The organism is Aquabacterium sp. (assembly GCF_035476535.1).
Taxonomy (GTDB): domain Bacteria; phylum Pseudomonadota; class Gammaproteobacteria; order Burkholderiales; family Burkholderiaceae_C; genus Pseudaquabacterium.
Window position 1 is genome coordinate 1 of the sequence record NZ_DATILJ010000257.1, and the last position, 47,000, is coordinate 47,000.

The 47,000-nt window shown below is 67.6% G+C and carries 51 protein-coding genes and 8 pseudogenes; 28 read left to right on the forward strand and 31 right to left on the reverse strand.

All coding sequences use genetic code 11. From position 1 onward, the window contains the following. On the reverse strand, positions 1-521 hold a 521-nt coding region (locus VLK61_RS25665), incomplete at its 3' end, for a molybdopterin cofactor-binding domain-containing protein (protein ID WP_325425358.1). Beyond that, positions 518-982 carry a (2Fe-2S)-binding protein gene (locus VLK61_RS25670; protein ID WP_325425360.1) on the reverse strand — a complete coding sequence of 155 codons (465 nt, stop codon included), beginning with the start codon at positions 980-982 and terminating at the stop codon, positions 518-520. The genes VLK61_RS25665 and VLK61_RS25670, both read right to left, overlap by 4 nt. A gap of 437 nt (positions 983-1,419) precedes the next feature. Between VLK61_RS25670 and VLK61_RS25675 the strand changes: the two genes are divergently transcribed. Continuing rightward, positions 1,420-2,244, forward strand: a complete 825-nt coding sequence (locus VLK61_RS25675) for a helix-turn-helix domain-containing protein (protein WP_325425362.1) — start codon at positions 1,420-1,422, stop codon at positions 2,242-2,244. 188 nt (positions 2,245-2,432) lie between these two features. Here VLK61_RS25675 and VLK61_RS25680 read toward each other — a convergent pair whose 3' ends face one another. From VLK61_RS25680 to VLK61_RS25710, 7 genes and pseudogenes are all read right to left on the reverse strand, one after another. Further along, the gene (locus VLK61_RS25680; RefSeq protein WP_325425364.1) at positions 2,433-3,512 is read right to left on the reverse strand and encodes an alkene reductase; all 1,080 of its coding nucleotides are present in this window, start codon (positions 3,510-3,512) and stop codon (positions 2,433-2,435) included. A gap of 78 nt (positions 3,513-3,590) precedes the next feature. Beyond that, complete coding sequence (locus tag VLK61_RS25685; RefSeq protein ID WP_325425366.1) at positions 3,591-4,295, reverse strand: SDR family oxidoreductase; 705 nt, start codon at positions 4,293-4,295, stop codon at positions 3,591-3,593. An 85-nt stretch (positions 4,296-4,380) separates the two neighbouring features. Then, positions 4,381-4,875, reverse strand: a pseudogene (locus tag VLK61_RS25690) (NADP-dependent oxidoreductase); the annotation flags it as partial. A gap of 99 nt (positions 4,876-4,974) precedes the next feature. Continuing rightward, positions 4,975-5,336: pseudogene (locus tag VLK61_RS25695) on the reverse strand (TetR/AcrR family transcriptional regulator). Between the two features lie 31 nt (positions 5,337-5,367). Beyond that, entirely contained in the window at positions 5,368-6,735 is a 1,368-nt protein-coding gene (locus VLK61_RS25700) for an MATE family efflux transporter (protein ID WP_325425368.1), read from the reverse strand. A gap of 79 nt (positions 6,736-6,814) precedes the next feature. Continuing rightward, positions 6,815-7,597 (reverse strand): SDR family oxidoreductase, encoded by a 783-nt coding sequence (locus tag VLK61_RS25705; protein ID WP_325425370.1) that lies wholly within the window; start codon positions 7,595-7,597, stop codon positions 6,815-6,817. 59 nt (positions 7,598-7,656) lie between these two features. After that, positions 7,657-8,235 carry a TetR/AcrR family transcriptional regulator gene (locus VLK61_RS25710; protein ID WP_325425372.1) on the reverse strand — a complete coding sequence of 193 codons (579 nt, stop codon included), beginning with the start codon at positions 8,233-8,235 and terminating at the stop codon, positions 7,657-7,659. Between the two features lie 146 nt (positions 8,236-8,381). Between VLK61_RS25710 and VLK61_RS25715 the strand changes: the two genes are divergently transcribed. The 6 genes and pseudogenes from VLK61_RS25715 to VLK61_RS25740 form a co-directional block, all read left to right on the forward strand. Then, positions 8,382-9,944 (forward strand): class I adenylate-forming enzyme family protein, encoded by a 1,563-nt coding sequence (locus VLK61_RS25715; RefSeq protein ID WP_325425374.1) that lies wholly within the window; start codon positions 8,382-8,384, stop codon positions 9,942-9,944. An 11-nt stretch (positions 9,945-9,955) separates the two neighbouring features. After that, positions 9,956-10,684 carry an SDR family oxidoreductase gene (locus VLK61_RS25720; RefSeq protein WP_325425376.1) on the forward strand — a complete coding sequence of 243 codons (729 nt, stop codon included), beginning with the start codon at positions 9,956-9,958 and terminating at the stop codon, positions 10,682-10,684. Positions 10,685-10,746: 62 nt separating this feature from the next. Continuing rightward, positions 10,747-11,364, forward strand: coding sequence for a 2-hydroxychromene-2-carboxylate isomerase (locus VLK61_RS25725; RefSeq protein ID WP_325425378.1), 618 nt, complete (start codon positions 10,747-10,749; stop codon positions 11,362-11,364). Positions 11,365-11,420: 56 nt separating this feature from the next. Continuing rightward, positions 11,421-13,769, forward strand: a complete 2,349-nt coding sequence (locus VLK61_RS25730) for a molybdopterin-dependent oxidoreductase (protein WP_325425380.1) — start codon at positions 11,421-11,423, stop codon at positions 13,767-13,769. A 24-nt stretch (positions 13,770-13,793) separates the two neighbouring features. Continuing rightward, a complete protein-coding gene (locus VLK61_RS25735) occupies positions 13,794-14,579 on the forward strand; it encodes a crotonase/enoyl-CoA hydratase family protein (protein WP_325425382.1) in 786 nt (261 codons plus the stop codon). Positions 14,580-14,685: 106 nt separating this feature from the next. Further along, a pseudogene (locus VLK61_RS25740) lies at positions 14,686-14,844 on the forward strand (branched-chain amino acid ABC transporter permease); the annotation flags it as partial. 155 nt (positions 14,845-14,999) lie between these two features. Here the strand turns inward: VLK61_RS25740 and VLK61_RS25745 are convergent. From VLK61_RS25745 to VLK61_RS25760, 4 genes are all read right to left on the reverse strand, one after another. Beyond that, the gene (locus VLK61_RS25745; protein WP_325425384.1) at positions 15,000-15,524 is read right to left on the reverse strand and encodes a hypothetical protein; all 525 of its coding nucleotides are present in this window, start codon (positions 15,522-15,524) and stop codon (positions 15,000-15,002) included. Positions 15,525-16,116: 592 nt separating this feature from the next. After that, positions 16,117-16,305 carry a hypothetical protein gene (locus VLK61_RS25750; RefSeq protein ID WP_325425386.1) on the reverse strand — a complete coding sequence of 63 codons (189 nt, stop codon included), beginning with the start codon at positions 16,303-16,305 and terminating at the stop codon, positions 16,117-16,119. A 168-nt stretch (positions 16,306-16,473) separates the two neighbouring features. Next, on the reverse strand, positions 16,474-16,788 hold the full coding sequence (gene sugE, locus VLK61_RS25755; protein ID WP_325425387.1) for a quaternary ammonium compound efflux SMR transporter SugE: 315 nt from the start codon (positions 16,786-16,788) through the stop codon (positions 16,474-16,476). A gap of 146 nt (positions 16,789-16,934) precedes the next feature. Next, positions 16,935-17,543, reverse strand: coding sequence for a Crp/Fnr family transcriptional regulator (locus VLK61_RS25760; protein WP_325425388.1), 609 nt, complete (start codon positions 17,541-17,543; stop codon positions 16,935-16,937). 78 nt (positions 17,544-17,621) lie between these two features. Between VLK61_RS25760 and VLK61_RS25765 the strand changes: the two genes are divergently transcribed. The 9 genes and pseudogenes from VLK61_RS25765 to VLK61_RS25805 form a co-directional block, all read left to right on the forward strand. Then, positions 17,622-18,269, forward strand: a complete 648-nt coding sequence (locus VLK61_RS25765; protein WP_325425390.1) for a TauD/TfdA family dioxygenase — start codon at positions 17,622-17,624, stop codon at positions 18,267-18,269. Beyond that, complete coding sequence (locus VLK61_RS25770; RefSeq protein WP_325425392.1) at positions 18,262-19,302, forward strand: NAD(P)-binding domain-containing protein; 1,041 nt, start codon at positions 18,262-18,264, stop codon at positions 19,300-19,302. The genes VLK61_RS25765 and VLK61_RS25770 overlap by 8 nt, the downstream gene beginning before the upstream one ends. Before the next feature lie 36 nt (positions 19,303-19,338). Next, a complete protein-coding gene (locus VLK61_RS25775) occupies positions 19,339-19,662 on the forward strand; it encodes an ArsR/SmtB family transcription factor (RefSeq protein ID WP_325425394.1) in 324 nt (107 codons plus the stop codon). Positions 19,663-19,673: 11 nt separating this feature from the next. Then, a complete protein-coding gene (locus tag VLK61_RS25780; RefSeq protein ID WP_325425396.1) occupies positions 19,674-20,162 on the forward strand; it encodes an ArsI/CadI family heavy metal resistance metalloenzyme in 489 nt (162 codons plus the stop codon). A gap of 9 nt (positions 20,163-20,171) precedes the next feature. After that, positions 20,172-20,666: an arsenate reductase ArsC gene (locus VLK61_RS25785; RefSeq protein ID WP_325425398.1), complete on the forward strand. Its 495-nt coding sequence runs from the start codon at positions 20,172-20,174 to the stop codon at positions 20,664-20,666. 58 nt (positions 20,667-20,724) lie between these two features. Further along, a pseudogene (locus VLK61_RS25790) lies at positions 20,725-20,997 on the forward strand (ArsC/Spx/MgsR family protein); the annotation flags it as partial. Between the two features lie 134 nt (positions 20,998-21,131). Further along, a complete protein-coding gene (locus VLK61_RS25795) occupies positions 21,132-21,620 on the forward strand; it encodes a MarR family winged helix-turn-helix transcriptional regulator (protein ID WP_325425400.1) in 489 nt (162 codons plus the stop codon). Next, positions 21,608-23,548 (forward strand): arsenic resistance N-acetyltransferase ArsN2, encoded by a 1,941-nt coding sequence (gene arsN2, locus VLK61_RS25800; protein WP_325425402.1) that lies wholly within the window; start codon positions 21,608-21,610, stop codon positions 23,546-23,548. Before VLK61_RS25795 ends, arsN2 begins: the two co-directional genes overlap by 13 nt. Positions 23,549-23,559: 11 nt before the next feature. Next, positions 23,560-24,049, forward strand: a pseudogene (locus VLK61_RS25805) (MFS transporter); the annotation flags it as partial. A gap of 86 nt (positions 24,050-24,135) precedes the next feature. Here VLK61_RS25805 and VLK61_RS25810 read toward each other — a convergent pair. Continuing rightward, a pseudogene (locus tag VLK61_RS25810) lies at positions 24,136-24,498 on the reverse strand (molybdopterin dinucleotide binding domain-containing protein); the annotation flags it as partial. Positions 24,499-24,555: 57 nt separating this feature from the next. On the opposite strand from VLK61_RS25810, the pseudogene VLK61_RS25815 reads away from it, so the two are divergent. Continuing rightward, positions 24,556-24,648, forward strand: a pseudogene (locus VLK61_RS25815) (hypothetical protein); the annotation flags it as partial. 48 nt (positions 24,649-24,696) lie between these two features. Here the strand turns inward: VLK61_RS25815 and VLK61_RS25820 are convergent. The 5 genes from VLK61_RS25820 to VLK61_RS25840 all read right to left on the reverse strand — a co-directional run bounded on the left by VLK61_RS25820 (position 24,697) and on the right by VLK61_RS25840 (position 28,220). After that, entirely contained in the window at positions 24,697-25,242 is a 546-nt protein-coding gene (locus tag VLK61_RS25820) for a Spy/CpxP family protein refolding chaperone (protein ID WP_325425405.1), read from the reverse strand. Between the two features lie 7 nt (positions 25,243-25,249). Beyond that, positions 25,250-25,591 (reverse strand): copper-binding protein, encoded by a 342-nt coding sequence (locus VLK61_RS25825; RefSeq protein WP_325425407.1) that lies wholly within the window; start codon positions 25,589-25,591, stop codon positions 25,250-25,252. Between the two features lie 74 nt (positions 25,592-25,665). Next, positions 25,666-26,160 carry a cupredoxin domain-containing protein gene (locus VLK61_RS25830; protein WP_325425409.1) on the reverse strand — a complete coding sequence of 165 codons (495 nt, stop codon included), beginning with the start codon at positions 26,158-26,160 and terminating at the stop codon, positions 25,666-25,668. Between the two features lie 13 nt (positions 26,161-26,173). Continuing rightward, positions 26,174-27,628 (reverse strand): multicopper oxidase family protein, encoded by a 1,455-nt coding sequence (locus VLK61_RS25835; RefSeq protein ID WP_325425411.1) that lies wholly within the window; start codon positions 27,626-27,628, stop codon positions 26,174-26,176. Between the two features lie 112 nt (positions 27,629-27,740). After that, on the reverse strand, positions 27,741-28,220 hold the full coding sequence (locus VLK61_RS25840; protein ID WP_325425413.1) for a hypothetical protein: 480 nt from the start codon (positions 28,218-28,220) through the stop codon (positions 27,741-27,743). A gap of 50 nt (positions 28,221-28,270) precedes the next feature. Here VLK61_RS25840 and VLK61_RS25845 point away from each other — a divergent pair, with 50 nt between their 5' ends. Further along, positions 28,271-28,648, forward strand: coding sequence for a hypothetical protein (locus VLK61_RS25845; RefSeq protein ID WP_325425415.1), 378 nt, complete (start codon positions 28,271-28,273; stop codon positions 28,646-28,648). Here the strand turns inward: VLK61_RS25845 and cueR are convergent. From cueR to VLK61_RS32285, 3 genes and pseudogenes are all read right to left on the reverse strand, one after another. Beyond that, a complete protein-coding gene (gene cueR, locus VLK61_RS25850; RefSeq protein ID WP_325425417.1) occupies positions 28,645-29,121 on the reverse strand; it encodes a Cu(I)-responsive transcriptional regulator in 477 nt (158 codons plus the stop codon). The genes VLK61_RS25845 and cueR overlap by 4 nt on opposite strands. A gap of 169 nt (positions 29,122-29,290) precedes the next feature. After that, a pseudogene (locus VLK61_RS25855) lies at positions 29,291-29,579 on the reverse strand (copper-transporting ATPase); the annotation flags it as partial. Then, entirely contained in the window at positions 29,477-29,731 is a 255-nt protein-coding gene (locus VLK61_RS32285; protein WP_414636863.1) for a heavy-metal-associated domain-containing protein, read from the reverse strand. The pseudogene VLK61_RS25855 and the gene VLK61_RS32285, both read right to left, overlap by 103 nt. Before the next feature lie 175 nt (positions 29,732-29,906). Here VLK61_RS32285 and VLK61_RS25865 point away from each other — a divergent pair, with 175 nt between their 5' ends. The 3 genes from VLK61_RS25865 (at position 29,907) to VLK61_RS25875 (ending at position 33,619) form a co-directional block, all read left to right on the forward strand. After that, on the forward strand, positions 29,907-30,164 hold the full coding sequence (locus tag VLK61_RS25865; RefSeq protein ID WP_325425419.1) for a heavy-metal-associated domain-containing protein: 258 nt from the start codon (positions 29,907-29,909) through the stop codon (positions 30,162-30,164). Between the two features lie 505 nt (positions 30,165-30,669). Further along, complete coding sequence (locus VLK61_RS25870; protein ID WP_325425421.1) at positions 30,670-30,930, forward strand: hypothetical protein; 261 nt, start codon at positions 30,670-30,672, stop codon at positions 30,928-30,930. A 595-nt stretch (positions 30,931-31,525) separates the two neighbouring features. Continuing rightward, complete coding sequence (locus VLK61_RS25875; protein WP_325425423.1) at positions 31,526-33,619, forward strand: copper-transporting P-type ATPase; 2,094 nt, start codon at positions 31,526-31,528, stop codon at positions 33,617-33,619. A 127-nt stretch (positions 33,620-33,746) separates the two neighbouring features. Here the strand turns inward: VLK61_RS25875 and VLK61_RS25880 are convergent, their stop codons facing one another. Both VLK61_RS25880 and VLK61_RS25885 read right to left on the reverse strand, forming a co-directional pair. After that, positions 33,747-33,887, reverse strand: coding sequence for an AraC family transcriptional regulator (locus VLK61_RS25880; RefSeq protein WP_325425425.1), 141 nt, complete (start codon positions 33,885-33,887; stop codon positions 33,747-33,749). A gap of 104 nt (positions 33,888-33,991) precedes the next feature. After that, entirely contained in the window at positions 33,992-34,126 is a 135-nt protein-coding gene (locus tag VLK61_RS25885; RefSeq protein ID WP_325425427.1) for a hypothetical protein, read from the reverse strand. Between the two features lie 201 nt (positions 34,127-34,327). Here VLK61_RS25885 and VLK61_RS25890 point away from each other — a divergent pair, with 201 nt between their 5' ends. The 7 genes from VLK61_RS25890 to VLK61_RS25920 are packed head-to-tail and all read left to right on the forward strand — an operon-like array spanning position 34,328 to position 39,336. Then, complete coding sequence (locus tag VLK61_RS25890) at positions 34,328-35,269, forward strand: chromate resistance protein ChrB domain-containing protein (protein ID WP_325425429.1); 942 nt, start codon at positions 34,328-34,330, stop codon at positions 35,267-35,269. After that, the gene (gene chrA / locus VLK61_RS25895; protein WP_325425431.1) at positions 35,270-36,649 is read left to right on the forward strand and encodes a chromate efflux transporter; all 1,380 of its coding nucleotides are present in this window, start codon (positions 35,270-35,272) and stop codon (positions 36,647-36,649) included. 18 nt (positions 36,650-36,667) lie between these two features. Then, the gene (locus tag VLK61_RS25900; RefSeq protein WP_325425433.1) at positions 36,668-37,579 is read left to right on the forward strand and encodes a Fe-Mn family superoxide dismutase; all 912 of its coding nucleotides are present in this window, start codon (positions 36,668-36,670) and stop codon (positions 37,577-37,579) included. 5 nt (positions 37,580-37,584) lie between these two features. Then, positions 37,585-38,637, forward strand: a complete 1,053-nt coding sequence (locus VLK61_RS25905) for a Cj0069 family protein (protein WP_325425435.1) — start codon at positions 37,585-37,587, stop codon at positions 38,635-38,637. A gap of 4 nt (positions 38,638-38,641) precedes the next feature. Next, positions 38,642-38,779 (forward strand): hypothetical protein, encoded by a 138-nt coding sequence (locus tag VLK61_RS25910; RefSeq protein WP_325425437.1) that lies wholly within the window; start codon positions 38,642-38,644, stop codon positions 38,777-38,779. Positions 38,780-38,805: 26 nt separating this feature from the next. Then, on the forward strand, positions 38,806-38,964 hold the full coding sequence (locus VLK61_RS25915) for a hypothetical protein (RefSeq protein WP_325425439.1): 159 nt from the start codon (positions 38,806-38,808) through the stop codon (positions 38,962-38,964). Between the two features lie 33 nt (positions 38,965-38,997). After that, positions 38,998-39,336 carry a hypothetical protein gene (locus tag VLK61_RS25920; RefSeq protein ID WP_325425441.1) on the forward strand — a complete coding sequence of 113 codons (339 nt, stop codon included), beginning with the start codon at positions 38,998-39,000 and terminating at the stop codon, positions 39,334-39,336. Here the strand turns inward: VLK61_RS25920 and VLK61_RS25925 are convergent. From VLK61_RS25925 to VLK61_RS25955, 7 genes are all read right to left on the reverse strand, one after another. After that, positions 39,311-39,481, reverse strand: coding sequence for a hypothetical protein (locus VLK61_RS25925; protein ID WP_414636864.1), 171 nt, complete (start codon positions 39,479-39,481; stop codon positions 39,311-39,313). The genes VLK61_RS25920 and VLK61_RS25925 overlap by 26 nt on opposite strands. 3 nt (positions 39,482-39,484) lie before the next feature. After that, complete coding sequence (locus VLK61_RS25930) at positions 39,485-39,856, reverse strand: hypothetical protein (protein WP_325425443.1); 372 nt, start codon at positions 39,854-39,856, stop codon at positions 39,485-39,487. A 78-nt stretch (positions 39,857-39,934) separates the two neighbouring features. Then, positions 39,935-43,069, reverse strand: coding sequence for an efflux RND transporter permease subunit (locus tag VLK61_RS25935; protein WP_325425444.1), 3,135 nt, complete (start codon positions 43,067-43,069; stop codon positions 39,935-39,937). 14 nt (positions 43,070-43,083) lie between these two features. After that, entirely contained in the window at positions 43,084-44,253 is a 1,170-nt protein-coding gene (locus VLK61_RS25940; protein ID WP_325425446.1) for an efflux RND transporter periplasmic adaptor subunit, read from the reverse strand. Further along, positions 44,250-44,873, reverse strand: a complete 624-nt coding sequence (locus tag VLK61_RS25945; protein ID WP_325425448.1) for a hypothetical protein — start codon at positions 44,871-44,873, stop codon at positions 44,250-44,252. Before VLK61_RS25945 ends, VLK61_RS25940 begins: the two co-directional genes overlap by 4 nt. Further along, positions 44,870-46,144, reverse strand: a complete 1,275-nt coding sequence (locus VLK61_RS25950) for a TolC family protein (protein WP_325425450.1) — start codon at positions 46,142-46,144, stop codon at positions 44,870-44,872. The genes VLK61_RS25945 and VLK61_RS25950 overlap by 4 nt, the downstream gene beginning before the upstream one ends. Before the next feature lie 117 nt (positions 46,145-46,261). Beyond that, positions 46,262-46,615 (reverse strand): hypothetical protein, encoded by a 354-nt coding sequence (locus VLK61_RS25955; protein WP_325425452.1) that lies wholly within the window; start codon positions 46,613-46,615, stop codon positions 46,262-46,264. Between the last annotated feature and the right edge of the window lie 385 nt (positions 46,616-47,000).

Sequence of the window (47,000 nt, forward strand, 5' to 3'; positions counted from 1 at the left end):
TTCTGCGCCGCGGCCGCCACCAGCGCGATCCGCGCAGCCGCGCCGGCGACACGCATCCGGTCGAACAGGTCGGCCACGCTGGAGGAGCCGCCGGTGATCTGCAAGGGGACCAGCTTGGCCATCACGCCCATGGCGCCGCGCATGGCTTCGGCCGCCTGGCCATGGTCCAGGTCAGCGAAGGGGACGTTGTGTTTTATCAGGGCCCGGTTGTAGTAGGCCGCGCCCGGCGGGCCGTGCTCGACGCGGATGCTGTCCCACGCCACATCCAGTTCCTCGGCCACCAGCGCCGCCAGCGTGGTGTGGATGCCTTGGCCCATCTCGGCGCGCGGGGTGATCAGCGTCACGCCCTGGCCATCGATGCGCACGTAGGGCGTGAGTGCGGTGGCACCTTGCGGCAGGTCGCCCAGCAGCGGATTGGGCGCCGCCTGCCTGACCTTGTAGACGCCGAAGGCCACGCCACCGACGACGGCGGCCGAGCCGATCAGGAAGGTGCGGCGAGCGATGGTTGCGAGCTTGCTCATGCCGAGACTCCCCGAATGCGCTTGCCAGCGTCGTGGATGGCCGCACGGATGCGCGGATAGGCACCGCAGCGGCAGAGGTTGCCCGACATGGCTTCATCGATGTCGGCGTCGCTGGGCGCTGGGTTCTTCTGCAGCAGGGCGGCCGCACTCATGATCTGGCCCGACTGGCAGTAGCCGCACTGGGCAACCTGGTGCTCGACCCAGGCCGCCTGCACGGCGTGCAAGCTGGCCGGCGTGCCCAGGCCCTCGACCGTGATGACGGCACCGCTGACGGAGCCCACCGGCGTCACGCACGAGCGCACCGCGGTACCGTCCACATGCACGGTGCACGCGCCGCACTGCGCCATGCCGCAGCCGAACTTGGTGCCAGGCAGGTTCAGTTCATCGCGCAGCACCCACAGCAGGGGCATCTCGGGCTCGACGTCGATTGCGTGGGACTTTCCGTTGACGGTCAGCTTCATGTCGCTTGCTCTGTCGGTGCAAAGACGCCATTGTTTCGACGGAGTCGCCTGCGTGCACGCACCGATGGCGCCATAGTGGGGGCCAAACGCGCCAACGGGCCCCACCTGTGTGGCGCGATCAGCCAATGCCCTGGCGCGATGCGCGAACTAGACTTGACGCATGCAATCCGCGCGTACCGACGACCTGACTGCTCCCAACGATCGCCTTGCCCAGGCCCGTACCTTCTCGGTCTGGCCCGCTTGGAAGGTGCTGCTGCAAGACGCCGGGGTGAACGGCGCCAATGTGCTGCGCCGCGCGAAGTTGCCCGGCGACTTGTTCGCAAGGGACAGTGTCCGGCTCGATTCCGCAAGCTACTTCCGGCTGTGGGAAGCCATCGATGAGGAGGCCGGGCAAGCGGACGGTCCGGCGCCTTTGCGCTTTGCGCTTTGCGCGGAAGATGTCGACCGACTGGTTCAATCCGGAACTCTTTGTCGCCTTGTGCAGCGAAGACATGAACGGTGCGCTGGCCCGCCTCGCCAAATACAAGAGCGGGCCGGTGGCGCTGAAGCTTGAGCACACTGCACGCGGCACCACGGCCGCGCTGGAGTTCCTCGACCGCGGGCTGACTCCGCCGCGCGTGCTCATGGCGTTCAAGCTGGTCTTCTTCGTGCAGCTTGCGCGCCTGGCCACGCGCAGCCCGGTGCACCCGCTGCGCGTAGGGTGGCCTGCACCGGATCTGTCGGCCCGTGATGCGGACGCCTACGCCACCTGGTTTGGCGTCCCGGTGGAAGACTTGGCCGTGCCCACCGTGGTGTTCGCGGCGGAAGACACGCAGCGCCCGTTCCTCACGGCGAACCATGGCATGTGGAAGTTCTTCGAACCGGCCCTGCGCCAGCGCCTGGCCGACCTGGAGAAAAACGCCAGCACCGTCGAACGCCTGCGCAGTGCGCTGCTTGAGGCTTTGCCCGCCGGCGAAGTGTCCATGCCGGCCGTGTGCAAAAAACTCGGCGTCAGCACGCGCACGCTGCAGCGCAGGTTGCAAGAGGAGGGCAGCAGCGTCCAGCAGACGCTCGACACCCTGCGCAATTCATTGGCGCACCACTACCTGCGCCACTCGTCGCTGTCCGGCACGGAGATATCTTTCCTGCTCGGCTTCGAGGGTCCCAACTCCTTCGTGCGGGCGTTCCAGACGTGGACCGGATCGACGCCGCAGGCGGTTCGATTGGCCCACTCGAAAGGCAGTGGCAAGGCTAGCCTTCACATTGCTAGGCTGCTGCCTTGAAGACGCTCTGCAAGGTTTCGCCGGTGGCGATCAGCTTTTCTTCTTGCGACGCAACAGCAAAGAGTTCGCACCTCCAACCCGCACCAGCGGTTGAAGGCGGCGGACTGGTTGATGGCGCGCAGTTGAGCGTGCACATCTTGAACGTCTGCCATGGTGTCGCTCCCTTGCCAATCGAGGCCAGCAAAGGGTCAGGCGTGAAGCGCCGGGTAGTCGGTGTAGCCCTTCTCCCCGGGCGTGTAGAAGGTCTGCGGGTCCACCGCATTCAGCGGCGACCCCTGGCGCAGCCGCTTCACGAGGTCCGGGTTGGCGAGGAACGGTCGGCCCATCGCGATCAGGTCGGCGCGGCCGCTGGTCAGCGCTTGCTCGGCCTGCGCCTTGTCGACGAAGCCGCCGGCCAGGATGAACGGCCCTTCGAACGCAGCGCGCAGACCGGCTTTCAGGCCATCCGGAACGACCGGTGCACCGAGTGCCGAATGGTCCAGCACATGGGCGTACATCAGGCCGAGTGCGGACAGTTCCTTGGCCAGCGCCAGATACTGCTCATCGACTCCAGGGAATGCGCCGGCGCCGTTGAACACGCCATGGGGCGACAGCCGGATGCCGACGCGGTCCGCGCCGATGGCCCGGGCGGCCGCGGCCGCAACCTCCAGAACCAGCCGGTTGCGTCCCTCGGGCGTGCCACCGTAGCCGTCGACGCGGCGATTGATGTTGGCGTTCAGGAACTGTTCCAGCAGATAGCCGTTGGCGGCGTGCAGTTCGACGCCGTCGAAGCCGGCTTCCATGGCCAGGCGGGCCGCCTGCACGTACTCGTCGATGGTGGTCGCGATGTCCGCGACCGTCATGGCGCGCGGCGCCGTGTGCGGCTGGCTGCCTTGCACGTCGGTCCACATCTCGCCCGGGCAGGGCTCCGCCGATGGCCCGAGCACTTCGGCGCCGGCCGGCAGGTTGGCCTGGTGGCTGACGCGGCCGGTGTGCATGAGTTGCACCACGATCCGGCCACCCTTGGCGTGCACGGCATCCGTCACCAGCTTCCAGCCGGAGACATGCTGCGTGTTGAAGAGGCCCGGAATGCGGGCATAGCCCAGGCCGTTGGGTGATGGCGACGTGCCCTCGGTGATGATCAGGCCCGCGCCGGCGCGTTGCGCGTAGTAGGTGGCCATCAGCGCATTGGCGGTGTTGTCGTGGACAGCACGGCTGCGCGTCAACGGCGACATGACGAGGCGGTTGGCCAGCTGAACCTTGCGCAGCGGGAAGGGTTCGAAGAGCATGGGTCGTCCTTGAGGTGGTTGGAGATCGTTGGGAGGCGGCAGGCGGTGCGGGGCCAAGCCTTGGCCTGGCCGCGTAGGTCAGGCCGGCTGCGGCAGGTAGCTGGGCGTGGGCGCGGTCATCCCCTGCTTGACCTGCTGCGTGAACGCATCGGCCAACACTTCGTGCTGACCGGCTTCCAGTCCGTCGAGTGCGCGGCTGACGATGTCCTCGGGGCTCGATTTCGGAACGTCGAAGCCCCTCGTGAGGTCGGTGTCGACGTAGGCCATGTGCAAGCCCAGGACCTGCGTGCGTTGCGCCGCCAACTCGTGGCGCAGGGCATTGGTCAGCGACCACGCGGCGGCCTTGCTGGCCGAGTAGGCGGCCAGTTCGCCGCCGTTCACCCAGGAGGCGACCGACAACACATTGAGCAGGCCACCGCCACCGTTGTCCTTGAGCACGGGGGCGAAGGCCTGGCTCATGCGCAGCATGGCGAAGAAGTTCGTCTCGAACAGGCGCCGCGCAGTGTCTTCGCCGTCGGCCGCCAGAAAGCCGCCCGGCTGCGCGATGCCCGCGTTGTTGATCAGCAGCGTCACATCCGCCGCCTGCTGGACGGCCGCCTGCACCTCGGCCGGCTGGTTCACATCCAGCCGCAGCGCATGCACACCCGCAAGGGTCACGCTGGCAGGGTCTCGCGCACCGGCGTACACCTTGCGAGCGCCGCGGGCCAACAAGGCGCGGCAGAAGGCCAGGCCGATGCCGCGATTGGCGCCGGTGACAAGGACGACGGCGTTTTCGATTTTCATGAGGGTTTCCTTGAAGTGGGGGGCAAGAAGCTCACGGCTGCTGCAAGGGCAGAATCCGCAGGACTGTCGGTCAATGGGGTCTGGGGGCCAGCTGGATGGCAAAGGCCCCCACGCCGCCCGAGCCGGCCTGGATGAAGACACTCTGCCCTCTCTTCAGGGCGGCCACTTCCACCAGCGCCTGCCAAGCCGTCAAGCCCACCAGCGGCAGCGAAGCAGCCTCTGCCATGCTCAGCGCCTTCGGCTTGAGCGCCAGGGAAGACTCCTTGACCGGGATGAACTTGGCAAACGTGCCGATGCGGAAATCATCAGCCCGTGCATAGACCTCATCGCCGACCTTGAACTGCTTCGCCTGGCGGCCCAGCTTCACCACCACGCCGGCCACGTCGTGGCCGAGAACGAGTGGCATGCCATAACGCAGGATGAGCTTGAACTCGCCGTTCCTGATCTTGGCGTCGAGCAGGTTCACGCCAGCAGCGTGCACTTCCACCGGCACCTCGTCATCGCGCAATTCGGGTACGGGTACGTCGGTCAGTTGCAGCGCGCGCTGCTTGCCGTATCGGTCGAGCACGAAGGCTTTCACGTCGGTTCCTCGTTGAACACACGATCCATCGACCTGTGAAGTCCAATTGAAATGATGTTAATCATACGTTTTGGCGAATGCGATGGACGATGGTGTGAGTCAGTCCTGCTGGGGAACGAGGTGGGCCCGTGCGGCCTGGCAGAGGGCGTCCGACAGGCCCGGCTCATCGACGGCGCGGGCCAGCACGACGGCCCCGACCATCGCGGCCACGGTGACGAGCGCGCCACCTATTCCGCACCCGCACGATCCGCGGCTTCGGCCGGCATCGCATCACGTGACGCGAAGTGGGCGTAGAACGCCCCATGGGTGAGGCCGGCCTGCTTCATGATGTCGGCGACACCGGTCCCGTCGTAGCCGCTCTTGCGGATCGCGCGTGCGGCAACCGCCACGATGCGCTCGTGCGACGCCTCTTTGGCAGCGGTTTTGGCGTTGGATTTTTCTTCTCGCATGATGCTCACCATACATCTTCAACGGCAAGACAAACCAGGCCCATCACCGGGTTGTCGACAGCCCCTCGTCACCCCATCGCGTGACGCGAACGGCAAGCGCTGCTGCCAACCCGAACACGGCCATGCCGAGCGCGACCAGCGCGAAGACCGTCCAAGGCTCGGTCGATGTCTGCAGCAGCGTCCAGCCACCGATCGCCACGACCAGCAGGCGCAAGCTGCCGGCCAGCACCAGGCCACCGACCTTTCCCGCGCCCAGCGCCGAGAAGTACAGGCTCAGGCCCAGCCCGAACAAGCCGTACACCGGCCCGGCCCAGTGGAAGTAGAGCCCAGCCGATGCTTGTACCGCGGGGTCGCGCGTGAACAGCCCCACCCACAGACCTGGTGCGATGGCCACGACCCCGCCCAACAGGCCCAACGTGGCGGTGGCCAGCAGCGCCGCGATCCAGGCCACGCGCTTGGCGCGGGCCACCATGCCCGCGCCGATGGCCATGCCCACCAGCGGCACCGACGCCACGCCAATGGCAAAGCTGATCGGGATCAGGAGGAACTCGAGCCGCGCGCCGATGCCGTAGCCCGCCAGTGCCGTCGCACCGAACTGCGCCACCAAGCGTGTCAGGATGAGCACCGTCAACACCGTCTGCAGGGGCGAGATGCAAGCCAGCGCCCCCACCTTCAGGATGTCGGCCAGCAAGCCCCGCTGCAGCGACGTGGCGCGAACCGCCAGGCTGACCTGGGACCGGCCGCTGCGCAGATACCAGAACAGAAAAGCGGCACCGGCCGTGAAGGCGATGACCTGCCCAGCGGCCACGCCGGGCATGCCAAGCCGGGGACACGGCCCCCAGCCCAGGCCCAGCGCCCCGCCGATGACCACCTGTGCCAGCGAGACCAGCAGGAAGGTCGCCGACGGCACCAGCATGTTCCCGGCGCCACGCAGCACCGAGGCGAAGGTGTTCATCAACCAGACGCCGAGGGAGCCGCAGAACGCCACGTTGGAATAGGCGACGGCCTGCGCCAGCGCCTCGCCGCGGCCGCCCAGGCCGCCATAGATCGCCGGCCCCCAGACCAGCATCAGCAGACCGTTCACCCCACCAGCGGCCAGCCCGATCCACAGCGCATGCACCGCCAGGGCGTTGGCACGTTCCAGCGCGCCGGCCCCCAGCGCCCGGCTGATCGCCGCAGCCACGCCGCCGCCCATCGCGCCGCCGGAGAGCATCATCTGCAGCATGACCATCGGGAACACCAGGGCCATGCCGGCCAGCGAGGGCACGCCGAAACTGCCGACATAGGCCGTCTCGGCCACGGTCGCCAGCGCGGTGGCCAGCATCGCAGCCATGTTGGGCAGCGCAAAGCGCAGCAGGGCCGGCAGGATCGGTGCCGTCAGCAGCGATGGCGCTGGGGCTCGACCCGACAACGGCGGCGGTGGAACTGCCGCGGCCCTCATGCGCCATCCGCCAGTGCCTGTGCCTGCACGTGCCGCAGCCGGCAGCCGCTCACCACTTCTCGTTCCACGGCCGCAGCACCACCTCGAAGGCCCAGGTCGACCGATGCTGGCGGTGCAGTTGCAGATACATCTCGGCGATATGGTCCGGGTCGGCCATGTTGTCATCGGTGGTCGTGCCCGCCAGCCGGTGTGCACGGCTGCCGTCTTCCTGACGCCAGCCCACCGCGGCATCGATTGGCACGTTCACCACATGGATGCCCTGTGGCATCAGTTCCCGCGCCATGCTCTGCGCCAGGCCGGTCTTGGCCTGGCAGGCCATCGCGAAGGCAGCGCTGGCCGGGAAGCCCTTCAGCGCCGCACTGGCGTTGGTGAAGACGATCGTGCCCTTCGCGCCGTTGGCATCCGGCGTATTCGCCTGCATCAGCCGCGCAGCCTGCCGGCCGACCAGGAAGGCGCTGAACGCCGCGTTGCGCAGCGTGTCCAGCGCCAGGGCGGGGTCGGCCTCGGCGATGCCCTTGCGGAAAATGCCTGGCACCCGGCCGTCGATGTTGTGCACCACGAGGCGGGGTGCGCCGAGATCGCGCGTCACCTGCGCGAACAGCGACGCCACGCTGGCCGCGTCGGCCGCATCGCAGGCACAGGGCCGCACGCCGTGCGACTGCGCCAGCGACTGCAGCGCCGGCTTGTCGGGGTTGCGGGCCGCGATGGCCACGGCCATGCCGCTTTGCGCGAACAGCCTGGCGCAACTGGCGCTGATGCCGGGGCCGCCGCCGACGATCAGTGCCACCTCGGGCGCTGAAGCCGCAGAGCCTTGCTGGTCGGTCGAAGCCATGTCGCGATTCCCTGCTGTTGCCGTTCGGTTGCCGTGCCGCGGAGGTGGACAGTGCGGCTTCAGGCCGGGTCGGTGCGATTCAGCGCCAGCAGGCGGTCACGCACCGACTTCAGCAACGCGTCTGACTTCTTCTGATCGGTCTGCACCCGTGCCAGCAGCACGGCGCCGACCATCGCGCTCACCGCCAGCATGGCGTCGCCCTCGTCCTGGGTGTGCAGGGACTGGGTGAGTTCCCCGACGAAATCATCGAGGTGCGCCGACATGACGGCCCGCGACGCTTCGTCGGCGCGCGACACATCCGATGCCAGCGCGGCGATCGCACAGCCGCTGGTGCGTGCATCCCGGTGCGCGCGGCTGACGTAGCCCTTCACCCGCGTCTCATAGCTGCGCGGCGCATCACCAGGCTTCATGCTGGCGGTGGCCGTCTTGGCGCCTTCGACCAGCGCCCGCTCCAACGCCTGCGCCAGCAGGTCGGACCGGGATCCGAAGTGGTTGTAGAAGCCGCCATGCGTCAGATCCACGCTGCGCATCAGTTTGCTGACGCTGACTGACTCCAGGCCGGTATCGCGCACGGCATCGGCCGCCTTGCGCAGGATGCGCTCGCGGCTCTGCGCCTTGTCGGCTTGTGAATGTCCCATGGTGGTTTCCCGCGTGTTGACCGTCTGAATTGTAGTCGTCATACTGGACGATGATACTCGTCATCCTGAAGAATGACGATCGTCATCCTCGATCAAGACGTCCAGCCAACGGCATGGACGCCGGCCGCCCGGCACCTGGAGACACCATGGCCCCTGACCCCCAGCACGCGCTCACCCGCATCCACCAGCTCATGGCGCCCTGGGTAGCCGACACGCCCGACGCACCGGCGGTGCGCGATGCCCACCTGTCGCTGAGTTACGTCCAGCTCGATACCGCGGCGCGCACGGCACAGGCGCACCTGGAAGGGCTGGGGCTGCGCCCGGGCGACCGGCTGCTGGTGGTGGGCGAGAACTGCGTGGCGCTGTGCGTGCTGGTGCTGGCCGCCAGCCGCATGGACATCTGGACCGTGGTGGCCAACGCCCGGCTGTCCGACCGCGAGATCGACCTGTTCGTCGACCATGCCCAGCCGCGCCGGGTGCTGTACACGCCGCATGTATCGCCCGAGGCCGCCCGCCACGCCGAGCGCCACGGCGCCCGCAGCCAGCCCTGGCCAGGCCTGGGCGACCTGCCAGTGGGTGCGCTGAACGAGACCACCGTGTCGGAGCCCTGCTTTGCCGACCCGCGCGAGCAGGTGGGCTGCGTGCTCTACACCTCCGGCACCTCGGGCGCCCCCAAGGGCGTGATGCTGACCCACGCCAACATGCTGTTCACCGCCACCAGCGCAGCGCGCATGCGCGGCCTGCACCCCGGCGACCTGAGCTACGGCGTGCTGCCGATGGCCCACATCGTCGGCCTGACGGCGCAGTTCATGGGCAACCTGTGCGGCGGTGCGGCCCTGGCCTTGGCGCCGCGCTTCACACCGGCCGAGACCGCCCGCATGCTGCGCGACGAAGGGGTCACCGTGTTCACCGGCGTGCCCGCGATGATGGCCAAGATGCTGGACTGGTCGCGCGAGACCGGCACGCCGCTGACCGCGCCGCGCCTGCGGCTGATGACGGTGGCCGGCTCGCCGATGACGCCGTCGCTCAAGCAGGAGGCCGAGGCCGCCTTCGGCCTGCCGCTGGACAACGGCTATGGCCTGACCGAATGTGCACCCACGGTCGCGCAGACGCGCACCGGGGAACGGCGCAGCGACTGCGCCGTCGGCCAGCCGATCCCCGGTGTCGAGGTGCGCATCGTCGGCCCCGGGGGTGTGGCCGTGCCGCCTGGCGAGGTGGGCGAGCTCTGGGTGCGCAGCCCGGGGCTGATGAAGGGCTACTACCGCAGCCCGGACCTCACGGCCCAGGTGATCGATGCCGACGGCTGGTTCAACACCGGCGACATGGTGCGCACCGAGCCCGACGGCGCGCTGACCGTCGCCGGTCGCAGCAAGGAACTGATCATCCGCTCGGGCCTGAACGTCTACCCGGTCGAGGTGGAGCAGGCCATCAACGCCCACCCCGAGGTGGTGCAGTCGGCGGTGGTCGGCCGCACGGTCGACAGCAATGAGGAGGTCGTGGCCTTCGTCGAGCGCGCGGCTGGTTCGTCGCTCGACGGCGCCGCGCTGCGTGCCCACCTGCGCGACCATCTGGCGCCCTACAAGATCCCCGGCGAGATCCGTTTCCTGGCCACCCTGCCCGCCGCGCCCACCGGCAAGCTGCTCAAGGGCGTGATGAAGACCATGGCGCAGCAGGCGGTGCCCCCCGGCGCCGACGCGCCCCCACAGTGAAAGCACCCACCATGTCCGACCGAAAAGCCATCCTCGTCATCGGTGCCGGCGACGCCACCGGCGGCGCCATCGCCCGCCGTTTTGCGCGCGAGGGCTACATCGCCTGCGTCACCCGGCGCACCGCCGACAAGCTGCAGCCGCTGGTCGAGCAGATCCGCGCCGACGGCGGCGAGGCCCATGCCTTCGGCAGCGACGCGCGCAAGGAAGAGGCGATGGTGTCGCTGGTCGAGACCATCGAGCGCGACATCGCGCCGATCGAGGTGGCGGTGTTCAACATCGGCGCCAACGTGCGCTTCAGCATCACCGAGACCACCGCCCGCGTCTACCACAAGGTGTGGGAGATGGCCTGCTTCAGCGGCTTCCTGATGGGGCGCGAGACGGCCAAGGTGATGCTGCCGCGCGGCCGCGGCACCATCATCTTCACCGGCGCCACCGCCAGCGTGCGCGGGCGCGAGGGCTTCGCCGCCTTCGCCGGCGCCAAGCACGCGCTGCGGGCGCTGGCGCAGAGCATGGCGCGCGAGCTGTGGCCGAAGAACATCCACGTCGCACACACCGTGATCGACGGTTCGATCGACACCGAGTGGATCCGCACCAACTTCCCCGAGAGCTACGCCAAGAAGGACCGGCAGGGCATCCTCAGCCCCGACAGCATCGCCGAGGCGTATTGGCAGATCCACCGGCAGCCGCGCGACGCCTGGTCGCACGAGACCGAGCTGCGACCGTGGATGGAGAGCTGGTGAGCCGCGCCGGCCCCACCCTTCCCCTGCGCCCTGCCCCCCGCCACCCCACCCGGAGCACCGCGATGCCGCCCGTCCATGTCAAGTTCCTGTTCGACTTCGGCAGCCCCAATGCCTACCTGTGCCACAAGGTGATCCCGGCCATCGAGGCCCGCACTGGCGCCGTGTTCGAGTACGTGCCGATCCTGCTGGGCGGGCTGTTCAAGCTGTCCAACAACCGGTCGCCTGGCGAGGCGTTTGCCGGCATCCCCAACAAGCAGGCCTACGACCGCATGGAGATCACCCGCTTCGTCGCCCGGCACGGCCTGTCGAAGTACCGCTTCAACCCGCACTTCCCGGTCAACACGCTGAAGATCATGCGCGGCGCTTGTGCCGCGCAGAAGTTCGGCTGCCTGCCGGCCTATGTTGATGTGGTGTATGCGGCGATGTGGGAGGACGGCCGGAACATGGACGACCTGCCCACCCTCACCGCCACGCTGGACGCCGGCGGCCTGGACAGCCAGGCGATCCTGGCCCTGTCGCAGGACCCGGAGGTGAAGGCCACGCTGCTGGCCAACACCCAGTCGGCGCACGACCACGGCGCCTTCGGCTCGCCCAGCTTCCTGATCGGCCGCGAGCTGTGGTTCGGCAAGGACCGGCTGGGCGACGTGGAGGAGGCCATCCTCGCCGGGGCGGCGTCATGAGCTCGCCGGGCCGCCCCAAGAGCGAATCCCGGAGTGCGCAGCACGAAGGGTCCCCAGTGAGTGCGGCGGCCCCGCTCACCTGGCACAAGTCGGCCTGCAACCTCTGCTACATCAACTGCGGGGTCGAACTCGGCGTCAGCGGCGACGACGCAGGCCAGCGCATCGTCAAGGTGCGCGGCGACGCCGACAACCCGCGCTCGCAGGGCTACCTGTGCAACAAGGCCCAGGCCATCCCCAGCTACGTGCACCACCGCGACCGCTTGACCACGCCGCTGCGCCGGCGTGCCGACGGCAGCCACGAGGCGATCGACTGGGACACCGCGATCCGCGAGATCGCCGAGCGCCTGGGCGCGGTGGTGTCCCGCCATGGCGGCCAGTGTGTGGCGGCATTCGGCGGTGGTGGCCAGGGCAACCATGCCGGCGGCAGCTTTGCCTTCAGCTTCCTGCGGGCGCTGGGCTCCCGCACGGTGTTCAACGCGCTGTCGCAGGAGAAGACCGGCGACTTCTGGCTGAACGGCCACATCTTCGGCTCGCAGATGTGCCACACCGCCGAGGACATCCACCACTGCGATTTGCTGCTGGTGCTTGGCGCCAACCCGCGGCTGGCGCACGGCTTCACGAACGCGCGCGACCAGCTCAACGGCCTGCGCAAGGACCCGCAGCGCAAGCTGATCGTGGTCGACCCCCGGCGCACCGAGACGGCCGATGCGGCCGACCTGCACATCGCCCTGCGCCCGGGCACCGATGCGTTCCTGCTGGGCGCGCTGCTGGCCGAGCTGATGCGCCGCAATGCCTTCGACGAGGCCTTCCTGGCCGCACATGCGGTGGGCGCGGACGAGGTCAAGGCCGTGCTGGCCGAGGTGCCCGTGGCCGAGTGGCTGGCGGCGGCCGACGTCGGCGCCGACGACTTCGCGCAGTTGGTGCACCTGGTGCTCGACGCCAAGGCCATGGTGGTGCGGGTGGAACTGGGCATCCAGCAGGGGCTGAACTCGACGCTCAACTCCTACCTGGAGAAGTTGCTGTACCTGATGACCGGCCACTTCAGCCGCCCCGGCACGCACGGCCTGCACAGCTGGCTGGCGCCGCTTTGGGGCAACACCCCGGGCGCGCGCCACTTCGCCACCCAGGCCGAGGTGATCTGCGGCCTGCTGTCGCCCAATGTGTTCCCCGATGCGGTGCTCAGCGAGCACCCCGACCGCCTGCGTGTGCTGTGGGTGGACAGCGCCAACCCGGTGAACACCGCCGCCGACACCGCTCGCGTGCTGCAGGCGATGGCCGCGCTGGACCTGATGGTGGTGGTCGACGTGGCCTACACCGAGACCGCTGCACAGGCCGACTACGTGCTGCCGGCCTCGTCCACCTACGAAAAGTGCGAGTTCACCCTCTTCAACTTCGAATTGCCGACCAACTACTTCCACGTCCGCGCGCCGGTGCTGCCGCCGCTGCCGGGCACGCTGCCGGAGCCCGAGATCTACGGCCGGCTGGGCCGCGCGATGGGCCTGATGCCGGACGAGGCGGTGCTGGACGCGCTGCGCGAGGCGGCCCGTGATCCAGCCCGTTTTGGCGCCGCATTCGCCGACGCTGCCGCGGCCGACCGGAACGTCGGCAAGCTGGGCAGCCAGGTGCTGTACGAGACCCTGGGCCGCACGCTGCCCGACGGCACTGCGGCGGCCGCACCGCTGTGGCAGGCCTGCCACCGCCTGGCGCGGACGCGGCCACAGGCGGTGCGCCAGGCGCTGCAGGCCGGTGCCGATGTCGACGCAGCCGATGCGCTGCCCGACGACGGCCCGGCGCTGGGCGAACGGCTGTTCCGCACCGTCGTCGGCGCACGGTCGGGCGCGGCCTTCTCGGTGCACACCTCGTCGTGGGACTTCATCGAGCATGCCGACCGCAAGCTGCACCTGGCCGTGCCGCAGATGCTCGACTGGCTGCGCACACTCGACCCCAAGTCGGCCGGCCCGGATCCGGCATGGCCGTTCGTGCTGTCGGCCGGCCAGCGGCGGCTGAACAACGCCAACCAGATCCTGCGCGACCCCGGCACCCGCACCAGCGACCCCGATGGCGCGCTGTACATCCACCCCGACGATCTGACCGCGCTGGGCGTGGCCGACCGCGGCGCCGTGATGGTGGAAACCGCCCGCGCCCGCATGGTGGTGCGCGCCAAGGCTACCGACTCGATGCGCCGCGGCCATGTCGCCCTGCCCCACGGCTATGGCCAGCGGCATCCGGCGGCCGACGGCATACGGCAGGTGGTCGGCCCGCCGATCAACTGGCTGACCGACGGCGCGGCACGCGACCGCGTGGCCGACACGCCGCACCACAAGCATGTGCCGGTGCGGCTGCATGCAGCGCCGGCCGATGCGGTGCTGAACACGGTGCTGCCGGCACCTGCAGTCGCACATTGATCTCCACCAGCAAAGGAACGCAACATGGGCACTTCCGACACCGGCCGCGTGACGATGGACATCGACGGCCATGTCTGCACGATCACCGTCGACAACACCGCGAAGAAGAACGCCTACACCCCGGCCATGCTCGACCAGGTGGCCGAGTTCATGACCACCTTCGAGGACAACGACGAGCTCTGGGTCGCCATCTTCTGCTCCGCCGGCGAGCACACCACGGCCGGGCTGGACATGCCGCGCTTCTTCGGCCCCACCGCCGAGCCGAACCGCCGCCGGCCGGGTCTGGTCGATCCCTTCGGGCTGGAGCGGCGCTGCACCAAACCAGTCATCGCCGTGGTGCAGGGCATCACCTACACCGTGGGCATCGAGATGGCACTGGCGCAGGACATCGTGATCGCCGCCGACACCGCCCGCTTCCAGCAGCTGGAGTCACGGCGCGGCATCGCGCCACTGGGCGGCGCGCACTTCCGCTACCTGTCGCGCACCGGCTGGGGCAACGCGATGCACCTGCTGTTCACCTGCGAGGAATTCGGCGCCGAGCGCGCGCTGCAGCTGGGCTTCGTGCAGGAGGTGCATCCGTTCGGCCGGCACATGGACCGTGCGCGCGAGCTGGCCGCCACCATCTGCGAATGCGCGCCCATCGGCCTGCGCGCCACCAAGAAGGCCGCCATGGCCTACATCGAAGGTGGGGAGCAGGCCGCGATCGCATGCATCCCCGCGATCAAGGAACAGGTCTTCGCCACCGAAGACTTCAAGGAGGGTATCCAGTCCTTCGTGGATCGGCGCAAGGCCAGGTTCTCTGGCCGCTGAGCGCGAACAGAACCACCAGGCTGCCACTTCAATCCTTGAAGAACTCCGATTCGACGACGACCGTGCCGTCCTTCTGCTTGACCGACTTCAACCCTCCGAAGGCAGCCTCGTGCTGCTGCTGCTGCTGGCCGCGCCCTGGCTGTTCGCCGAGTACTGGCTCGCCCAGCTCACCTTCGTCCTGATCTACGCCATCGTCGGCATGGGGCTGATGCTGCTGGCGGGCTTCACCGGGCTCTTCTCCATCGGCCACGCTGCCTTCCTGGGGAGCTGCTTGCGATTTGCTTTCGGTGGCCCGTAAGCAAAAAAGCACTTACAGCGCGATCGCTGTAAGTGCTTGTTTTTGCTAGCTATTTTGGTGGGCCCTGAGTGACTCGAACACTCGACCAACGGATTAAGAGTCTCGCGATCATCTCAATGAAATCAAGGAGTTAGATCGATATCAGTTCCGCACAATCCGCGAATTCGAGGTGCGGAGCGCCAGGATCTGCGCAGGCCAGAAAATCTTTGCGGAACGGTTTCGAGTGCCCAGGCAACGCGATTCTCGTCGCCCACAAAGTCTACTCGCCACTGGCCCTGAGGCGCCCTCGGAAGTGCCGCGCCAGCAGACTCTTGGCCTCGAGTTGCTGCTGTCCATTGTTGGATCGTCGCCGGCGCCGCAGCGCCAAGCGAAACCCGCGAGCGGGTCGGACAGCGCATGGCGCAGCGCCACGACGATCCGACGATGGCCTGCATCGAGTTCAAGCGCAAACCGTGCTGCTCGGCGATTCGTTCCCACTGATCAGCGCGCTTGGGCATCTCTTCGGCCAAGTGCATCGGCCGGGATTCGCCCACCGGCATCCCGAAGAATGCTGCAATGGCCGGCCACATGTCGCGCCAGACGATCGCATCTCCGATCTGATTCGTGGAAAGAGCAAACTTTTTTGCGATCGATGCGCTGGCGAACATGGCAGCAACATCGGGGTTGATGGTCGAGCTGAAGGTGAAGAAGCCCCCAGTCGCCAGGAAGCGCCGGCCACGAAGACGCGATCACCAGTCGCGCCAGACGAGACGGCAAATTCGATCTCGCCGACGGCCGCCTAAACAAGTTTTGCCTGCCCACAGGTTGCACACGACGACCTACGCATCACCAAGGAATGAACCCACCTGGTACTTCGCGAGCGCGGTTCTTCGACGGAGGTGCGTCACCGCAACAGGATGTGCTCGTCCTGACGCGCGCCACCGGATAGCCATCGACGCCACCTCCGCGAGCGCCTGGGCTATCTCGATGCGAGCCACGTCGCCAGGCTCATGCCCATCACGTTCGGGTAGTCCTTTCGCGGCGCTCGCCGCCTGGCCCTTCCCTCGCAATCGGGCGCTGCCCCTGCGCCAACGGCCAGGGCTCCAGGCTTGATGTCCATGACTTCACCGCTCCCCTCCACCAACGAGGTAGGCGAGTGCTGCGGAGGTTGCTCGGCCTGCGCGTTCCCGACACCCAGGGCGCCGATGATGATGAGCGCAGCAGCTTTCAGCATGATGTGTCTATGGCCAGTCCCGCGCTTCAAGCCGCGCGCTTGCCGACGATGACGACGGTCTGCACGGCCACATTCGAAGTTTCGGCTTGCTGCGCTTGGATATCGTAGCCGTGGGCCAGGCCCGTCATCGAGCTCAGCACGGCCAGCGTGACCGCTGTGGCGACGCCGAACGAAGCGACTTGCTGGCGAACGGTGATCAGGCTGAAACGGGTCATGGTGGGCTCCTGTGGCATGCGTTGTTCGATGAAGGCACTGTAGGGATGGGCGCCCCCTGCAGCCACCCCCGTGCGACGAACGCGCAGCACGTTCCGATGAGCTGCATTTGCGAGCGATCGACGCCCCTGCCTTCGCGGACCGAGACGGTCATTCGGGGCCGCGTCGACTCAACTCGACAGTTTCAGGCCGGCGATCCCGATCATGATCAGCCCCAGGCATGCAAGGCGGACGGCTGCCGCCGAATCGCCCATCAGCACGATGCCGAGGATGACCGTCCCGAGCGTACCGATGCCCGTCCAGACCGCGTAGGCGGTGCCGACCGGCAGATGCCTCATCGCCAGGCCAAGCAAGGCGATGCTCATCACCATGGCGGCGACGGTCAGCGCGGTTGGCACGGGCTTCGTGAAGCCCTCGGTGTACTTGAGCCCGATGGCCCAGCCGATTTCGAACAGTCCTGCGAAGATGATGAGCGTCCAAGGCATGCATCGAACTCTACCGATGCGACCTGTCGACAGCGACTGTGGTTCGGCAACCACCCATGCCATGCGAGGACGATCTATCCGTCAAACTGCGCGAAGGAGGGTTCGGTAGATGTGCGTTCCGGGGCGGCAAGCGGCCGTAACCTGCATCAGCCTGATCCACTCCGCCGTCGTGTCGCCGCCTTGATCCTGCCCAAGTGCACCGGCGTGATGCCCAGGTAGGACGCGATGATCTCCTGCGACAGCAGGGATTCGAGCGAGCCGAAGCGTTCACGGAACCAGGCATAGCGGCGATCCGCCTTGAGCATCAGCAAGGCGTACTCCCGCTCCGACTTCTGCCGGTACAGGCCTTCGAGCAACGACACGAAGAAGGAGGCCCACTGCGGCCGCGTCACGGCCTGTTCGCGCAGCCAGGCGTAGGGCATGGACACGACGCTGCTCGGCAGGATCTCCTCGATCGACGTGCGCGAAGGACCGCCGCGGACCAGGTCTTCCAGCGATCCGAACACATCGCCCGGTCGCGCCAACCACTTGGCCTTGCGCGCGCCATCAGCTGCCTCGTAGAACTCGCCGATCACGCCCCCCAGGACCAGCCCGGCGTGCAGCGCCTGCTCGCCCGCGGCCAGCAGAGACGCGCCCTTGTCCAGCACACGCTCGCGCGCGATCTCGCCCATCGCGCTTCGTGCCTGCTCGGACACGAGCCCGTGCGCGAGGGTCAACTGGTCGAGTTGGTGGCGGCCAAGGGGTGACAGCGGCATGGGCGGCACAACAAATGTTGGAGACGCAAGGGTAGCGCCTGCCTAGAGTGCGACTCACCGATCCCTTCCTCGAGCACCATGACCGGCGCGGACCCGCGTGATCCGACGGTCCGCTTGTCGACGACGAACGCCGAACAGGACATCCACACCGACGGAGCGGACGTGATCGGCCTGCTGTGCCTGCATGCTGCGAAGTCCGGTGGTCAAAGCCGCATCGTCAGCTCGGTCAGCGTCTTCGACACGATGCACCAGGCCCGACCCGACCTGGCACGGCTGCTGTTCGAGCCTTGGCACTTCCACTTGAAGGGCGAGCACGCACCAGGCGCGCAGCCGTACTTCTCGCTGCCGATCGTGAGGCGCGTCGGTGGCCAGCTATCGACCTTCTTCATCGGCTGGTACATCCGCGATGCGACCGGCCTGCCCGCTGTGCCGCCACTCACGCAGGCCCGGCAGGACGCATTGAGCCTGTACGAGGCGATCGCCAACGATCCCGCGCTGTACCTGGACATGGACTTCCGGCGCCGCGACATTCAGTGGCTGAAGAACTCGGTGATCTTGCACAAACGCATGTCCTACGAAGACCACGACGAACCCGTGCGCAAGCGTCACCTCTGGCGCCTGTGGCTGGCCTCGCCTGACTTCGAGGACGGCATCGTGGCCCTGCGTCGGGGACACGCTGCCGCCGCGCAAGCCTCAGCGGCGCCACGAGACGCTGACCATGCTTGACAGCATCGTGATCGGCGGCGGCCAAGCGGGACTGGCCACCGGCTGGCATCTGCGCAACGCCGGGCTCACCTTCACGATCCTCGAGGCCTGCGACGGCGTCGGCGGGTCCTGGCCGCACTACTACGACAGCCTTCGGCTGTTCTCGCCCGTTGCCTATTCCAGCCTGCCCGGCCTGCCGCTTCCCGGCAGTCCGGACGCCTACCCGTTGCGGGATGACGTCGTTCGCTATCTGCAGGCCTATGCGCAGCGGTGGGACCTGCCGGTAAGAACACGGAACCGTGTCCTGCGCGTGAGTCGATCGGGCGCCGCCTTCGAGGTCGAGATTCAAGGCGGCGAGCGCTTGGCGACGCGGAGCGTGATCGCGGCCACGGGTTCGTTCTCGCGCCCACACCGACCGGATCTCTCGGGACTCGACGGCTTCAAGGGCCAGGTGCTCCACAGTGCGAACTACCGATCAGCGGCAAGCGTCGAAGGACGCCGTGTCGTCGTGGTAGGCGGGGCGAACTCCGCCGTGCAGATCGCCGTCGAGCTCAGCGAGCACAAGCGCGTGAGCCTGGCGACACGACGACCCATCAGGTTTGTCCCTCAGCGCGTGCTCGGGCGTGATTTCCACTTCTGGCTTCGCTGGTCGGGCCTGGACCGCACGCGCTGGCTCAGCGACGAAAGCACGCCGGTGCTCGACGATGGTCGCTGTCGCCAAGCCGTCCGCGCCGGCCGGCCGGACAGGCGGCGGATGTTCAAGCGGGCCACACCTGACGGCGTGACATGGTCGGACGGCAAGGAGGAGCGCATCGATGCGATCGTGCTCGCGACCGGATACCGGCCGAACCTGGACTTCCTGGCGCCGCTGGTTCCGATCGATCAGCACCGGCGCGTCCGACAGCGAGCGGGGATCGCGGACACAGAGGGCCTCTATTACGTCGGCCTGCCTCGGCAACGCAACTTCGCCTCAGCCACGCTGCGCGGCGTCGGCCCCGACGCTGGCCACGTTGTGAACCATCTGCTGCGCTGGCTGAGCGACGGGCGACACTGACTTGCATATATTCTGTATTTCTATTAAAGTGGAAATATGGAAGATGATCAAGTAGTCAAGGCGCTGACCGCGTTGGCGCAACCAGTCCGATTGAAGGTGTTCCGGGCGCTCGTTGTCAGCGGGCAGACTGGTCTGACACCCGGAACCATGGCCGAGGCGCTGAACGTCCCGCCCAACACGCTGTCGTTCCACCTGAAGGAGCTGACGCATGCCGGCCTGGTGACGCAAGAGCGCGCCAGCCGGCACATCATCTACCGCGCCGCGTACGGGCAGATGAACGCGCTGCTCGCCTACCTCACCGAAAACTGCTGCCAGGGTGTCGAGTGCCTCGACGCGACGGCAGCGTCCTGCAAGTGCTGAAGGAGAACCCCTTGAAGAGATTCCATGTCCACGCCCACGTCGACGACCTGCAGGCGAGCATCGCGTTCTACTCGAAGATGTTTGCCGCGGAGCCGACCCGCGTCGAAGGCGACTACGCCAAGTGGATGCTCGAAGACCCCCGCCTCAACTTCGCGATCTCAACGCGAGGCGGCAAGTCTGGGGTTGACCACCTGGGCATCCAGACCGACACGGAAGAGGAACTCGTCGAGCTCAAGGCCCGTGCCGAGGCGGCCGACATGACGCTGCAGGACGTGGGCGAGACCACCTGCTGCTACGCCCGCAGCGACAAGTACTGGCTCACCGACCCGCAAGGCATCGCCTGGGAGCAGTTCCATACCTTGGGCAGCATTCCTGTCTTCAGCGAGAAGACTCCCGAGGTCGCTCCGGCACAGCCAAGCGCCTGCTGCGCGGGTGCTGCGCCGCGGGGCAAACCGGTCGGCATCGCGATCGCCGCGGCGCCTGGTTCGTCCTGCTGCTGAGGAGTTGCCATGTCCGACAGACCCTACAACGTGCTGTTCATCTGCACGGGCAACTCCGCGCGCTCCATCCTCGCCGAAGGCCTGCTGAACGAGCTTGGCAAAGGTCGGTTCCAAGCGTTTTCAGCCGGCAGTCACCCGAAGGGCGCGGTGCATCCGCTGGCACTTCGCGAACTGGAAATCCTGCGCATCCCGACCGACGGATTCCGCAGCAAGAGCTGGGAGGAGTTCGCTACTCCGGAGGCCCCGGAGATGGACTTCGTCTTCACGGTCTGTGACCAGGCCGCCGGCGAAATGTGCCCCGTCTGGCCCGGCCAACCGATGACCGCGCACTGGGGCCTGCATGACCCCGCCGCCGTCGAAGGCGACGAAGCAGTGAAGCAAAAGGCCTTTCGTGACGCCGCCATCACGATGAAGCGGCGACTCGAGCTGATGATGGCACTGCCATTGAAGAGCCTGGACTCGTTGGCCATCCATCGAGAAGTCAAGGACATCGGGAAGCGTTGAAGCCATGACGACGAACGTGCTTTGCCGCCACATAGCAGCGCCCTGAGCCCTCTCAGCCATGCCCACCGTCACCATCTTCCACAACCCGTCCTGCGGCACCTCGCGCAATACCTTGGCCATGATTCGTGCCAGCGGCGAAGAGCCTGTGGTCATCGAGCACCTCAAGACGCCGCCATCCGAGGCGCGCCTGCGCGAACTCATTGCCGCAATGGGCATGCCGGTCCGGGCCCTGCCGCGAGAGAAGGGCACGCCCTACGCTGAACTGCAACTTGCCGACCCCCAGGGGACCGAGGCGCAGTTGCTCGACTTCATGCACGCGCATCCCCTCCTCGGGCGACCGGCGTAGAGCGTCTCCACCGCGCAGTTCTCGGGGCCACGGCCCCTTCTTCTTAGGCGTCTAGTTGCTGTTGACAACCATATCGAAGGAGCTTAAGGTGCAAGCACTTAGTTGCTATCGACAACCACATGAGCGAAGCGAAGATTCTGTCAGGCAGCCTGCTGCGCGAAGTGGCGCGGCTGTACACGCGCGCGCAGCGCGTCGTCGCCGACTGCTGCCGCACGACCAACACCCAGTGTCACCTGTTGACCGAGTTGGCACGCAGCGGGCCGTTGCCGCTGTCCGAACTCGGCACCCGCGTCTGCCTGGAAAAGAGCTGGGTGTCACGTGCGGTCGACGCGATGGTCGAACGTGGCGTGGTGACCAAGGAACCCAACCCGGTCGACGCAAGGAGCTGGCTCGTCACGCTCACCGACGAAGGCATTCGCACCGTCGAAGAGCTCAACCAGACACTGGACTCGCATGCCGAGCAGTTGCTGGGCTCGCTCAGCCAACGTGAGCGCTCGGCCGTCGAGCACTCGCTCCTGTTGTTGATGAAGGCGTTGCGCGACGACACGGCAGCCAATTGCTGCCTGCCAGCGCCGGAACGAAAGGAACCCAGATCATGCAAACCCTGAACATCTCGCTGCGGCCCGCTGGCCAGAACGACTGGCCCGCCGTGGCTTCCCTGCTCGAAGCGAACAAGCTGCCATTGGACGGCGCGCGCGAACACCTGTCGACTTACCTGCTGGCGACCCGCAACGGCAAAGTCATCGGCAGCGCCGGGGCGGAGGTCTACGGCAGCGTCGCGCTGCTGCGCTCGGTGGCCGTGGCGCCCGGCCTGCATCGCCAAGGCATCGGGCGCGCGCTCGTTTCGCGCCTGATCGAGGAGGCCACCCGGCGGCAGATCGCCACCCTCCACCTGTTGAGTGTGACGGCGCCGGAGTATTTCGCGCAGTTCGGCTTCAAGCGCGGTCCGATCGACCGGGCGCCACAAGCGCTGAAGGCCTCGGCGGAATTCCAGGGCACCTGCCCCGCCTGCGCGGCCTTCATGTCGCTCACACTGGCCAAGACATTACCAGCACGCACCGACCTGCCGGTCGCGGTCATCGGCGCCGGACCGGTCGGCCTGGCCGCTGCGGCGCGGCTGATCGAGCGTGGCATCAAGCCCATCGTGCTGGAGGCGGGATCCGGGGTCGGCGCGAACCTGGTCGACTATGGCCACGTCCGGCTGTTCTCGCCCTGGCAGTACAACATCGACCACGCGATGGCAGCGCAGCTGGCGCCAACGGGGTGGCTGGCGCCGCCCGCCGAGGAATTGCCCTTGGCCGGCGAGGTCGTCGAGCGTGTGTTGAAACCTTTTGCGGCCTTGCCCGCCGTATCCCGTGCGCTGCGACTGAACACCCGCGTCATGGCGATCAGCCGCGAAGGTTTCGACAAGGTCAAGACCGTCGGCCGCGAATCGTCGGCGTTCGTGATCCGCGCGATGCAGGACGGCCAGCCGATCGAGCTGCGGGCCCGTGCCGTGATCGACGCCAGCGGCACCTGGGGCACGCCCAATCCGCTGGGCGCGAACGGGCTGCCGGCCGCCGGCGAACGTGAGAACGCCGAGGCCATCGTCTACGGCATTCCCGATGTCCTGGGCGCCGGGCGCGCGCGCTACGCCGGCAAGCGCACCTTGGTGGTCGGCGCCGGACACTCGGCTGCCAACGCGCTGTTGGCCCTGGCCGAACTCGCCGAAAGCGAACCGGGCACGCGCCTGGCCTGGTCGGTGCGGTCACCCGCGCTGGCACGCGTGTTCGGCGGCGGCGACGCCGATGCCTTGCCCGCCCGGGGCCAGCTCGGCGCCTCGCTGAAGGCGCTGCGCGACAGCGGTCAGCTGGAGTTCGTCAGCGGGCTGCGCATCAGTGCCATCCGGCGGGTCGGCGACACGCTCACGGTGGAAGGCCTGGGGCCGGACCAGCAGCCGCTGCAACTGCACGGCATTCACCAGATCATTTGCGCCACCGGTCAGCGCCCGGACCTGGCTGTGACCAGTGAACTGCGACTGAAGCTGGACCCCTGGCTCGAATCGACCGAAGCACTGGGCCCGTTGATCGACCCGAATCTGCACAGCTGCGGCACGGTGCGACCCCACGGCCACCGTGAGCTGTCGCACCCGGACCAAGGCTTCTACACGCTGGGCGTCAAGAGCTATGGCCGCGCGCCCACATTCTTGATGGCCACCGGCTTCGAGCAAGCACGCTCGGTGGTGGCGGCCCTTGCCGGCGACCTGGAAGCCGCCGATCGGGTGGAACTGGATCTGCCGGAGACCGGTGTCTGCAGTGCGGGGCCGGACGACAGCGTCGGTGAGTCGGGCGCCTGCTGCGGTCCGGCGGTATCGGCTACCGCCGAAGTCGCGCGCGCAAGCGAATCGGCCGCCGTCGCCGTGTCGGCATTGCCGACGCGTGCCGCTGGCGGCTGCGGCTCGAAGTCGTGCGGCGCCCCCGTGGCCCCTGCTGCAGCGGTAGCGCTTGCCGCCGAAGCCCCTGTGGCGCGCCAAGCCGTTTCGCGCTGCTGCGGTTGAAGGGTCTCGTCGTGACACCACCGGGCCAGGTCCGCACCATCACGACGCTGGGCACGGCGCAGACGCTGTCCTGGGCGTCGTCCTACTACCTGCCCGCGATGTTGGCCACCCCGATGGCACGCGATCTCGGCGTGACGCCGCCAACGGTGTTCGCGGCGTTCTCCGTCGCCTTGGTGGTCTCGGCGCTGGTGGGTCCCTGGGCTGGTCGCGCTGGGCCTGGCCCAGGGGCCGTGGTCGTTGTTTGCGGCCTGGGTGCTGATCGGTCTGGCGATGGGCAGCGGCCTCTACGAAGCTGCCTTCGCGACGCTGGTGGGGCTGTATGGCCAGGCCTCGCGAAGCCCCATCACCGGCATCACGCTGATTGCGGGCTTCGCCAGCACGGTCGGTTGGCCCCTGTCGACCTTGCTGGAGCAGCAGTTCGGTTGGCGCGGTGCCTGCTTCGGCTGGGCCGCGCTGCACCTGGTGCTGGGGCTGCCGCTCAACGCCTTGTTACCACGAGCCGAGAGGTCGCTGGCCACAGGCGGCAGCGATGCCGGCGAGCCCGGTGCTGTTTGCTCCAAGGAAACAGACATGAGCCGACTACGTAGGTAGGCCATCGCATGCGTGCTGCCGTAGTCGTTCCACACCTCGACCACATCACCGGGGCTAACGCCCAATTGGCGCGCATCGTCCGGGTTGATCTCCAGATAGGCCATCGGGTAGCGGTCTCGCACGAAGCTGTTGTACTGATCGTGATACGCCGCCTGCCAGACTTCGTTGGCTGGCCCGGCATTGAGCCAGTACTTGTGCTTGGCCTTCTGGTCGGCCACCGGCTTGGGTAGGCCGCTCCACGGCACCGCCTTGAACTCGGCCCGGCCGTCCTTGGTGTCGAACTTGTAGTCGGCATAGACCATCTCGGTGCCGACGAGTTTGTCGCCCTTGACTTCCTTGATCGGCAGCTGAACGCCGTTGGCGGCATCGGTGCTCGCGACATCAAACGCGTCTTCTTTGCCCACGGCCACCGGAGTGTGCCGGAAGCAGTTGCCGCCCGGCTGGCGAATGCCGGCTCAATCGACGGCCATGTCTCGGACACCATGCGCCAGCAAGGCATGAGCGCAACATCGCGGACCGAGGTGATCTGGAAGTCCCCGCCACACGGATTCCCGATGTCAATGGTGTCGACTGTGCGACGAAGGCTCCTGGCCGTACCCTCTTGCAACGTTGTAAGCCGCGACCTGCTCGGCAGACAGGAGTTGCCTCGCCTTCACGTGGGCCACCAGGTGAACAGCACGAAGCTGGCCTTGGAGTGCAGCAATGCGTGACGTCGCCTCTGTGATGCTCAACTCGTCGGCACTGCCCAACCTGAACGAGCGGTCGAGCTCGGCTTCGGCAGCAATCAGCTGAGTACCAAGCCTTTGGGCCGAGGCCTTCATCTCCGACATGACGCGCTCCAGCGCTGCCTGCTGCTCCGGCGACACCTTGAGTTGCCCAGCCAGTTGCAGCACGTGCAATGGCCCAGGCACACCGTTAAGCTCCGCTGGAAGCGATGCTCCCATGCCGCGCCCCTCCCGCAGGTCGGCGAGCTGTTCGTCGGAGAAGGCCTTGATGTCCCGGCCTTGCATGCTTGAGTAGGCGCTGCCCAGGCTGGGTTGAGTGTGTTGGGCGAATACACCGCTGCTGAAGGTCAATGCCATTGCGAAGATGACTCGGCGCATCGCATTCTCACTTTGTCGATTGAATGGCGGTGACGACGAACGCACCGTCCACCTTCTCCGCCGCGAACTTGACCTTGTCGCCGACCTTCAGAGCATCGAGCATCTTCGGGTCGGCGACCTTGAACACCATCGTCATCGCGGGCATGTCGAGCTTTTGCAGTGGACCGTGCCGCAAGGTGACCTTGGCCTGCTCCTTGTCGACCTTGCGGACCTCCCCGTCGTTCTGGGGTGACGCGGAACCGGCCGGGTGATGCGCCGAGTGGTCAGTGCCCGTCGCCGGAGCGGTCTGCGCCTGCGCGCCGAGTGCGGCGGCGACGAGAGCGATGAACAGAGTGTGAGTGGCCTTCATACGGGGCTCCTTGGATGTAGGGTGACGTTGAACAACGTCTGGGTGGTCGGGCGCTTGGAGTGCAAAGGGCCTCTTCATTTCACCGAGACCTTCCCGACCATTCCGGCTTCGAAGTGACCCGGGATGAGGCATGCGAACTGGAACTCTCCAGCCTTGGTGAACTGCCAGACGATTTCGCCGCTCTTGCCCGGCTTCACGTGGGCCATGTGAGGCTCGTCATGCTCCATGGCAGGGAACTTCTTCATCAGGTCAGCGTGCTTCTTCAGCTCGTCAGCAGTGCCGAGCACCAACTCGTGAAGCACCTGACCCTTGTTCGTCGCCACCAGCTTCACGGTCTCGCCACGCCTGACGCGGATGTCAGCCGGCGTGAACCGCATCGTGTCGGCCATGTCGAGTCGGATGGTGCGGGTCGCTTTCGCCGGGTCGCCTTCGCGGCCGAAGGCGGTCTCCTCGACCTTGCTGGCGTTGTACTTCTTGGGTTTGGCCGCATGGCCCTCCTTCTCGTGGGCGTGCACGCCGGCAGCGGCGAGAAGTGTGGCAACGGTCAGGACTACAGTTATGGTGTTCATGGATGTCGCTCCGTCACTGGTTCGAGTGGTGGCCGCCCGTGGACTTGCGGACGTTGAGGGTCTTGCTGTCCGCAGGAGGTGATGCCCGCGCACGCGGCGCCTGTTGCAGTTCGCCCTGGTACTCGTAGGCAACCGTGCCTCGCGGGTGCTTGTACCAACCCGGGTCTTTGTAGTCGCCGGGCCTGAGGTCGTCTCGCACCTTGACGACGCTGAACATGCCGCCCATCTCGAGCGGCCCGAAGGGTCCGGTGCCGGTCATCATCGGCAGCGTGTTGTCGGGCAGCGGCATCTCCATCGAGCCCATGTCGGCCGTACCCTTGTCGCCCATGCCCATGTAGTCCGGCACCAGCTTCGTGATGCGCTCAGCGACCCCACGGTGGTCGACGCCAATCATGTTCGGCAGCCCGTGCCCCATTGCATTCATCGTATGGTGCGACTTGTGGCAGTGAATCGCCCAGTCGCCCGCCACTGCGTCGAACTCGAAGGCACGCATCTGGCCCACCGCGACGTCGGTCGTGACTTCGGGCCAGCGTGCGGCCGGAGGCACCCAGCCGCCATCGGTGCAGGTGACGACGAAATGCGGACCGTGCATGTGGATGGGGTGGTTCGTCATCGTCAGGTTGCCGACGCGGACACGCACCTTTTCGCCGGTCCTTGCGACGAGCGGGTCGATGCCGGGGAAGACACGGCTGTTCCACGTCCACAAGTTGAAGTCCGTCATCTCGGCTGGACGCGGCGTTGCGCTGCCGGGCTCGATGTCATACGACGCGAGCAGGAAGACGAAGTCGCGGTCCACCCGCATCTGGCGGGGGTCCTTGGGGTGGATGATGAACATGCCCATCATGCCCATCGCCATCTGCGTCATCTCGTCGGCATGCGGGTGATACATGTGCGTGCCCGAACGCAGCAAGGTGAACTCGTAGACGAAGGTCTTGCCGGGTTGGATGTGCGGCTGGCTCATCCCACCCACGCCGTCCATGCCCGAAGGCAGCAGGATGGCATGCCAGTGCACCGTTGTGTGCTCGGGCAGCTTGTTGGTGACGAAGATGCGCACACGGTCGCCTTCCACCGCTTCGATGGTCGGACCCGGGCTTGAGCCGTTGTAGCCCCAGAGGTTGGCCTTCATACCAGGGGCGAACTCGCGCACCACTGGTTCGGCGACCAGGTGGAACTCCTTGACGCCGTTGTTCATACGCCAAGGCAGGGTCCAGCCGTTGAGCGTCGCCACCGGGTTGTAGGCGCGACCGGTCGTCGGCACGAGCGGCGGCTGCATTGCCGGTGAGGTCTGGATGACGGCCTCGGGCAACGAGGCGGCGCCGGCCCGGCTGACCGCCGTGGCGCCTAGGTGACGCAACGCAGGTGCTGGAGCCTTGGCATCAGCGGGGTCGGCGCGGCCCGTCTGGGAAAGCGCGAGCAACGGCAGGCAGAGCGCCGCAGCGGGCGCAAACCTGGCAAGGTGGAAGTTCATCGTTCCGAACCATGTGAGTCATCGGCTCGGCATAGCCGGCCAGGAGACGCCCGCTCCATCCAACAAGCGGACGCGCGAGCCCCGTCAGGCCTTCAGCGGAGGCCTCGATGGGTCAGATGGTTCGGGGTGGGCGCTCCTGGCCATCCGAGACGAAGCTCGGCGCAGGAGTCGCAAGGACGGCGAACTTGACGTCCGCCAGAGCAAGTGGTTCCGGCAGCTTTGGGGCCTCGCTCGCCATTGGGGTGAGAGAGCAAAAGGCCGAACACATGTTGCACTTGTCCGATGCCTTGCTGTCCTGCCCATCGTGATGATGGCCAGCACCGGATTGTTCAGCGTGGTGGCCGGCATGGTCGTGGTGGGCCGTGCCGCGGTCCATCGCCTCGCCAACCAGCGCGTGCTCATGCATGCGAAGCTCGCTCGACGTGCCGGCGCTGCCGGCCGGGCACAGCATGGCCGCGGCCACCGCACCCCGAATCGGGAGCAGGACCACCAACACCAGCAGCAACCAGGTACGAACCGACTTCACGATGAACAGACTAGCACTCCAGGGCAATGAGAACCATACTAAACCTTGCCACTGTGACAAGGTCAAGCGGGTACGACCTCTGGTCAGTGCGCCCATCCGACCGATAAAGTGACCGCATGAAGTTGTTGACCCCTTGCCTTGCTTTGGCCCTCATCGCCCTCTCAGAGCCGGCCACAGCCCAGTTGGTTCCGGTGGAGTGGGACGCTGCGGGCCGGTTCGGCAAGGAGCTTCCGATTCAGCCCGGCAAATTCATCGAGGTCTGCGAGAAGCTGCCGAAAGGCGCCAAGGTCGCCTGGTCCTTCGAAGCGGCCACGCGCGTGGACTTCAACATCCATTACCACGAAGGCAAAGAGGTTCGGTTCCCTGCGAAGAAGGACCAGATTGCCAAGGACGCGGGGACTCTGGTCGCCAAGGTGGAGCAGGACTACTGCTGGATGTGGAAGAACAAGGGCGCCGACAAGGCGACCTTGCGCTTCAAGCTGGCCAAAGGCTAGCTTGGCTTGCGGGCAGAACGGCCGGGGCGCAGACCGGCTGTCTTGGCGTGTTCGTGCATGACCGTTGCCGCTGGCGCGATATCCTGAGCCAGCGAATCGATGATGGGGCAATCGGGACGCTCGTCTCCATGACAGCAGTGCACCAGATGCTCCAGCGTGGCTTTCATTGACTGCAGCTCCTTGAGCTTATCGTCGAGCTCCTCGATGTGAGCCTGCGCAAGCGCCCGCACCTGTCGGCTCGGCCGCTTGCGGTTCTGCCACAGGCCGAGCAGCTCGCGAATCTGTTCGATGGAGAAGCCCAGGTCGCGCGACTGACGGACGAAACGCAGCGTGCTGACCTCTTTGTCGGTGTACTGTCGATAGCCCGACTCGGTGCGCACCGCCTCCGGAAACAGGCCAACGCTCTCGTAGTGGCGAATCATCTTCGCCGATACGCCGGAGGCCGTTGCGGCCTCGCCGATGTTCATGCTCATGCAGGTGCTCCTCAGGCGGTCACGGTGCGCTGTTGCTTCGCCGGCGCTTCAGTCTCGTGTGCGCTGGCAACTCCCCGCCATCGGCGCAACGTCAGCGCGTTGAGCACGACGCTGACGCTGCTGAAGGCCATGGCGGGCCCGGCAACGACAGGGTTCAGCATGCCCAATGCCGCGAGCGGGATGCCCAGCACCACAGGCACAAAGACTGCACTCACGCGGTCGACGATGCGCTGGATGGGCGCCTTCGCGACCTGAGCCGATTCGACCATCCGGATGATGCGAGCCAGCGTCGTCTCGGCGCCGATGGCCGTCGTGCGCACCGTCAGCGCGCCTTCGGCATTGATGGCGCCGCCGGTCACCTTGTCGCCGACGCTCTTGGCCACCGGCAGACTCTCGCCAGTGATGAGTGATTCGTCGATGTGGCTGCGACCTTCGACGATGTCGGCACCGTCGACAGTGCCTGGATGCTGGCCTTCTCGGTCGCCAGGTTGACCGTGGCGGCGGAGACCCCGGGAACCTTTGGCAGCGCCTTCTCGACGCGAGCCACGCACGAGGCGCAGGTCATGCCCGTGACCTGAAGTTTGATTCCGGCGGGGACGGCGGTACTCATGGATGTCTCGGGAGCTTGTTCGACGTTCGCTCATCGTCAAGGTTCCAACGCTGGTAATGTCAACAGTCTCCAACGAATCCGCCTTCTGCCATTGCGGATTTGTCCAATGGCTGCTTGACCTTCCCACAGTGGGAGCGTGGACAGTCGATGCTTCAACAACCCACTGGAGCAAGCAATGATTGCCATTGAAGTCAAAGACATGACCTGCGGCCACTGCGTCAGCACCATCACCAAGGCGCTGAAGGCGACCGACAAGGACGCCAAGATCCACATCGACTTGGCAAGGCACCGCGTCCAAATCGAATCTGCCACTGCAGATGCCGAAGAGCTGGCCGATGCCATCAAGGAGGCAGGCTACACGCCGGTCGCGGTGCAAGGGGTCACTCAGCCCGTTGCGGTCAAGCCGGCGGGTTCCTGCTGCGGCTGCCGCTAGAAGCGCACGCGCCGGGAGTGGCCGCTCTTCGGGGCCTTCGCTTCCTTCTGTGGCCGCTTGACGCGAAGACGCGGGAGCCGCACGGTCGCGGCAGTGCTCAAGGAGACACGCATGCTGCGCGAGGCACAACGGCGCCTCCCCAGACCGCGCCGAGCTGGGTCAAGTGGCTACGAGGTCTCGCAGGAAGAAGGTCGCCAACGTCAACCTGCGCGGCTGGTGTGCCATTCCGAAGGGCAAGCGGACGCGTGCTCACGCCGAACTCCTTGTGCCTTGGCGCTTGCAGGGCAACTCTGGGCTTTGCGTCGCACGCTCGTTTGACGCGCATCAAGCCATCGGGTTGGCGTTGCTGCGACGCTTGCGGCAACGCAGGAGCATCACGATGCACTCGACCCACTCCGCGCCCCACCATGACACCCCGGCCGTTCTGGCGGCCGGCCGCCGATGTTCGCAACCCGCCGCAAGTAGGCGGCACACCCACTCCTCGACTACCTATCCGGAGAACTGAATGAACTTCGCGCAAGCCCTTGCCGCCGGCATCATGGCCTTCGCCGCGGCGACCGCTCTCGCCCAGCCTGCACCGGCTACACCTGCGGCCAGCATGCCGATGATGGATTGCCAGAAGATGGCCAAGCACGACCACGGTGCAGAGAAGGGGACACCGACCCCGAAGTCGACCGCCTGCGTCAATGCGACAGCCGCCTCATCGGCAAGGAGGAAGGCCCCTGCGCACGACCACGGAAAATACACAAGCAGCAGTGAGTCGTGAACAGCGACGGGGCACGACGGTCCGCGAAGGTAGCTGAGTTCGCGTCAGGATTCGGCGCCATCGTCCTTGGCGCTGGCCTTGCACTCGTTGCGCCAGCCTGGTTACGCGACCACTCGCTACCGCTCCTGGCCGTCGGGGCGGTCGTTCATGGCGTTGGCATGACCTTGAAGGCTCGGCTCGAGAAGCGGGACGGCCCACCCCTGTGGTGGGAACAGGCATTGTTCTGGGGATGCTGGGCCTGCTTGGCCGCGCTCAGCCTATGGATAGCTGTCGTGTCAGCGGCACGCTAGTGCGCCCCTTGACTTTCCCAATGTGGGAAGGTCAAAACTACAAACAAGAACAGGAGCGCGCCATGCCAAACAGCAAGGATACGACCCATGACCACCCGCATCACCCGTCAGCCAGCGCACCTGCGGCGTCATCCCAGGCCGGGCGCGAACACCACCGCGTTCACGGCCAGCACGTGATGCCCGATGGCACCGTCATGAGCGGAGTTCATCACGACCACTCCGGTCACGCTCATTCAGTCCAATCGCCGGCCGCTCCCCCGCTGAGGCCCAAGGGTGACCCGAGTCAACTCGAGTACACCTGCCCAATGCACCCGCAGGTCCGCCAGACGGGCACCGGGAACTGCCCCATCTGCGGGATGGCGCTTGAACCCGTCCTGGCGACTGCCGAACCAGGAGAAAGCCCGGAGATCCGGGACATGACGAAGCGATTCTGGATAGGCGCCTTGCTGACACTGCCCGTCTTCGCTCTGGAAATGGGCGGTCACCTGACGAATCTGAATCACCTGCTCGGACAGCAGCCGTCGAACTGGATTCAACTGGTCTTGGGCACGCCTGTTGTGCTGTGGGCCGGCTGGCCGTTCTTCGTGCGAGCGGCGGCTTCGGTGAAGAACCGCAGCCTGAACATGTTCACGCTCGTCGCGCTGGGCACGGGTACTGCCTGGCTCTACAGCGTCGTCGGCACCGGCGCGCCGGAGCTGTTCCCCGTGAACCTGCGCATGGACGATGGCGCCGTGGCCATCTACTTCGAGGCCGCCGCAGTCATCACTGTGCTTGTTCTGCTCGGCCAGGTGCTCGAGTTGCGTGCGCGAGAGAAGACCTCTGGCGCCATCAAGGCGCTGTTGGGACTGGCACCGAAGACCGCCGTGAAGGTCAAAGCCGACGGTACGGATGAGACGGTTCAGGTCGACGCCATCCAGGTTGGCGACCAGCTGCGTGTGCGACCCGGGGAGAAGGTGCCTGTAGACGGCGAGCTGACCGAAGGCAAGGGCAACGTCGACGAGTCGATGGTGACGGGAGAGCCGATTCCAGTGGCCAAGACCATCGGCTCGAAGGTCACCGCCGGAACACTGAACCAGACTGGCGGCTTCGTGATGCGTGCCGAGAAGGTGGGGGCAGACACCTTGCTCTCGCAAATCGTTCACATGGTCGCAGCCGCCCAGCGCAGCCGGGCACCGATTCAGCGCATGGCCGACCAGGTCGCCGGCTGGTTCGTGCCGGTCGTCATCCTCGTCGCGGCGCTGACCTTTGTCGCCTGGCTGGTATGGGGGCCAACGCCTGCCTTCAGCTACGCGCTCATCACGGCGGTGACAGTGCTCATCATCGCCTGCCCTTGTGCACTGGGGCTTGCGACGCCGATGTCCATCATGGTGGGCGTTGGCAAGGGTGCGCAGCATGGCGTTCTCATCCGGGACGCCGAGGCGCTCGAGCGCATGGAGAAGGTCGACACCCTGGTGCTGGACAAGACGGGCACATTGACGGAAGGCCGCCCCAAAGTGGTCCATGTCGAACCTGCGAATGGCTTCTCGATGGACGATGTGCTTCAGAAGCTCGCCAGCGTTGAGCGAGCGAGCGAACATCCCCTTGCGTTGGCCATCGTCAACGACGCCCTCAAGCGCAAGCTCGCCCTGTCGCAAGTGACGGACTTCGACTCGCCCGTCGGTAAAGGCGTGTTGGGGATTGTCGACGGCGCAGCCATTGTCTCGGGCAGCCCCAAGTTTCTTGCTGAGCACGGCATCAAGGTCGAAGAGCTCGAGCAGGCCGCTGAGGAGCAGCGCTCGAAGGCAGCGACGGTCATCTTCGTCGGCGTGGCCGGCACGCTCGCTGGCTTTGTCGCCATCGCAGACCCCATCAAGGCGACGACCCGACAGGCGCTTCAGACGCTCAAGGCCGCAGGGGTTCGCATCGTGATGCTCACCGGCGATGGCAAGACGACGGCCGAGGCGGTGGGCCGCCAGTTGGACATTGACGAGGTGGTCGCAGAAGTCTTTCCGGAGGACAAGGCGGCTGTGGTCAAACGGTTGCGCGAAGAAGGGCATGTCGTGGCCATGGGAGGCGACGGAGTCAATGACGCGCCGGCCCTGAGTGCAGCCGACGTCGGCATTGCGATGGGGACTGGCACCGATGTGGCTATCGAGAGCGCCGGCATCACGCTGCTCAAGGGAGACTTGATGGGCATCGTGCGAGCGCGGACGCTGTCTCGGGCGACGATGCGCAACATCCGGCAGAACCTGGTGCTGAGCTTTGCGTACAACGTGGCCGGCATCCCGCTTGCGGCGGGCGTTCTCTATCCCGCTTTCGGACTGCTGCTGTCGCCCGTTGTAGCGGCAGCCGCGATGGCGCTTTCATCGGTCAGCGTCATCGCCAACGCTCTGCGGCTGCGGACGGCGAAGGTGGAATGACGCGGTCCTGCGTCCGTATGCATTCGCCAGCCCAGGCGACCGGAGTGCGGCCGGGCCTCGGGCCAGTTCACGGCTCACGCGCAGGCTCAGTCCGAGTTTCCGGCGGCAGGTTGGGTCGAAGCGCTTGCTATACCTGACGAATGGCCGTTGGCCCGATACCGAACATGCGTTTGTGCGTACGCGTCAAGTGCGATGAGTCAGCAAATCCCGCCTCGTGCGCGGCGTCCGTCCACGACGCCCCCGCCATGGCGGTATCACATCGCGCCATTGCCGTCGGCCAGTGTGCTGAAGGTGGGAGATCGCGTTCAGGTCAACACTCGCGATTGCCTGGCACCACCGGCGCCGAGGTAGCCAGCGAGCAGCAGATGGCGTTCAGTCGATGACCACGGCGGTCACGTACATCTGGACGCCCACCCACGCGAGTACCAAGCCACCGATCGCGACGACCAGGGCGACCCGCCAGCGACGTGGGCGCCGTTGCGTGTTCAAGCGCAGTGGGACGGTCATCCTTCCCTCATCAACGGAAGCTGACGCCTGCTGTAGGCGCCTTCTGGCTCCGGGAATCAAGCCGTGATCCGCGCGCGCGGGATGGACTCCGATCCGTCCAAACGCCGGTCTTGGGATCGCCACAGCGCGGCCAAGTGAGTCGGAGCTCTCCTCCGGATGTTGAACTAGCTATTTCATAGAATAGAGCATATATTTCGCTCCATGTGGGCCGTCCTGATCCTTGCGCTGCCGACGCAGCCGAACGCCGTTCGCCTGCGCATCTGGCGCGCGCTCAAGACCTTGGGATGCGCCTCGCTGCGCGACGGCGCCTACCTGCTGCCCGAAGCGCAAGCGGCCTTGTTCGAGCCGCTCGCGGCGGAGGCACGCGAGCACGGCGGCAGCGCGACCGTGCTCGACCTCGCTCCGCGCACCGACACGCAGCGCATTGAGCTGCTGGCCCTGTTCGACCGCAGCGAGGCCTATGTGCAGTGGCGCGGTGAGGTCGACGCCGTCGCGGCGGCTCTGCCGACACTGGAAGAGACCGAAGCGCGGCGCCGCGCCCGCAGCGTCGCCGAGTCGCTGCAGGCGCTGCGTCGCATCGACTACTACCCCGGCGCGGCGGCCGAGCAGGCGGAGGGCCACCTGGCCGGCCTGCGCAAGGCGGTCGACGCGCGCTTCTCCAAGGGCGAACCCATCGCGCAGCAGCCGCACGGCATTGCGCGCCTGGATGTCCGCAAACACCAGGGCAAGCGCTGGGCGACGCGCGCGCGGCCCTGGGTCGACCGGCTCGCCTGCGCCTGGCTGATCCGCCGCTTCGTCGACCCGGAGGCCGAGTTCGTCTGGCTCGCCGACCCGGCACGCGCGCCGCGCGGCGTGCTCGGCTTCGACTACGACGGCGCGCGCTTCACCCACGTCGGTGCGCGCGTCAGCTTCGAGGTGATCGCCGCGAGCTTCGGCCTCGATGCCGATCCGAAGCTGCAGCGCATCGCGCAGGTCGTGCACTACCTCGACATCGGCGGCATCCCGGTGCCCGAAGCCGCGGGCCTCGAAGCGGTGCTCGCCGGGCTGCGCGAAGTGCATGCCGACGATGACCGATTGACCGACGCCGCGGCCGCGGTGTTCGATGCCCTCTACGCCACGCCGGCAATCCCGCGGACCGACTGAATGACCACCACCAGCACCCCCACCACCACGACGCTGGCGGATGCGCCCCAAAGCGCCGCACCGCCTTCGCCGGTGAGCTTCGCCGAGGCCTTCCGCTTCTGGCTCAAGCTCGGCTTCATCAGTTTCGGCGGACCCGCCGGGCAGATCGCGATCATGCACACCGAACTGGTCGAGCGCCGCCGCTGGATCAGCGAGAACCGCTTCCTGCACGCGCTCAACTACTGCATGCTGCTGCCCGGCCCGGAGGCGCAGCAGCTCGCCACCTACATCGGCTGGCTCATGCACCGCACCTGGGGCGGCATCGTCGCCGGCGCGCTGTTCGTCCTGCCCTCGCTGTTCATCCTGATCGCGCTGAGCTGGATCTACCTGCGCTTCGGCGATGTGCCGGTGGTGGCGGGCATCTTCTACGGCATCAAGCCGGCGGTGACGGCGCTGGTGCTGCATGCCGCGCACCGCATCGGCACGCGCGCGCTGAAGAACCTATGGATGTGGGGCATCGCGGCCGCCTCGTTCGTCGCGATCTTCGCGTTCGATGCACCGTTCCCGGCCATCGTGCTGGCGGCCGCGCTGATCGGCCACTTCGGCGCGCAGCGCTGGCCGCAAGTGTTCGCGCTGGGCGGCGGCCACGGCAGCGCCAAGGCCGGCTACGGGCCGGCGCTGATCGACGACCACACGCCGACGCCGGTGCATGCCCGCTTCTCGCGCACTCACCTGGCGCGCGTGCTCGGGGCTGGGCTGGGACTGTGGGGGCTGGCGATGCTCGGGCTCATCGCAGTGCAGGGCTGGCAGGCGACGTTGACGCAGATGGGCTGGTTCTTCACCAAGGCCGCGCTGATGACCTTCGGCGGCGCCTATGCCGTGCTGCCCTACGTCTACCAGGGAGCGGTGGACCAGCACCAGTGGCTGAGCGGCCCGCAGATGATCGACGGGCTCGCGCTCGGCGAGACGACGCCCGGCCCGTTGATCATGGTCGTCGCGTTCGTCGGCTTCGTCGGCGGCTGGCTCAAGCAGGTGGCCGGACCCGACGCGCTCTTCCTCGGCGGCGCGCTCGCCGCCGCGGTGGTCACCTTCTTCACCTTCCTGCCGTCCTTCGTCTTCATCCTCGCCGGCGGCCCGGCGGTGGAGGCCACGCACGGCAAGCTCGGTTTCACGGCGCCGCTGTCGGCGATCACCGCCGCGGTGGTCGGCGTGATCGTCAACCTGGCGATGTTCTTCGCGTGGCACGTGTTGTGGCCGCGCGGTTTCTCGGGCCCGTTCGACGCCGCTTCCGCGGCGATCGCGATCGCCGCCGCCTTCGCGCTGTTCCGCTTCAAGCTCGGCGTGCTGCCGCTGCTGGGCGGTAGCGCGGCGATTGGCCTGGCCGTCACTCTTGTTCGTTGACCACCCTGGAGCCTCTACATGGACGCCCGCATCCTGCCCCTTCCGTTCGACCCTGCCGCGCTGCGCGGCCTGTCCGAGAAGCTGATCGCCAGCCACCACCAGAACAACTACGGCGGCGCCGTGAAGCGCCTGAACGCCATCCGCGCGCAGCTGGCGACCACGTCCTTCGGCGCTGCGCCGGGCTTCCAGCTCAACGGGCTGAAGCGCGAGGAGCTGATCGCCACCAACTCGATGCTGCTGCACGAGCTGTACTTCGCCAGCCTCGGCGGCGACGGCGTCACGATGGAGCCGGCGGCCCAGCTGATGCTGGACGCCAACTTCGGCAGCGTCGATCGCTGGCGCGCGGAGTTCAGCGCCATGGGCAAGGCACTCGGCGGCGGCTCGGGCTGGGTGCTGCTGGCCTTCCAGCCGCGCGAAGGCACGCTGGTCAACCAGTGGGCCTCGGACCACACGCAGGTGCTGGCCGGTGGCGTGCCGATCCTGGCACTGGACATGTACGAGCATGCCTACCACCTGGACCACGGCGCGGCAGCGGGCGCCTACGTCGAGGCCTTCATGGCGAACATAGCCTGGGCCGCCGTGTACCAGCGCTACCAGGCCGCCGTGCACGCCGCGAGCGAGCCCTTCGCGGCCGGCGCCGACGACGTGGCGCAGGCCATGGTGCTGGACGTGCGGCGCGCCGGCGTCTTCGCCAACGCGCCGACGATGATCCCCGGCGCGCGCTGGTGCGATCCGGCCGCGGTGGCAGACTGGGCGCGCGAGCTGCCCGAGGATCGCCCGGTGGTCGTCTACTGCGTCTACGGGCACGAAGTCGGCCGTTCGACGGCGATGCGGCTGCGTGCGGCCGGGGTGAATGCACGTTACCTGGGCGGCGGCATCGATGGCTGGAAGGCCGCCGGCAGGCCGCTGATGGACAAACCCGCAGGGTGATGACCATGGACGCACGACGCTTGCCCACAGTCGCCCTGCTGTACCCCGGAGACCGTGCGGCGCGCGACCGCGCCGATCCGACCGAGAGCCGTTTCGCGGCCCTCTTCACCGCTTTCGCCGCCGCGGGGGTTCACGCGGTGCCGGCGGTGTACCACGACGACTTCGCCGACGAGGTGGCCGCGCAGCTGCGCGGCGTGGATGGGGTCCAGGTCTGGTGCAACCCGATCGAAGGCGGCCGGCCGCGCCATCGGCTCGATGCGCTGCTGCGCGAGGCCGCACAGGCGGGGGTCTTCGTCAGCACGCACCCCGACACGATCCTGCGCCTTGGCACCAAGGACGTGCTGGTCGATACGCGGGACCTGCCGTTCGGCAGTGACGTGCACCGTGTCAACAGCCTGGACCAGCTGGAACTCGAACTCCCGGAGCGGCTGCGCGACGGCGCTCGGGTGTTGAAGCAGCACCGCGGCCACAGCGGCAACGGGGTCTGGCGCGTCGAACAGGCTCATCCGGACGCAGGCACCGCAGTGCTGCGCGTGCGCCACGCACAGCGCGGAAGCGACGAAGAGTTGATCGACCTGCCGACGCTGCTGCGGCGCATGGCGCCGTATTTCGAGCCTGTCGCCGGCGGTCACATGATCGACCAGGCCTGGCAGCCGCGGCTGGCCGAAGGCATGGTGCGCGCCTACCTGGTGGGCGACCGCGTCGCGGGCTTCGGGCACCAGGCGGTCAATGCGCTGTACCCGGCTGCGCCGGGTCAGCCAGCGCCGCCCACCGGGCCGCGCCTGTACCACGGGCCGGATCTGCCCGAGTTCCAGCTCCTGAGGCACATGCTCGAATCGCAATGGATCGAGCTGCTTCGCGAGCGCGTCGGCGTTGCGCGTGAGCGGCTGCCGCTGCTGTGGGACTGCGACTTCATGTTCGGCGAGCGCGACGCCGGTGGCTCGGAGCGCTACGTGCTGTGCGAGATCAACGTCAGCAGCGTGTCGCCGTTCCCGCCTTCGGCGATACCGGTGCTGGTCGACGCGGTCAAGGCGCAGCTGGCCGCCGCGCGCGCGTGACGCGATGAAGCGCCCGATCGTCGCCGTGCTGCTGGCGCTGCACGTGTCGCTCGCCTGGGCGCTGGAGGTGCATTTCCAGCCAGTCGCCGACAACGTGCATGCCTCGGCAACGCGCACTTCGCATCGCGCGGCGCCGAGCTGATCGCGCACCGCGCAGCTCGGGCCGACATGCGTTCGCGCGGTGGCGATCAGCTTGCCGCCCTCAAGGCCTTGCACGGTCCGCTGGCCGAGGGCACTGAACCGATGCTGCGGGCGCGTCTGGTCGTGGCGCCTGAATTGATCGGCGGCAACGCAAGCCGCAAGTACCTCGAGGTCGAGCGCGAATAGCGCCCATGTGCAGCCCACGTCACCGGAGGTTCCATGAAGCAGACCATCGTCGCACTCGCGGCGCTGACGCTGTCGGCCGGTGCAAGAGCGCAAGGATCAGGCTTCGAAGACGAGGCGCTAGGCGCCGCGCCCGCTGGATGGACCTGTGGCGTCACCGGCAGAGGTAGCCCGCACCGGATCGTTGCCGAGGACACCGGCACTCCGGTCAAGGTCCTCCTGCAGAGCGGGCGCGGCCCGTTCCCCTGGTGCGTGAAGACGGGGACTGCCCTGTCCGACGGGTTCGTCGAGGTGAAGTTCAGGCCGATCGCCGGACGCGAGGACCAGGCCGGTGGCGTGGTCTGGCGCTTCAGGTCGTGCACGTGGTCGTGGTGAAGGGCCCGACGCCGTCACCAGCGCGCTGCAGCAGCGGCGTGCTGACGCCGAACAACGCCGCGGCGAACAGCGCGAGCAGGCCGCCGCGCAGCGCCGGGTAGGCCGCGGCCAGGGTTCGGGGTGAATCGCTGGCCACGTCGATCACGGGTTACTTCACCGTGAAGCGCACCGTGATCGCTTTCTGCTTCGGCGTTGTCAGCGAAGCCACCACCTTGGCCCCCTTGCCGAGCTTGACCCCCTTGGCTTCGAGTTTGTCGGCCGCGACGGCGATCGGCGCCTCGGACTTCTCGCTGCCGTTGAGCACCGTCAGCTTGCCGGTGAATCCGGTAGGCGCCATCGGCTTGCCGTGGTCCTCGACGTAGATCACCGCGCCGTCGGCGGTGCCGACCAGTTCGAACGAGAGATCACTCGCGGTCTGCACGACGCCGCCGTGCTTCGGCACAGCACCGCCGTGGGCGAGCACACCACCGGCGCCCAGCGTGGACAAGCCGATCAGCGCGGCGGCGAGCAGGGTCTTCATGGACTTCATGGCTTCAATCTCCTTCGGGGGCGGCGCACTCGACAGGCGGCGCCGCTGGGCCTGTAGCAGGGTCATGCCTCAGAACGCCTCGCGCGGCTCGGTCGCCGACGGGGAGTGCGCCACATCGGTGAGCAGGCGTTCGGTGGCGCGCCGTCCGAAGAGCGCAAACAGCACCGGCGTCAGCAAGGTGTCCAGCACGGTCGAGCTGATCAGCCCGCCGAAGATCACCACCGCCACCGGGTGCAGGATCTCCTTGCCCGGCGCGTCCGCGGCCAACAGCAGCGGCGTCAGCGCGAAGGCGGCCACCAGCGCCGTCATCAGCACCGGCGTCAATCGCTCGAGCGAACCGCGCACGATCATCGCCTGGCCGAAGGTCTCGCCCTCGAAGCGACACAGGTTGATGTAGTGGCTGATCTTCAGGATGCCGTTGCGCGTCGCGATGCCGGCCAGCGTGATGAAGCCGACCATCGAGGCCACCGACAACTGCACGCCGGCGAGCCACATCGCCGCCACCGAGCCGATCAGCGCCAGCGGGATGTTGGCCATCACGATGCCGGCCAGCACAGCCGACTGGTAGCGCGAGTACAGCACCAGGAACATCATCGCCAGCGACACCGCCGACAGCCCGACGATCAGCCGCGTGGCCTGCTCCTGGGCCTGGAACTGGCCTTCCAGGCTGACGAAGGTACCGGCGGGCAGCTGCTGCTTGGCGATGACGCCACGGATCGCGGCAATCACCGCGCCGAAGTCGCGCCCGTCGGTGTTGGCGTAGACGACGATGCGGCGTCGGCCGTTCTCACGCCCGATCTGGTTCGGGCCGTCGGTCTCCTCGACGGTCGCGATGGACGACACGGGCAGCCGCCCGGCCGGCGTGTCGATCAGCGTGCGCGCAATGTCCTGCGGACCGCGCTTGTCGTCGGGCAGGCGCAGCACCAGCTCGTAGCGTCGCGGGCCGTCGACGATCTGGGCGCCGTGCGCGCCGTCGGTCAACGCCTGCAGCATGCGGATCGCTTCGCCCGGTGCCAGTCCAGCCTGCGCCGCGCGGCGCTGATCCAGCCGGACGCTCACCTGGGGGATCAGCACCTGCTTCTCCACCGTCAGGTCGACCAGTCCCGGCACGCCGGCGAGCTGCGCGCGCAGGCCTTCTGCCAGGCCGCGCAGCGCGTCGATGTCGTCGCCGTAGATCTTCAGCGCGATCTGCGCACGCACGCCCGACAGCAGGTGATCCAGCCGGTGCGAGATGGGCTGGCCGATCGCGACCTGCGCCGGCAGCACGGCCAGGCGCTGGCGGATGTCGGCCATCACCGCCTCGCGGTCACGCGCCGAGTGCTTCAGGTCGACGTCGATCTCGGCCGAGTGCACACCCTCGGCATGTTCGTCCAGTTCGGCGCGGCCGGTCCTGCGGCCGACCTGCAGCACTTCGGGCACCTCGCGGATCAGGCCTTCGGCGACGGCGCCGACGCGGTTGGCCTCGGCCAGCGAAGTGCCCGGGTTCAGCATCAGCGACAGCACCAGCGAGCCTTCGTTGAAGGGCGGCAGGAAGAGCCGCGGCATGAACGGCACGCTGGCCGCCGCGGCGGCGACGGCCAATGCCGCGACGGCCACCATCGCCTTCGCGCGCGGGAACGACCAGGCCAGCAGCCGCTCGTCCTGGCGCTTCAACCACGTCACCAGCGCGCTGTCACCGTGCTCCAGCCGTTTCATCGTCGGCAGCAGGTAGGCGCACAGCGCCGGCGTCACCGTCATCGACACGGCCATCGACGCCAGGATCGAGACGATGTAGGCGATGCCCAGCGGCGTGAAGAGCCGCCCCTCGATGCCCGGCAGGGCGAACAGCGGCACGAACACCAGCACGACGATCACGGTCGCATAGAGGATGCCGGACCGCACCTCCACGCTCGCGCGCTGCACCACCTCCAGCACCGGCAGCGGCTGCGCCGCGCCGCGGTTCTGGCGCAGCCGGCGCACGATGTTCTCGACGCCGACGACCGCATCGTCGACCAGCTCGCCGATGGCGATCGCCAGGCCGCCCAGCGTCATCACGTTGATCGACTGGCCGAGCAGCTGGAACACCAGCGCCGTGATCGCCAACGACAGCGGGATCGCCAGCAGCGAGATCAGCGTCGTGCGTGCCGAGAGCAGGAACGCGAACAGCACGATCGCCACCATCACCGCGCCATCGCGCAGCGCCTCGGCGACGTTGCCGATCGACGCGCGGATGAAGTCGGCCTGGCGGAACAGCACCTTCGGCGCCGTGACGCCGGCGGGCAGGCCTTGCTTGAGCTCGTCGAGCGCACGCTCGATCGCGGCGCTGAGCTTCACGGTGTCGGCCGCGGGCTGCTTTTGCACGCTGACGATGACAGCAGGCGCGCCGTTGTAGCCGGCATCGCCGCGCTTCAAGCCGGGCGCGAAGCCGACCGTCGCCACCTGCTCCAGCAGCACCGCGCGACCGTCCTTCCAGGCGACCGCGATGCCAGCCAGATCCTCGATGCGGGTACTTCTGCCGAGATGGCGGATCAGCACTTCACGCGCGTTGAGGTCGATGAAGCCGCCACCGGCGTTCGACGCGTACCCGCGCAGCGCCTGCTCGATCTGCGTCAGCGTGACGCCGAACTGCGCCATGCGCGCGGTGTCGGGTGCTACACGCAATGTGCGCACCTCGCCGCCGATCGGGATCACCTGCGCGACACCGGGAATCGACAGCAGTCGTGGCCGCAGCACGAAGTCGGCGTACTCGCGCGCCTTCATGCGTGCGGCGGTGTCGCTTGCGGCTGCCAGCGGCAGCGCGATCAGCATCAGCTCGCCCATGATCGACGACACCGGACCCATCACCGGCGTGATGTCGCCGGGTAGCTGCTCGCGCACCAGCGCCAGCCGCTCGGCGACGAGCTGGCGGTTGCGGTAGATGTCGGTGCCCCAGTCGAACTCGGCATAGACGATGGCCAAGCCCACGCCCGAGGTCGAGCGCACGCGGGTGACCCCGGGCATGCCGTTGAGCGCGGTTTCCACCGGCAGCGTGACGAGCTGCTCGACCTCCTCGGGCGCCATGCCGCCGGCCTCGGCCAGCACGGTGACCAGCGGCTTGTTGAGGTCCGGGAACACGTCGACCGGCGTGCGCCAGGCGGTCAGCGCGCCGTAAGCCATCAGCAGCGCGGCCACGGCGAGCACGAAGAGCCGGTTGTGCAGGCTGTAGCGGACGATCCAGTTGAACATGGACGCCTTCCGTTTCAGCGAATCTGCGCGATCAGCGGCGCGCCTTGCACGACGACGCGGTTGTCGGCGCCCAGGCCCCGGGTGACGACGACGGTCGCCGCATCGAGCGGCCGCACCTGCACCGGTTGCGGGATGTAGCGCTCGGCGCCGGACTTGATCCAGACGATGGGCTCGTTGGCCGGGCTGCGCACGACCGACTCCGCCGGCAGCACGAAGCCCTTGATGCGCTGCTGCAGCGTCGCGACGACTGTGACCGGCTGGCCGACGGCCAGCGGCAGGCCGCGGCCTCCCGGGCTGGCACTGCTGACGGCAAAGGTGAGCGGCAGAACGCCGTCGCGCAGAATGCGCGCAGCGCCGAGCAGGCGCAGCTTCACGTCCGGCAGCGTGGCCAGGTGCGCACCAGCGATGCGGGCCGCCAGCCCGGCGTCGGCCGTCGTTGCCTCGACCAGCAGGCGTGCCGGGTCGATGACCTCGAACAGCAGTTCGCGGGTCTCCACGACCTGGCCGACGGCCAGATCAGCACGCGCTATGACGCCGGACACCGGGGCGACGAGCGTTTCGCGCGCATCGAGGCTCGCGCCGATGCTGCGTTCACGCTGCGCGAGGCTGCCCGCGTCGGACTGCGCGGCCTCGATGTCCTTGCGCGGCACCGTGCCATCGAGTCTTTCCAGGCGCTTGACGCGGCTTTCGGCCAGTTCACGCTGGGAACGGATCTCCGCCAGCAGCGCCTGCTGGTTCCCCTGCGCATAGGGCTCGGCATGGTGACGCACGTAAGCCAGGACCTCACCTTTGCGCACCGGCTGTCCGGCGACGGGCAGACCGCGCGGTCCGGGCTCGATGCGACCGCCGTGCAGGGCTTGTACGCGGCCGCTCGCATTGGGATCCATCACGATGCGGCCCGGCAGCTCGACTGTGGCGGCTGCTTCGGATTCGGAGACGAGTTGCGTGCGGATGCCCATACGGCGTTGCGCAGACTTCGGCACGTTGACACTGCCGTCGGGCAGGCGCGCGAGTCCGCTGGTGTTGACGGCACCGGCTGGTGCGTCGAGGTGCTCACCCCCCGGGCCGTGCGCACCGGGTGCGGCCAGTGCGGAGGTCATCAACACCGCGATGGAGAGCACCAGGGCCAGGGCCGCCGTGTGCGAGGAGCGTGGACGCGCAGCGGCATCGTTCGATCGACTCATCGGAACTCTCCTGCGATCGATGAGGCTTTTCGGCGCCGCTGGCGCCACAGCACGGCAGCTGCGGCCCCGCCGGCGACGAGCACGCCGGCGCCGATCCACAGTGAGCGTTCGAAGGCATGGTCGTGGTCGGCACCGGGGCCATGGCCGTGCGCCTCGGCTGGCGTCGCTCCGACGACGAGCGTGCCGTTGAGCAAGTCCGCGTCCGTCCCCGCCTGCACGGTGATCACGAGGGCGTGTTCGCCAGGCGTCGACAGGCGCTTCAGCAGCGCCGCATCGTCGACCGCATAGTCGCCGTGGTCCTCGTGAAACTTGGCCTTGGCCTTGAGGCCACCGGACTCGACCTCGACGATCGCCTTCAGCACGGGCTCGTTGGTGGCGTAGCGGTCGATCAGGATCGATAACTCGCTGCCGCCAAGCCGGGCCACCATCTCGAACAGGTCGGTTTGGGCTTCAAGGCGTGGTGCCACCGTGCCGGCCGAACTTGCCCCCGTGGCGTCGAGGTGCTCGCCGTTGGGGCCATGAGCACCGGGTCCGGCCTGCGCCATGCCGCAGGCGAGCAGGACGAGGCCGGCGACGCGCGCACGCGGACCAAGGAACGCTGCAAGAAGTCTGGCATTCACGGGAGCTCTCCCAAGGCTTGTTGAAGGCGCGCGTGAGCGCGACCGAGTGCGGCTTGCTGGCGCGTGACCGCGGCGTCGGCACGCGCTGCGAGGGCCATCGCGCGCAGCAGCTCGGGCAGCGGCGTTTCTCCGGCGCGGAAGGAGCGCTGTAACAACGCGGCGCGCTCACGCAGCAGGCCTGCGCGGTCGGTGTCGGCGCGGTGCTGCTGCGCGGCTGCGGCGATCCCTGCGCGTGCAGTTGCCTGGTCCACGTCGAGTCGATCGCGCAGGCGTTGCTCGGCGACCTGCGCCACGTCCAGCTCGGCCAGCGCGGCGGCCTCCAGCGGAGCATTGCGCTCGTGGGCGCCCAGCGGCAGCCGCAGCCCCAGGGCCATGCTGTTCTGTGCGCGCTCGGCGCGTCCGCCAATGTCCTGCCGCCAGCCGATCGACAGCTCGGGTGGATCGCGGCGCGACGCGCGGAGCTGCTCAAGTCGGCGGTGGGCGTGGTCGACGGCCAGTGCGGCGAGCTGCAGCTCGGGGTGTGGTCGCGGCCCCTCAGCTCGAATTTCCCCGGACGGCGGTGCCAGCAGTTCGGCAGCGGGCGGGGGTTCGGTGAGCCCTGTGAGGACCCGCCACTGCCCGAGCGCTGCCTGCAGTGCTTGCTCGCTTTCGGCCAGCTGGGCCTGCGCCTCCAACTGCTCGGCGCGGGCGGCCAGCGCATCCGATCGGGCCAGGTCACCGGCACGCACGCGTCGCTCGACGTCGTCGGCCAGTTGTCGCAGGCCGTCGGTCTGGGTCCGCGCATGGCGGGCATCGACCTGCAGCGTGAGAAGGCCCCACGCCGCCTCACGGACCTCGGCCGCGACGCGCCAGCGCGCGACTTCCAGCGATGCCTGTGCGCGTGTCAGGGCCAGATCCGCAGCGGCACCGTGCGCGGCGCGCTGCCCCGGCAGCCAGAGCGGCAAGGCGACGCCCACCTCGGTTTCACGGCGACCGGCGTTTGATAACCAGCGGTCGTCGCGGTGGTTGAGCTCGAGCACCGGCGGCGCGGCCAGCCAGCGCCTGGCCGAAACCTGCTCGGCAGCGGCCCTCAGGCGTTCGCCTTCGACTTCCCGCGCTGCCACCGCGCGCTGCCAGGCCGCCTGGAACGCGGGCGCCAGCGCGCTGCGCGCCGTGGACAGTTTCGTACCTGGCGGTACTTCTTGGGCCGCGGCGACGGCCCCGCCGAGGGCCATCAGGCCCACGGCAAGAGTGAGGAAGGGTTTCACGATGATCCTGACCGGATGACCCATGGGACCCGCAAGCGCAGGCCCGCGGCCGCAGCTCTTTGCGCGGCAGGGACGGTTCGGTGGTTGGCTTCCGACGCGCTTGTGTCGACGACTAAGGTCGGCGCGGCGTCGGGTCGGCGGTCAGGCTGTCGCCCGGGGTGGCCTCAAGGGGCCTTCGAGGAAGGGCGCGGTCACCTCGCAGCTACCTGTGGCTGGTGGGGATTCCGACGCCACGGGCGTGAGGGTCAAGGTCAACGTCGAATGCAACGCCGGCGACGACCCCACGTGATCGGCCATCACATGCAGTGTGGACTCGGTCGACTCGTCGACGTGCCAGGACCCGTCGCCGTGGTGATGATGGCCCTCGTCCTGCCAATGCAGCGATGCATGCTCCAGGCTGGCCAACACCTCCGGAAGGACCCCGGCCGGCGCGAAGGCAGCGGACTGCCATACCAGGGCAATCATGGCCAGAAGCGCGACGAGGCGGCGATGCATCCGACGATTCTAGTCGGACGGCCGACGACGACGGACTGCGCCTTCGAATCAAGCGGTCGCCACGGCCAACCCAGTGCGCGCGATTGGCGCGTCGGAGGTCGTCGCGTCGTCGCCCTCCTTGTTCGGACCGGAAGTGGACAGCAAACCGACAACGGACGGCCCCCATGAGGCCGCGCTTACTGCCGGCAAGCCCGCCTTGGTCAGTTGGCTTACCGTTCCGCAAACAAGTTAGCAGGCGCTTCGTCAGACTCGCTAGTGCGGCCTGCGTTTGCCATGATTGTGTTTTGCGAAACAGTCCGTTGATTGTTAGTGACTGTTATCGCAAAAACGCTGGTATTTGGTGGGCCCTGAGTGACTCGAACACTCGACCAACGGATTAAGAGTC

What these genes read in the sequence shown, in the direction of transcription:
- VLK61_RS25670 (WP_325425360.1), bottom strand. Translation starts at nt 982, where the DNA reads ATGAAGCTGACCGTCAACGGAAAGTCCCACGCAATCGACGTCGAGCCC.
- VLK61_RS25675 (WP_325425362.1), top strand. Translation starts at nt 1,420, where the DNA reads ATGTCGACCGACTGGTTCAATCCGGAACTCTTTGTCGCCTTGTGCAGC.
- VLK61_RS25680 (WP_325425364.1), bottom strand. Translation starts at nt 3,512, where the DNA reads ATGCTCTTCGAACCCTTCCCGCTGCGCAAGGTTCAGCTGGCCAACCGC.
- VLK61_RS25685 (WP_325425366.1), bottom strand. Translation starts at nt 4,295, where the DNA reads ATGAAAATCGAAAACGCCGTCGTCCTTGTCACCGGCGCCAATCGCGGC.
- VLK61_RS25705 (WP_325425370.1), bottom strand. Translation starts at nt 7,597, where the DNA reads ATGGCTTCGACCGACCAGCAAGGCTCTGCGGCTTCAGCGCCCGAGGTG.
- VLK61_RS25710 (WP_325425372.1), bottom strand. Translation starts at nt 8,235, where the DNA reads ATGGGACATTCACAAGCCGACAAGGCGCAGAGCCGCGAGCGCATCCTG.
- VLK61_RS25715 (WP_325425374.1), top strand. Translation starts at nt 8,382, where the DNA reads ATGGCCCCTGACCCCCAGCACGCGCTCACCCGCATCCACCAGCTCATG.
- VLK61_RS25720 (WP_325425376.1), top strand. Translation starts at nt 9,956, where the DNA reads ATGTCCGACCGAAAAGCCATCCTCGTCATCGGTGCCGGCGACGCCACC.
- VLK61_RS25725 (WP_325425378.1), top strand. Translation starts at nt 10,747, where the DNA reads ATGCCGCCCGTCCATGTCAAGTTCCTGTTCGACTTCGGCAGCCCCAAT.
- VLK61_RS25735 (WP_325425382.1), top strand. Translation starts at nt 13,794, where the DNA reads ATGGGCACTTCCGACACCGGCCGCGTGACGATGGACATCGACGGCCAT.
- VLK61_RS25745 (WP_325425384.1), bottom strand. Translation starts at nt 15,524, where the DNA reads ATGTTCGCCAGCGCATCGATCGCAAAAAAGTTTGCTCTTTCCACGAAT.
- VLK61_RS25750 (WP_325425386.1), bottom strand. Translation starts at nt 16,305, where the DNA reads ATGACCCGTTTCAGCCTGATCACCGTTCGCCAGCAAGTCGCTTCGTTC.
- sugE (WP_325425387.1), bottom strand. Translation starts at nt 16,788, where the DNA reads ATGCCTTGGACGCTCATCATCTTCGCAGGACTGTTCGAAATCGGCTGG.
- VLK61_RS25760 (WP_325425388.1), bottom strand. Translation starts at nt 17,543, where the DNA reads ATGCCGCTGTCACCCCTTGGCCGCCACCAACTCGACCAGTTGACCCTC.
- VLK61_RS25765 (WP_325425390.1), top strand. Translation starts at nt 17,622, where the DNA reads ATGACCGGCGCGGACCCGCGTGATCCGACGGTCCGCTTGTCGACGACG.
- VLK61_RS25770 (WP_325425392.1), top strand. Translation starts at nt 18,262, where the DNA reads ATGCTTGACAGCATCGTGATCGGCGGCGGCCAAGCGGGACTGGCCACC.
- VLK61_RS25775 (WP_325425394.1), top strand. Translation starts at nt 19,339, where the DNA reads ATGGAAGATGATCAAGTAGTCAAGGCGCTGACCGCGTTGGCGCAACCA.
- VLK61_RS25785 (WP_325425398.1), top strand. Translation starts at nt 20,172, where the DNA reads ATGTCCGACAGACCCTACAACGTGCTGTTCATCTGCACGGGCAACTCC.
- VLK61_RS25795 (WP_325425400.1), top strand. Translation starts at nt 21,132, where the DNA reads ATGAGCGAAGCGAAGATTCTGTCAGGCAGCCTGCTGCGCGAAGTGGCG.
- arsN2 (WP_325425402.1), top strand. Translation starts at nt 21,608, where the DNA reads ATGCAAACCCTGAACATCTCGCTGCGGCCCGCTGGCCAGAACGACTGG.
- VLK61_RS25820 (WP_325425405.1), bottom strand. Translation starts at nt 25,242, where the DNA reads ATGCGCCGAGTCATCTTCGCAATGGCATTGACCTTCAGCAGCGGTGTA.
- VLK61_RS25825 (WP_325425407.1), bottom strand. Translation starts at nt 25,591, where the DNA reads ATGAAGGCCACTCACACTCTGTTCATCGCTCTCGTCGCCGCCGCACTC.
- VLK61_RS25830 (WP_325425409.1), bottom strand. Translation starts at nt 26,160, where the DNA reads ATGAACACCATAACTGTAGTCCTGACCGTTGCCACACTTCTCGCCGCT.
- VLK61_RS25835 (WP_325425411.1), bottom strand. Translation starts at nt 27,628, where the DNA reads ATGAACTTCCACCTTGCCAGGTTTGCGCCCGCTGCGGCGCTCTGCCTG.
- VLK61_RS25845 (WP_325425415.1), top strand. Translation starts at nt 28,271, where the DNA reads ATGAAGTTGTTGACCCCTTGCCTTGCTTTGGCCCTCATCGCCCTCTCA.
- cueR (WP_325425417.1), bottom strand. Translation starts at nt 29,121, where the DNA reads ATGAGCATGAACATCGGCGAGGCCGCAACGGCCTCCGGCGTATCGGCG.
- VLK61_RS32285 (WP_414636863.1), bottom strand. Translation starts at nt 29,731, where the DNA reads ATGAGTACCGCCGTCCCCGCCGGAATCAAACTTCAGGTCACGGGCATG.
- VLK61_RS25865 (WP_325425419.1), top strand. Translation starts at nt 29,907, where the DNA reads ATGATTGCCATTGAAGTCAAAGACATGACCTGCGGCCACTGCGTCAGC.
- VLK61_RS25870 (WP_325425421.1), top strand. Translation starts at nt 30,670, where the DNA reads ATGAACTTCGCGCAAGCCCTTGCCGCCGGCATCATGGCCTTCGCCGCG.
- VLK61_RS25875 (WP_325425423.1), top strand. Translation starts at nt 31,526, where the DNA reads ATGCACCCGCAGGTCCGCCAGACGGGCACCGGGAACTGCCCCATCTGC.
- VLK61_RS25880 (WP_325425425.1), bottom strand. Translation starts at nt 33,887, where the DNA reads ATGGCGCGATGTGATACCGCCATGGCGGGGGCGTCGTGGACGGACGCC.
- VLK61_RS25885 (WP_325425427.1), bottom strand. Translation starts at nt 34,126, where the DNA reads ATGACCGTCCCACTGCGCTTGAACACGCAACGGCGCCCACGTCGCTGG.
- VLK61_RS25890 (WP_325425429.1), top strand. Translation starts at nt 34,328, where the DNA reads ATGTGGGCCGTCCTGATCCTTGCGCTGCCGACGCAGCCGAACGCCGTT.
- chrA (WP_325425431.1), top strand. Translation starts at nt 35,270, where the DNA reads ATGACCACCACCAGCACCCCCACCACCACGACGCTGGCGGATGCGCCC.
- VLK61_RS25900 (WP_325425433.1), top strand. Translation starts at nt 36,668, where the DNA reads ATGGACGCCCGCATCCTGCCCCTTCCGTTCGACCCTGCCGCGCTGCGC.
- VLK61_RS25905 (WP_325425435.1), top strand. Translation starts at nt 37,585, where the DNA reads ATGGACGCACGACGCTTGCCCACAGTCGCCCTGCTGTACCCCGGAGAC.
- VLK61_RS25910 (WP_325425437.1), top strand. Translation starts at nt 38,642, where the DNA reads ATGAAGCGCCCGATCGTCGCCGTGCTGCTGGCGCTGCACGTGTCGCTC.
- VLK61_RS25915 (WP_325425439.1), top strand. Translation starts at nt 38,806, where the DNA reads ATGCGTTCGCGCGGTGGCGATCAGCTTGCCGCCCTCAAGGCCTTGCAC.
- VLK61_RS25920 (WP_325425441.1), top strand. Translation starts at nt 38,998, where the DNA reads ATGAAGCAGACCATCGTCGCACTCGCGGCGCTGACGCTGTCGGCCGGT.
- VLK61_RS25930 (WP_325425443.1), bottom strand. Translation starts at nt 39,856, where the DNA reads ATGAAGACCCTGCTCGCCGCCGCGCTGATCGGCTTGTCCACGCTGGGC.
- VLK61_RS25935 (WP_325425444.1), bottom strand. Translation starts at nt 43,069, where the DNA reads ATGTTCAACTGGATCGTCCGCTACAGCCTGCACAACCGGCTCTTCGTG.
- VLK61_RS25940 (WP_325425446.1), bottom strand. Translation starts at nt 44,253, where the DNA reads ATGAGTCGATCGAACGATGCCGCTGCGCGTCCACGCTCCTCGCACACG.
- VLK61_RS25950 (WP_325425450.1), bottom strand. Translation starts at nt 46,144, where the DNA reads ATGGGTCATCCGGTCAGGATCATCGTGAAACCCTTCCTCACTCTTGCC.
- VLK61_RS25955 (WP_325425452.1), bottom strand. Translation starts at nt 46,615, where the DNA reads ATGCATCGCCGCCTCGTCGCGCTTCTGGCCATGATTGCCCTGGTATGG.